The 57,671-nt window shown below is 69.3% G+C and carries 47 protein-coding genes, 1 tRNA gene and 1 pseudogene (2 of these 49 cut by a window edge); 30 read left to right on the top strand and 19 right to left on the bottom strand.

Features of this window, described 5'->3' with window-relative positions; genetic code table 11:
* Positions 1-1,056, bottom strand: the 5' end (the start) of a protein-coding gene (locus ACIA1L_RS22310; RefSeq protein WP_396074786.1) for an NB-ARC domain-containing protein. Its footprint begins 2,664 nt before the window's first position; 1,056 of the gene's 3,720 nt are visible here — the first part of the coding sequence; the start codon lies at positions 1,054-1,056; the stop codon falls past the left edge of the window.
* Between the two features lie 417 nt (positions 1,057-1,473).
* Here ACIA1L_RS22310 and ACIA1L_RS22305 point away from each other — a divergent pair, with 417 nt between their 5' ends.
* From ACIA1L_RS22305 to ACIA1L_RS22270, 8 genes are all read left to right on the top strand, one after another.
* Positions 1,474-1,734: a hypothetical protein gene (locus ACIA1L_RS22305; protein WP_396074785.1), complete on the top strand. Its 261-nt coding sequence runs from the start codon at positions 1,474-1,476 to the stop codon at positions 1,732-1,734.
* Positions 1,731-1,961 carry a hypothetical protein gene (locus ACIA1L_RS22300; RefSeq protein WP_396074784.1) on the top strand — a complete coding sequence of 77 codons (231 nt, stop codon included), beginning with the start codon at positions 1,731-1,733 and terminating at the stop codon, positions 1,959-1,961. The genes ACIA1L_RS22305 and ACIA1L_RS22300 overlap by 4 nt, the downstream gene beginning before the upstream one ends.
* Positions 1,962-2,203: 242 nt before the next feature.
* Positions 2,204-3,412: a methyltransferase, FxLD system gene (gene fxlM / locus ACIA1L_RS22295; RefSeq protein ID WP_396074783.1), complete on the top strand. Its 1,209-nt coding sequence runs from the start codon at positions 2,204-2,206 to the stop codon at positions 3,410-3,412.
* Between the two features lie 68 nt (positions 3,413-3,480).
* Complete coding sequence (gene fxlA, locus ACIA1L_RS22290) at positions 3,481-3,669, top strand: FxLD family lanthipeptide (RefSeq protein WP_396074782.1); 189 nt, start codon at positions 3,481-3,483, stop codon at positions 3,667-3,669.
* A gap of 95 nt (positions 3,670-3,764) precedes the next feature.
* A complete protein-coding gene (locus tag ACIA1L_RS22285) occupies positions 3,765-6,794 on the top strand; it encodes a lantibiotic dehydratase (RefSeq protein ID WP_396074781.1) in 3,030 nt (1,009 codons plus the stop codon).
* Positions 6,791-8,029 (top strand): lanthionine synthetase C family protein, encoded by a 1,239-nt coding sequence (locus ACIA1L_RS22280; RefSeq protein ID WP_396074780.1) that lies wholly within the window; start codon positions 6,791-6,793, stop codon positions 8,027-8,029. The genes ACIA1L_RS22285 and ACIA1L_RS22280 overlap by 4 nt, the downstream gene beginning before the upstream one ends.
* Positions 8,030-8,045: 16 nt before the next feature.
* Complete coding sequence (locus tag ACIA1L_RS22275) at positions 8,046-8,855, top strand: thiopeptide-type bacteriocin biosynthesis protein (RefSeq protein WP_396074779.1); 810 nt, start codon at positions 8,046-8,048, stop codon at positions 8,853-8,855.
* Entirely contained in the window at positions 8,852-9,928 is a 1,077-nt protein-coding gene (locus ACIA1L_RS22270; RefSeq protein ID WP_396074778.1) for a hypothetical protein, read from the top strand. The genes ACIA1L_RS22275 and ACIA1L_RS22270 overlap by 4 nt, the downstream gene beginning before the upstream one ends.
* Positions 9,929-10,159: 231 nt before the next feature.
* Here the strand turns inward: ACIA1L_RS22270 and ACIA1L_RS22265 are convergent, their stop codons facing one another.
* The 3 genes from ACIA1L_RS22265 to ACIA1L_RS22255 form a co-directional block, all read right to left on the bottom strand.
* Positions 10,160-10,720 carry an HNH endonuclease gene (locus tag ACIA1L_RS22265; protein ID WP_396074777.1) on the bottom strand — a complete coding sequence of 187 codons (561 nt, stop codon included), beginning with the start codon at positions 10,718-10,720 and terminating at the stop codon, positions 10,160-10,162.
* Positions 10,721-10,968: 248 nt separating this feature from the next.
* A complete protein-coding gene (locus ACIA1L_RS22260; protein WP_396074775.1) occupies positions 10,969-13,293 on the bottom strand; it encodes a P-loop ATPase, Sll1717 family in 2,325 nt (774 codons plus the stop codon).
* Positions 13,294-13,817: 524 nt separating this feature from the next.
* Positions 13,818-14,468: a hypothetical protein gene (locus tag ACIA1L_RS22255; RefSeq protein ID WP_396074774.1), complete on the bottom strand. Its 651-nt coding sequence runs from the start codon at positions 14,466-14,468 to the stop codon at positions 13,818-13,820.
* Between the two features lie 112 nt (positions 14,469-14,580).
* Between ACIA1L_RS22255 and ACIA1L_RS22250 the strand changes: the two genes are divergently transcribed.
* The 4 genes from ACIA1L_RS22250 to ACIA1L_RS22235 all read left to right on the top strand — a co-directional run bounded on the left by ACIA1L_RS22250 (position 14,581) and on the right by ACIA1L_RS22235 (position 17,626).
* Positions 14,581-14,778 (top strand): helix-turn-helix transcriptional regulator, encoded by a 198-nt coding sequence (locus ACIA1L_RS22250; RefSeq protein ID WP_396074773.1) that lies wholly within the window; start codon positions 14,581-14,583, stop codon positions 14,776-14,778.
* A gap of 85 nt (positions 14,779-14,863) precedes the next feature.
* The gene (locus ACIA1L_RS22245; protein WP_396074772.1) at positions 14,864-15,547 is read left to right on the top strand and encodes a DUF3800 domain-containing protein; all 684 of its coding nucleotides are present in this window, start codon (positions 14,864-14,866) and stop codon (positions 15,545-15,547) included.
* 340 nt (positions 15,548-15,887) lie between these two features.
* Positions 15,888-16,598, top strand: coding sequence for a hypothetical protein (locus ACIA1L_RS22240; RefSeq protein ID WP_396074771.1), 711 nt, complete (start codon positions 15,888-15,890; stop codon positions 16,596-16,598).
* Positions 16,595-17,626, top strand: a complete 1,032-nt coding sequence (locus ACIA1L_RS22235) for a tyrosine-type recombinase/integrase (RefSeq protein ID WP_396074770.1) — start codon at positions 16,595-16,597, stop codon at positions 17,624-17,626. Before ACIA1L_RS22240 ends, ACIA1L_RS22235 begins: the two co-directional genes overlap by 4 nt.
* Before the next feature lie 128 nt (positions 17,627-17,754).
* Here the strand turns inward: ACIA1L_RS22235 and ACIA1L_RS22230 are convergent, their stop codons facing one another.
* The 3 genes from ACIA1L_RS22230 to ACIA1L_RS22220 all read right to left on the bottom strand — a co-directional run bounded on the left by ACIA1L_RS22230 (position 17,755) and on the right by ACIA1L_RS22220 (position 19,532).
* Positions 17,755-18,819 (bottom strand): tyrosine-type recombinase/integrase, encoded by a 1,065-nt coding sequence (locus ACIA1L_RS22230; protein ID WP_396074769.1) that lies wholly within the window; start codon positions 18,817-18,819, stop codon positions 17,755-17,757.
* The gene (locus ACIA1L_RS22225; RefSeq protein WP_396074768.1) at positions 18,816-19,280 is read right to left on the bottom strand and encodes a hypothetical protein; all 465 of its coding nucleotides are present in this window, start codon (positions 19,278-19,280) and stop codon (positions 18,816-18,818) included. Before ACIA1L_RS22225 ends, ACIA1L_RS22230 begins: the two co-directional genes overlap by 4 nt.
* A 164-nt stretch (positions 19,281-19,444) precedes the next feature.
* Positions 19,445-19,532, bottom strand: a tRNA-Leu gene (locus ACIA1L_RS22220).
* A gap of 692 nt (positions 19,533-20,224) precedes the next feature.
* On the opposite strand from ACIA1L_RS22220, the gene kstD (ACIA1L_RS22215) reads away from it, so the two are divergent.
* From kstD (ACIA1L_RS22215) to ACIA1L_RS22205, 3 genes are all read left to right on the top strand, one after another.
* Positions 20,225-21,919 carry a 3-oxosteroid 1-dehydrogenase gene (gene kstD, locus ACIA1L_RS22215; protein WP_396074800.1) on the top strand — a complete coding sequence of 565 codons (1,695 nt, stop codon included), beginning with the start codon at positions 20,225-20,227 and terminating at the stop codon, positions 21,917-21,919.
* Positions 21,920-22,123: 204 nt separating this feature from the next.
* The gene (locus ACIA1L_RS22210; RefSeq protein ID WP_396074767.1) at positions 22,124-23,749 is read left to right on the top strand and encodes a GMC oxidoreductase; all 1,626 of its coding nucleotides are present in this window, start codon (positions 22,124-22,126) and stop codon (positions 23,747-23,749) included.
* An 87-nt stretch (positions 23,750-23,836) separates the two neighbouring features.
* Entirely contained in the window at positions 23,837-29,647 is a 5,811-nt protein-coding gene (locus ACIA1L_RS22205; protein WP_396074766.1) for an IPT/TIG domain-containing protein, read from the top strand.
* A 209-nt stretch (positions 29,648-29,856) separates the two neighbouring features.
* On the opposite strand, the gene ACIA1L_RS22200 is transcribed toward ACIA1L_RS22205, so the two are convergent.
* The gene (locus ACIA1L_RS22200) at positions 29,857-30,597 is read right to left on the bottom strand and encodes a PaaI family thioesterase (protein ID WP_396074765.1); all 741 of its coding nucleotides are present in this window, start codon (positions 30,595-30,597) and stop codon (positions 29,857-29,859) included.
* Positions 30,598-30,739: 142 nt separating this feature from the next.
* Between ACIA1L_RS22200 and ACIA1L_RS22195 the strand changes: the two genes are divergently transcribed.
* A complete protein-coding gene (locus ACIA1L_RS22195; RefSeq protein WP_396074764.1) occupies positions 30,740-31,174 on the top strand; it encodes an SRPBCC family protein in 435 nt (144 codons plus the stop codon).
* Positions 31,175-31,301: 127 nt separating this feature from the next.
* Here ACIA1L_RS22195 and kstR read toward each other — a convergent pair whose 3' ends face one another.
* Positions 31,302-31,931, bottom strand: coding sequence for a cholesterol catabolism transcriptional regulator KstR (gene kstR, locus ACIA1L_RS22190; RefSeq protein WP_396074763.1), 630 nt, complete (start codon positions 31,929-31,931; stop codon positions 31,302-31,304).
* A gap of 133 nt (positions 31,932-32,064) precedes the next feature.
* Between kstR and ACIA1L_RS22185 the strand changes: the two genes are divergently transcribed.
* The 5 genes and pseudogenes from ACIA1L_RS22185 to ACIA1L_RS22165 all read left to right on the top strand — a co-directional run bounded on the left by ACIA1L_RS22185 (position 32,065) and on the right by ACIA1L_RS22165 (position 36,872).
* On the top strand, positions 32,065-33,342 hold the full coding sequence (locus tag ACIA1L_RS22185) for an acyl-CoA dehydrogenase family protein (RefSeq protein ID WP_396074762.1): 1,278 nt from the start codon (positions 32,065-32,067) through the stop codon (positions 33,340-33,342).
* The gene (locus ACIA1L_RS22180; protein WP_396074761.1) at positions 33,323-34,480 is read left to right on the top strand and encodes an acyl-CoA dehydrogenase family protein; all 1,158 of its coding nucleotides are present in this window, start codon (positions 33,323-33,325) and stop codon (positions 34,478-34,480) included. The genes ACIA1L_RS22185 and ACIA1L_RS22180 overlap by 20 nt, the downstream gene beginning before the upstream one ends.
* Positions 34,480-35,367, top strand: a pseudogene (locus ACIA1L_RS22175) (bifunctional MaoC family dehydratase N-terminal/OB-fold nucleic acid binding domain-containing protein); the annotation flags it as partial. The gene ACIA1L_RS22180 and the pseudogene ACIA1L_RS22175, both read left to right, overlap by 1 nt.
* A 24-nt stretch (positions 35,368-35,391) precedes the next feature.
* A complete protein-coding gene (locus ACIA1L_RS22170) occupies positions 35,392-35,754 on the top strand; it encodes a MaoC/PaaZ C-terminal domain-containing protein (protein WP_396074799.1) in 363 nt (120 codons plus the stop codon).
* Positions 35,748-36,872 carry a lipid-transfer protein gene (locus ACIA1L_RS22165; protein WP_396074759.1) on the top strand — a complete coding sequence of 375 codons (1,125 nt, stop codon included), beginning with the start codon at positions 35,748-35,750 and terminating at the stop codon, positions 36,870-36,872. Before ACIA1L_RS22170 ends, ACIA1L_RS22165 begins: the two co-directional genes overlap by 7 nt.
* Positions 36,873-36,882: 10 nt before the next feature.
* Here ACIA1L_RS22165 and ACIA1L_RS22160 read toward each other — a convergent pair whose 3' ends face one another.
* A complete protein-coding gene (locus ACIA1L_RS22160) occupies positions 36,883-37,536 on the bottom strand; it encodes a hypothetical protein (protein ID WP_396074758.1) in 654 nt (217 codons plus the stop codon).
* A 119-nt stretch (positions 37,537-37,655) separates the two neighbouring features.
* A complete protein-coding gene (gene kstD, locus ACIA1L_RS22155; RefSeq protein WP_396074757.1) occupies positions 37,656-39,296 on the bottom strand; it encodes a 3-oxosteroid 1-dehydrogenase in 1,641 nt (546 codons plus the stop codon).
* Between the two features lie 56 nt (positions 39,297-39,352).
* Here kstD (ACIA1L_RS22155) and ACIA1L_RS22150 point away from each other — a divergent pair, with 56 nt between their 5' ends.
* From ACIA1L_RS22150 to dmpG, 4 genes are read left to right on the top strand one after another with little or no spacing between them, the layout of a single operon-like run.
* Positions 39,353-40,969, top strand: a complete 1,617-nt coding sequence (locus tag ACIA1L_RS22150; protein ID WP_396074756.1) for an FAD-binding protein — start codon at positions 39,353-39,355, stop codon at positions 40,967-40,969.
* Positions 40,953-41,744, top strand: a complete 792-nt coding sequence (locus tag ACIA1L_RS22145; RefSeq protein WP_396074755.1) for a 2-keto-4-pentenoate hydratase — start codon at positions 40,953-40,955, stop codon at positions 41,742-41,744. Before ACIA1L_RS22150 ends, ACIA1L_RS22145 begins: the two co-directional genes overlap by 17 nt.
* Positions 41,737-42,633 carry an acetaldehyde dehydrogenase (acetylating) gene (locus ACIA1L_RS22140; protein ID WP_396074754.1) on the top strand — a complete coding sequence of 299 codons (897 nt, stop codon included), beginning with the start codon at positions 41,737-41,739 and terminating at the stop codon, positions 42,631-42,633. Before ACIA1L_RS22145 ends, ACIA1L_RS22140 begins: the two co-directional genes overlap by 8 nt.
* An 8-nt stretch (positions 42,634-42,641) precedes the next feature.
* Positions 42,642-43,676 (top strand): 4-hydroxy-2-oxovalerate aldolase, encoded by a 1,035-nt coding sequence (gene dmpG / locus ACIA1L_RS22135; protein ID WP_396074753.1) that lies wholly within the window; start codon positions 42,642-42,644, stop codon positions 43,674-43,676.
* Here the strand turns inward: dmpG and ACIA1L_RS22130 are convergent.
* The 3 genes from ACIA1L_RS22130 to ACIA1L_RS22120 are packed head-to-tail and all read right to left on the bottom strand — an operon-like array spanning position 43,667 to position 46,055.
* Positions 43,667-44,647 carry a 2Fe-2S iron-sulfur cluster-binding protein gene (locus tag ACIA1L_RS22130; RefSeq protein WP_396074752.1) on the bottom strand — a complete coding sequence of 327 codons (981 nt, stop codon included), beginning with the start codon at positions 44,645-44,647 and terminating at the stop codon, positions 43,667-43,669. The genes dmpG and ACIA1L_RS22130 overlap by 10 nt on opposite strands.
* On the bottom strand, positions 44,647-44,919 hold the full coding sequence (locus ACIA1L_RS22125; RefSeq protein ID WP_396074751.1) for a hypothetical protein: 273 nt from the start codon (positions 44,917-44,919) through the stop codon (positions 44,647-44,649). Before ACIA1L_RS22125 ends, ACIA1L_RS22130 begins: the two co-directional genes overlap by 1 nt.
* A complete protein-coding gene (locus ACIA1L_RS22120) occupies positions 44,916-46,055 on the bottom strand; it encodes a Rieske 2Fe-2S domain-containing protein (RefSeq protein WP_396074750.1) in 1,140 nt (379 codons plus the stop codon). Before ACIA1L_RS22120 ends, ACIA1L_RS22125 begins: the two co-directional genes overlap by 4 nt.
* A 138-nt stretch (positions 46,056-46,193) precedes the next feature.
* Between ACIA1L_RS22120 and hsaA the strand changes: the two genes are divergently transcribed.
* The 5 genes from hsaA to ACIA1L_RS22095 all read left to right on the top strand — a co-directional run bounded on the left by hsaA (position 46,194) and on the right by ACIA1L_RS22095 (position 53,304).
* Positions 46,194-47,375: a 3-hydroxy-9,10-secoandrosta-1,3,5(10)-triene-9,17-dione monooxygenase oxygenase subunit gene (gene hsaA / locus ACIA1L_RS22115; RefSeq protein ID WP_396074749.1), complete on the top strand. Its 1,182-nt coding sequence runs from the start codon at positions 46,194-46,196 to the stop codon at positions 47,373-47,375.
* 7 nt (positions 47,376-47,382) lie between these two features.
* Complete coding sequence (gene hsaD, locus ACIA1L_RS22110; RefSeq protein ID WP_396074748.1) at positions 47,383-48,207, top strand: 4,5:9,10-diseco-3-hydroxy-5,9,17-trioxoandrosta-1(10),2-diene-4-oate hydrolase; 825 nt, start codon at positions 47,383-47,385, stop codon at positions 48,205-48,207.
* Positions 48,204-49,106 carry an iron-dependent extradiol dioxygenase HsaC gene (hsaC, locus tag ACIA1L_RS22105; protein WP_396074747.1) on the top strand — a complete coding sequence of 301 codons (903 nt, stop codon included), beginning with the start codon at positions 48,204-48,206 and terminating at the stop codon, positions 49,104-49,106. The genes hsaD and hsaC overlap by 4 nt, the downstream gene beginning before the upstream one ends.
* 17 nt (positions 49,107-49,123) lie before the next feature.
* Positions 49,124-49,672, top strand: a complete 549-nt coding sequence (gene hsaB, locus ACIA1L_RS22100; protein ID WP_396074746.1) for a 3-hydroxy-9,10-secoandrosta-1,3,5(10)-triene-9,17-dione monooxygenase reductase subunit — start codon at positions 49,124-49,126, stop codon at positions 49,670-49,672.
* A 206-nt stretch (positions 49,673-49,878) separates the two neighbouring features.
* Positions 49,879-53,304 carry a TIR domain-containing protein gene (locus ACIA1L_RS22095; protein WP_396074745.1) on the top strand — a complete coding sequence of 1,142 codons (3,426 nt, stop codon included), beginning with the start codon at positions 49,879-49,881 and terminating at the stop codon, positions 53,302-53,304.
* 15 nt (positions 53,305-53,319) lie between these two features.
* Here ACIA1L_RS22095 and ACIA1L_RS22090 read toward each other — a convergent pair whose 3' ends face one another.
* The 5 genes in view from ACIA1L_RS22090 to ACIA1L_RS22070 are tightly spaced (at most 8 nt apart) and all read right to left on the bottom strand, a layout consistent with a single transcriptional unit that may run on beyond the window.
* Entirely contained in the window at positions 53,320-54,351 is a 1,032-nt protein-coding gene (locus tag ACIA1L_RS22090; RefSeq protein WP_396074798.1) for an acyl-CoA dehydrogenase family protein, read from the bottom strand.
* 8 nt (positions 54,352-54,359) lie between these two features.
* The gene (locus tag ACIA1L_RS22085) at positions 54,360-55,256 is read right to left on the bottom strand and encodes an acyl-CoA dehydrogenase family protein (RefSeq protein ID WP_396074744.1); all 897 of its coding nucleotides are present in this window, start codon (positions 55,254-55,256) and stop codon (positions 54,360-54,362) included.
* On the bottom strand, positions 55,253-56,377 hold the full coding sequence (locus ACIA1L_RS22080) for an acyl-CoA dehydrogenase family protein (RefSeq protein WP_396074743.1): 1,125 nt from the start codon (positions 56,375-56,377) through the stop codon (positions 55,253-55,255). Before ACIA1L_RS22080 ends, ACIA1L_RS22085 begins: the two co-directional genes overlap by 4 nt.
* Positions 56,374-57,210: an enoyl-CoA hydratase gene (locus ACIA1L_RS22075; RefSeq protein WP_396074742.1), complete on the bottom strand. Its 837-nt coding sequence runs from the start codon at positions 57,208-57,210 to the stop codon at positions 56,374-56,376. The genes ACIA1L_RS22080 and ACIA1L_RS22075 overlap by 4 nt, the downstream gene beginning before the upstream one ends.
* A protein-coding gene (locus ACIA1L_RS22070) for a FadD3 family acyl-CoA ligase (protein WP_396074740.1) crosses the window boundary here: on the bottom strand, positions 57,207-57,671 show its 3' portion. 1,092 nt of this gene lie beyond the right edge of the window; 465 of the gene's 1,557 nt are visible here — the last part of the coding sequence; its start codon lies off the right edge, out of view — the gene reads right to left on this strand; its stop codon occupies positions 57,207-57,209. The genes ACIA1L_RS22075 and ACIA1L_RS22070 overlap by 4 nt, the downstream gene beginning before the upstream one ends.

Genomic DNA, 57,671 nt, shown 5'->3' with positions numbered 1-57,671 from the left:
GCTGGCCAGGAGCGGCCAGCCTCCACACAGGTCCGCGAGGTACGAGGCGTGTGCGGAATCCAGCCCGGCCACAGCACGGCTGAGCAGTTCTCGGATTTGCGGAGGTGACATCGGTCCGAGGCGGTAAGCGCTGGTCCGCGCGGGGCAGACCCGCAGATTGCGGGTGGTGATCAATCGGACGCAGTTCGGCCCGCCGAACAGTAGCGGACTTAGGTCGGCAGCGGACCACACGTTGTCGATCACGATCAGCGCTCGCCGCTCACCGAGGACTCTGGCTAGGTGGAAGCCGGCCTGCTCGGGATTGGCGAGTGCTGGGCGGGCCTCGCCTAGGTGGACGCAGAGGTCACCGATTAGTTGCACCACGCGTGCGGGGGTGCAGTGCTCGCCGGTTTCCACCCAGAGAATTTCGGTGAACAGTTGCCTCACGCGCCGGTCGTGGCTGACCTGCGTGGAGAGGGTGCTCTTGCCGAAGCCGCCGGGGCCCCAGACGGCGACGGACGTAGCTGGCTGCGCCGTGACCGCTTCGGCGAGCAGCGCCACCACGTCATCGACGTCGGCGCGGTGGACCATGTCAGGCTCCTCGGGCGGAACAAGCAGGACCATCGGTGACGGAATTTCCGAGATCGCACCATCGGTGTCCTGCTGCGGGCTGGATCGGTCTAGCTGCAAGTCTCTATCCGAGCGGTCGGCGAGGTAGTCCTCAAATCGCTGTCGGATGTCGGGCGTGGAGTCGGCGAGAGTCTGGTCGAGAAGTCCCTGCGAGAACGGCGTCATCGTGACGCGCTCTAGTTCCCAGTTGGCGACCGTTCGATGGGTCACGCCGAGTTTCTCGGCAAACCCTCGCTTGGTCTGCCGCTGGGCGCGTCGAAGTGCCAGCACCTCCCGCCCGGTCCACCTATACACCCCGCCCATGAAACCTCCCGCCAACCGACGCGAACTCACAGTATCCGCGGCATTTCCACCCTGGTATCCACTGCTTCCCGCCCGGCTCGTCGCCTGTGCTGAGGGTTCCAGGGATGCTGAGACCAGCATTACATCGACCATGATCACGATCATGGTCGGGGGTTCACCTGTTCAGTCCCAAAGCGGCGCCGAAGCGGCGGGAACCTCCGCAGGTGTTCGCTCGCGAACGGTCCCAGCAGGAGACGGATGCTTGTTCTGAGGCGTTCCGAACCGGCTGGGGCACCACGGTACGTCGACGGAAGTCGCCGCAGATGGATCTGCCCGCTCGTCGTGACTGCGATCGAAGGCGTCGCGGCGAGCGGGTTCACTCCGCCTCGTGCAAAGACAGAGCCAAGGAGAGCTAATGCGTCCCCGACCCGAGCGGACATCGTGCATTGCGCCGGCCTCCGGCAGCGCTCCAGGGCTACGTCCCAGCGCGGATAGGGGTATGTCGACCCGATCTCGCAGCCGTGAATGGGAGCCACGCCGTTCGGATATGGGCCGGTATCGCGACTGCGGGAAGTGACTGCCGTGACGGTATTAACCCACCTCCCGCTCCAGCCGAGCCTCGACTGCTCAGTTTGCAAGTGCCCCTGGCCGTGTGCGCTGGCCAAAGCCGAGCTGCGCGAAGAGTTCTGCGGCAACAGAACAAGCCTCACGTCCTACCTGACCGCCTACATGCAGAGCGCCTACCGGGAAGCCGTCGCCGACCATCAGTGGGGTGTCGCTGACAACCTCTACGAACGCTTTCTCGGCTGGGTGCGGAGCAATCCGGAAAAGGGAGTCCGATGATGAGCAGCGCCGAGGTGATCCACGCAGGGCGGCATCGTCTCAAGGACGTGCGAGCGGTTCTGGACCAGCGGATCCCGGGTGCCCATCTCCCTCGCATGCTCAAGCAGCGAGCGATTGGAGTGGCCCGTGTGCTGCCAATCGGCGCAGCGCTGGACGAGCACCTGAGCCTTGACAAGCTGAAACGGCTCGCCGCAGGTATACGAAGAATCGGCGAAGACCTCGAGTAGACACCTACCCGATAGCGCTTCAGAGTTTAGGCGACGCGCTAGGCCTCAATCCGTAAGTATGTGCCCGTCCTTCCGTACACCTGTGCCCGCCTCCTAACCAACTCGCGATCCGCGCCGCGAGGCGGCCCTTCAAGGCGACGCCATATACATCTCGCGTCCGCGCTGACCCCCACCTGCGAGACCGTCCTGGTCCCACAAAGAAGACGCCCGTTCACCACTCCGCCAAGGAGAGAAGGATCCCTATGACTACTACTCGAGAAGATGACCCCGCCGCCCTGCGCGCCGCCATGGTCGCGTCCTTGCGTGCCCAGGACGTGCTCCACTGTGAGCGGGTGGCTGCCGCGCTGGCGACGGTGCCGCGGCACGAGTTCGCGCCGGGTGAGCCGTTGCGGAAGGCATACGACACCCACACCACTCTGGTGCCGGTCCGTGCCGCGGACGGCACCGAGCTGAGCGTGGTGTCCGCCTCGCACATCCAGGCGATCATGCTGGAACAGGCCCGGATCGAGCCGGGCATGCGTGTGCTGGAAATCGGCTCCAGCGGCTACAACGCGGCGCTGATCGCGGAGATGGTCGGCCCGTCCGGACAGGTCACCACCGTCGACATCGACCCGATCGTGATCGACCGGGCCCGGACCTGCCTCGCCGCCACCGGCTATGAACGGGTCAACGTCGTGCACGCCGACGCCGACGCCGGGGTTCCCGCGCACGCCCCGTACGACCGGATCATCGTCACCGTCGGCGCCTGGGACATCCCACCGGCCTGGCCCGACCAGCTGTCCGACACGGGCCGGATCGTGCTGCCGCTGCGCTTCGCCGGGATCTCCCGGCTGATCGCGTTCGACCGCACCGGCGACTTCCTGACCGCCGCCGACTACCGGCTCGGCGCGTTCGTGGCGATGCAGGGCGACGGGCAGACCAGCGAAAAGCTCGTCACGATCACCGACGACATCGGCCTCTACCTCGACCCGCAGCACACCCCGTCGCTCGATGTGCCCGCGCTGCGGGAGGCGCTGCACGGCCCGCGCATCGACTTGTGGGCCGACACCGAGTTCGACATGCCCGACGAGCTGGCCTTATTCCTGCTGACCAACGGCGGGGAGCAGATGGTGATGCTGCACGCCGCGCAGCAGGCCATCGACGACGGCCTGGTCGAGCCCCCCGTGCGGCACGGCATGCCGGCCCTGGTGCGCGGCGGCAGCTTCGCCTACCGCCTCAAACGCGACAGCGCCGACTTCGGCAGCAAGTACGAGGCAGGTGTCCGCGCGCACGGCCCCGACGCCGCAGCCGTCGGCGACGAGTTCCTGACGTTGGTGCGCCGCTGGGGCGGCGAGTACTTCCGGCGCAACGCCGCCGTCATCCAGTACCACCCGACCGGTGCGGCCGGCGCCGTCCCGGCCGGCTGGAAGACGGTGAAGCGGCACGGAACCCTCACGGTCACCTGGCCCTGACCATCAGCGTCCGGCCCACCACCCCCGGTGGTCCGGCGGATCCACCCCACCCCCATTAGGAGGACATCATGACCGCACCCACCGTCCTGCCCCGTAGCGCTGTCCCGGCGGCACCGGTCGACGACCTGCCGTCGACGTCGGGCATCGAGGAACTCGACATCACGTTCGTCGAGGCCGGCGACTCCGTGCAGCGCATCTTCAAGATGACCAACGACAACTGCGGCTCCACCTGCCAGTCGGCCTGCACCACCTGCTGACACGGCGCTAGCCGTAGCAGCCGCGCCCGGGTCGGTTTGCCGGCCGGCCCGGGCGCGGCCCCTTACCGCGCACCCGATGTGACAGGAGGAGTTCCGTGTACCGCAGCCTGGACGACGCGCTGTTGCTGCGCGCCGCGGTCTGCCACCCGGCCCAGTTTGACGGCTGGCCGGACCTGACCAGTGCGGACGCCGCGACTTCGTGGCGGGGGTGGCTGAAGCGCATGCTGACGGTGCCCGAGTTCGCGCAGGCGCTGACGCTGGCAAGCCCCGCCCTGATGTGCCGGGTCCGCGCGACGCTGACCGGCGAGCAAGAGGGCCGCGACGACCGCCGGGTGGTGCTGTCGGTCCTGCGCTATCTGCTGCGCGCCACCGGCCGCGCCACGCCGCACGGCCTGTTCGCCGGTATCGCCCCGGCCACCGTGGGCGGGTCCGGCATGGTGCGGATCGGCGCCGCGCACCGGCCGGTCGCCCGCATCCGGACCCCCTGGCTCACGGCGGTCGTCGACCGGCTGGAAGCCGACCCGCAGATCCGCGCGCACCTGACGGTGCGCGCCAACGACCTGCTCCGCGTGCGCGGCGGCGAGATCGTGTTGGCACACCGCGCCAGCACCCTCGCGGACGGCGCCCCCGTGCATGTCCGCATCCGGGCCACCGACGCCGTCCGCACCGCGCTGGCCACCGCAGCGACACCCGTGAGCTGGGCACGCCTGACGGCGAAGGTCGCCGACGCGTGCGGGGCCGGCACGGACGCCGCGGACCGGCTCCTAACCCGCCTGCTGGAGCAACGGCTGCTGCTATCGGCGCTGCGGACCCCGGCGACCGCGACCGACCCGCTCGGCGCCCTGCTGGCCGTCCTCGCACACCTCCCAACCAACGGTCCCGAAGAAGCGGTGCCCGCGAGCGAGAACCCGCTCATCAACGCGCTGCGCCAGGTCGCCGCCGTCAAACGGCGCCACGACCGGGCTGCGACCGCTGCGGACGCCGCCAGCGAGCGCGGCCAGCTCGCCGCGCTCGCCGCCACCATCTCGCCGGAGCCGCCGCTCGGCGTCGACCTGCTCCTGGACGCCGACCTGGTCGTCCCGGCGACGGTCACCGCGGAGGCGAGCCGGGCCGCGGCCGCGTTGACCCGCCTCTCCGCTGCCCGGACGGGATGGGCAGGTTGGCACCGCCGGTTCCTCGAACGGTTCGGCCCGCACGCCCTGGTCCCGGTCCTCGACGCGGTCGATCCCGAACTCGGCCTCGGCTACCCGACCGGATACGCCGGGAGCCCGCCGGCCGCGGACCCGCCGGTCACCGGCCGGGACCGGGCCCTGCTCGCCCTCGCGCAGCGTGCTGCCCTGACCGGGCAGCGGGAGATCGTCCTGGACGACGGCATGCTCACCGCGCTGACCGGCGAGCCACCCACGGCGGTCGCGGCGACCACAGAGCTGACCGTCCGCGTCCACGCGTCCACCATGACCGACATCGAGGACGGCCGGTTCACCCTGTCGCTGGTCCGGGTGTCACGGAATGCGGGCACGAGCACCGGACGGCTCCTCGATCTGCTGGAACCCACAGCCCGGCTGCGGATGGCCGACGCCTACACACATGGCACGCCGTTGACCGCCGACCGCGCGCTGCTGTGCCAGCTGTCCGCGCCGACCCGGTACGCGATCAGCATGGACGTCGCCCGCGCCCCGAAAACCCTGCCCTACGTACTCGCCCTGGGCGAGTACGGCGGCGACAACGGCGAGGGGCAGATCGCGGTGGACGACATCGCCGTCACCGCCGACCCCGACCGCCTCTACCTGATCAGCCTGTCGACGAGGCGGCCGGTGCAGCCCGTGCCGCTGACCGCCGTCGACCCGGACCAGCAGATGCTGCCCCTGGCCCGGTTCCTCGCCGAAGCCAACACCGCGCACGCCGCCCCCTGCCTCCCGTTCGACTGGGGGCCCGCCGCGCACGATCTACCGTTCCTGCCCGCCGTGCGCTACGGCCGCACGGTCCTCGCCGAGGCCCGGTGGCGGCTCACTCCCGGCGACCTGGTCGCAGACTCGGGCGACGTGCACGCCTGGCAGGACCAGCTCGCGTGCTGGCGCAAGACCACCGGATGCCCGGCCGCGGTGTCGGTGGGCAGCGGCGACCAACGCCTGAACCTCGACCTCGACGAACCCTCCCACCAGGCCCTGCTGAAGGACTACCTGCGCCGCTACGGTCCGGCAGTGCTCCGGACGGCACCGCCCCCGGCGGGCTGGATCAACGACCGGGCGCACGAGATCGTCATTCCCCTGGCCGCCACCGCCGTCCCCGTACCGGCGCCGCGCCTACCCGCGCAGGTCGTGGACGTCCGCGTCCACGGCGTGCTGCCCGGCACCGGGCACAGCCTCATCAAGGTCTACACCGCCTATGAACGGCAGGACCGCATCCTCACCCACCACCTGCCCGACCTCCTCGACGAGATCCCCGAGGCGACGTGGTGGTTCCAGCGCTACCACGACCCCGACCCGCACCTGCGGCTACGCATCGCCGGCGCCGACACCTTCGACATCGGCAGGTGGGCGCAGCAACTACGCGCCGACGGCCTGGCCAGCCGGGTCGTCCTGGACACCGACTTCGGCGAGATCAGCCGCTTCGGCGGCCCGCACGCCTACCCGGCCGCCGAAGCCCTGTTCGTCGCGGACTCCGCCGCCGTCCTCGCCCAGACCGTCGCCGCTAGCGGTCGGGGCGCTGTGCCTCGGCAGGCGTGGACCGCCGCCAGCCTGCTCGACCTCGCCACCGCGTTCCTTGGCGACCCCGACACTGCCCGGCGGTGGCTGCTCCAGCACGTCCGACTGGGCCAGGCGCCGCCCGCGCGGGCGGTCTACGACCAGGCCGTCCGGCTCGCCGACCCCGACCGGACCCTCATGGCCGCCGTCGCGGACGGGCCAGCGGTTCTCGCCTCATGGCAGCACAGGGCCACTGCCCTCGCCGCGTACCGCGCCGCGCTGTCCGCCGCCGGCGTCGACCCGGCGGCTCTGCTGCCCGACCTGCTGCACCTGCACCACACCCGCGTCGCCGGACCCGACCGCGACGCCGAACACGTGTGCCTGCACCTCGCCCGCGCCGCCGCGCAGAGCTGGCACGCCCGAACCGGGAGCCGACCATGACCCAAACCCTCACCGCTCTAGCGGACTCCGGCGCCGTCCTGGAGCACGCTGCCCGACAGCTCACCGATCCGGCAGTCGTCCGCCCGTCCCCGGATGGCCGCATCGGCCCGCAGTCCCTCGCGGGCGGCGCCGCCGGCATCGCGCTACTGCACCTCGAACGCGCCGCGGCCGGGACCGGCGACGACGCCACCGCCCGCACCTGGGTCCGCGCCGCCGCCGCGGGACCGGTCAGTGCCGGCCCTAACGCGAACCTGTTCCACGGCGCTCCGACCCTCGCCTTGATGCTGCACACCGCCGCCGGCGTCCTCGGCGGCTACCAGCACACCTTCGCCGCGGTCGACGAGCGGACCACCGCCCTGACCCGGGACCGGCTCGCCGCCGCGCACGACCGCATCGACCGCGGTCTGCCGCTGCCGATGCGCGAGTTCGACCTCGTCCACGGCCTGACCGGCCTCGGCGTCTACCACCTACGCGCCCACCCCGACCAGCCGATCACCCGCGACGTCCTCGCCTACCTCGTCCGCCTCACCGAACCCCTCACCGGGCCCGACGCGCGCGTCGACTGGGCAGGTCGGCCGCCGTGGTGGCTGGACTCCGGCCTCGCCGGCATGCCGAACCCGCAGTTCCCGCACGGGCACGGCAACCTCGGCGTCGCCCACGGCATCAGCGCCGTCATCGCCCTGCTCGCCCTGTCCGTTCTCGGCGGCCACGAACCGCCCGGCGCCCGCGACGCCCTGACCCGGCTGTGCGCCTGGACCGACCTCTACCACCGGCACGACCACACCGGGCCGTGGTGGCCCGGCTGGATCACCGACCACTGCCGGCCTGAGCGGCAGCGGCCGTCCTGGTGCTACGGCACCGCCGGCACCGCCCGCGCCCACCACCTCGCCGGCCTCGCCCTCAATGACCCCGCCCGGCAGCACCAGGCCGAGACCGCCATGCTGGCCGCCCTGCGCCACCGCACCGGGCTTACCGGCATCGGTCTGTGCCACGGCATCGCCGGCCTGCTGCAAGCCGCTTGGCGCACCGCTACCACCAGCCGCCACCCGGCCATGGCCGTGCAGCTCCGCGCCGAGCTACTCGCCCTGACCAGCGACCTCGCCCGCCAGCTCGGCACCGAAGCGTCCGGCTCACCGGAGTTCATGGACGGCGCCGCCGGGGCCGCCCTCGCGCTGCACACCTTCCACGCCGACGCTTGCGTCACCGGCTGGGACGCCTTCCTGCTGCTCTCCTGACCGGACGGAGAACCCCGTGACCTGGTCGCAGATCACCCTCTACTTCCCCGACCCGGCCCGCGCCGAACCCGCCGCGGTCGCCCACGTCGTCCCGCTGCTGACCGCAGCCGAACACCGCCGGCTCATCGCCGCCTGGTTCGTGGTCCGCAAAGGCCACCAATGGCGCCTGCGGTACCTGCCCACCCGCGGACGCGACGCCGGCACCTGGCTGCTCGCTCGCCTCACCGCCGTACGCCGGGCCGGGCACCTCACCGCCGCCCGCCCATCGATCTACGAACCCGAGATCTACGCGTTCGGCGGCCCGACCGCGATGGCCATCGCGCACCGGCTCTGGCACCTCGACAGCCGCCACCTACTCACCGCCCCTACCGACACGGCAACCGGCGGACGCCGCCGCGAGTTGTCGATCGTGCTGTGCACCGCGCTGATGCGCGCCGCCGGTCTCGACTGGTACGAACAAGGCGACGTGTGGGCCCGCACCGCCGAGCACCGCGACCCCGCCGACCCGGCCCACGTCGACACCCTCCAGGAAGCCGTGCACCGGCTCCTCGCCGTCGACCCGGACAGCCTGACCCACGCCGGAGCGCCGCTGGCCGCCGCCCGCGCCTGGCTCGACGCCTACACCGCCGCCGGCGCCGCGCTCGGCCGCCTGCACCACCGCGCCGAGCTGACCCGCGGCCTGCGCGAGGTGATCACTCACCACGTCGTCTTCACCTGGAACCGGCGCGGCATCCCCGAGGCCGATCAGGCCGCCCTCGCCGCCGCCGCCCAGACCGTCATCTTCGGCCCCCAAGCTGCCGCGACCGCCGGGGTGGAAAGCCGATGAACCCCACGATCGCCCGACGGTTCCCGCTGATCGCCCGCCCCCGGCCCGCCTGTACACCGCTGCCGCAACGCGTCGCCGCGCTGCGCGCCCAGGCCGCAGACGTCTCCCGCAGCGGCGACATCGCCGCGGCAACCGCCGTGTTCAACCTGGCGGCATTGCTGGCCTCCGACTGCGGGCTACCGGACCTCGCCCGCCAGTGGTGCCACCGCCTCGCCCGCACCACCCTCGCGCAGCGCCACGACGGCCGCTACGCCCTCGAACCGATCGTGAACCTCGCCCGCCTGCACACCCGCGCCGGCAACGGTACGACCGCCTGGACGCTGCTCGAAACCCTGTACCACGCCGTCACCGACCGCACCGACATCACCATCGACGGCATCGACATCCCCACCACCGACCTCACCACCACCTCAGAGGCGCACCACGAACTCCGCGCCTGGCTGTGGACCGTCCTGCTGTCCACCGGCGCGCACGCCCTCGCCGCCGCCGAACGCTGGGACGACGCCTTCCACCGCCTCGCACAGCACCGCGGCATCGGCCACCGCATGCTCGACGGCAGGCAGATCGCCGTCATCACCCACCTCACCGCAGGCCGCCACGACCCAGCACGGACACTCGTGCAGACAACCCGAGCGGGGGAACCGTGGGAGGCCGTCGTGACCCGCGGTCTTCACCTGCTGTGCACCAGCACCATCAGCCGCACCGAGGCCCACGAAGTCTGCGCCCTCTACCTCACGCTCGATCCCCACCCGGCCCACACCGTCTTCCGGACACGCCTCGGACTCACCCTCGTCGACGCACTCAACGGACACCACGACGCCGCTGCCACCCGGCTCACCGCCGACCTCATCCACCACGCACTCCAGGACGGATATGCCGCTCGGGACGTCCTGGCCCATCCCGCGAGCCGCAGCGTTGCCTCCGCCCAGAACCTGCGCCGACTCACCGGGCTGCTCGACTCCTGCGGCCTGGACCGCGGGGAACTGCCCAAGGCCCACCTAGCGCCACTCGCCGCGGCCCTCGATGCGGCCGAACAGGTCCTATCGCCCCGGCCGGGCTCACTGCCACGATGACGCCGCTTCGCCGCCAGCACGGCAACACCTGTCGGCGTACGCCTAGGAGTGCAGAGCCGCGTACGCGCCGAGGTACACAGCGACCATTGACGTGGGTACGCCGGCAAGCGCAGGCCCGGAACGCCCGTCGACTACGTTAAGTCACCATTCCGGGGGTGCAGCGGTGTACGGATCTGCCGATGAGAGTGCTCAAAACCTGGACGCCATGCATCTATATGAAAATGCCATTGATCATTTACCGTCTTCGACGGCATCCCCGCCAGGGAGAGGTCGGGCGTTTATCCATTTTTCGACAAACTCGCGACCAGACTCCGATAGGCCATATGACTGAAGGACTCTTAGCTCCGGGTTCGATGGGTCTCCGACCACCAAATCTCCGGTCGCTTCTACCGGTTCGAGTAAGCCATCGCGGAGCAGGTAGGTGATCATAAACTTCTGGCCATAGGCCAACTGGATGCTTGCGTCGCTCGGATTGAGCGCGAAGTATTCGAGAATGTGCTGTTCAATTCCTCCGTATTTATTGTTAACTAGGCGCAAGTTGGCTTTGTACTGCTGAAGCGCCTTGCGGTCCAGCTTGCGCGGATTGGCAGCTTTCACTTTTCGATCATGACAGCTTGAGCAGAGAACGATCATGTTTTCGAACTCATGTTCTTTATTTTCTGCCCAGTCCACTATGTGCTCGATTTGCAGCGGCTCGACGGCGCGGCAGGTAGGGATGGCGCATCTATGTCCAGCTTCAACCATCAGTGCGCGCTCAAGATCCGCAGGAATAGCAGGTCGTCCTTGGGCCATACCTGCATCATATGACCTACCTTGCTCGCGTCTCAGAAATCTTCCAACGTTATGACGTCGGATGCCGCCTGGCCGACACCTTGTTACGTGAGGAATCCCACAAAATATCGGCCGTACTCATCTAATAGGTCTGCCGCGGATCGGGCGCGGCCGCGCTTCGACGAGCGGGCATTCGCCGGTCAACGGCACGACGTACTGCCGCTTGGGGCGCGGCGAGTGCGTGCTGCCGGGGGCGCGTTGCACAGAGGCTACCCGTGTTCCCAGCAGCGGGTATAGAGCTCGGGAATACGGAACATCGACAACGGACCCTCGGCAGTCTCGACCACTATCCGCTCGAGGAAGCCCAGCCGCTCCAGTAAGCGGACCTGCTCACTGATCGCGCCCTCGTCCGGTTGAAAGAACGACTCGACATCGGCGAGAGTGAAGGTGGCTCGCTTACCTGCACGGCAATTCAGTACGAACGAAGTTCCGACCTTGAAATCGTTCACAACCTCGGAGAAGCTCAACTCTGACACGTCGGTCATGGCACGAGCGATTGCGTCGGCCGTGAATAAGGGTAGCGCGTCGACGTTCGCGGATTGCCGGGCTGAGTAGTCCCGAGCTAGATGCAGTAAGAGGACGGCCAGGCGGGGTGACACATCGCCGTTGCCGTTGCGCACAGAGTCGACAAGCCACCGATCGATCGGACGGCCCTCGACTTCGGCGGGAAAGAGCACACCGAGCGCCGGGCGGGTCTCGAATCCCCCGTCGGGGAGTTTCAGTCGATCAGCCACCCAGGCGAGCGATTCGTTAGCGAGCACCCGTCTCACCAGCACCTGCAGCCAGTCCTCTTCCGACCATTCGAGCATGAGCCTGCGAGACACAAGCTTGTTCTTCTCCTGGATGTCGTAAAGCTCAAACAAATCGGTTCGAAGAAGAACAACAAGGGCGATGCTGTTCAGCAGGGTGATTCGCCCCTCTACCTGCAAGAGGCCCTGCACAGCTGACTCTTGCCGGACACGGTCGTATTTGAAAAGTTCGTCGATCCTGTCGAACAACACCACCGCCTGGCGGTCGGTCTTCCCCAGCAGGCTATCCAGCTCAATCAAGAAAGATTCGACATCGACCGTAGCCGTCCTCCGACGCCCCAGATCGGGCAACTGCGTCTGTAGATTGACAGGTCCCACCGCAAAGCTCAGCGTCGTCCCGCCAAATAGGCGCGCGGCGCGCCTCAAAGTTCGTCTGACTCGGCCCATGGGACGGTTAGGTAGCCCGACCGCGGCACGTAACTCCGCGGCCTGCAAACGCAGCGCTTTAGGAGCGGATGGGGGCACCGCAGCGGCTGCCACTGCCGCAACCACGACGAGCCAGGCGGCTCTCAAGGTGTCAGTATCCTGAGTTTCCGTCCCGGCGATCTTCAGTAGCAGATCGGTAGGGTTTGCCACAGCGAACAGGTCAACGTCGTCCCTGCCTACAGATAGCTTGCGAAAGATCGCGCTCTTGCCCGAACCGCGGTCGCCGACGACGACTGACCGGCGCTGATCAAGGATCAACTCAAGATTCTGTCGTGGCACGAAGCTTGCCTCAAGGAGGTCGTCGCGTTCCGCTTCCTCGGTCCCGAACCGTAGGTCGGCAAGCCGGAATGGAGACTCGCGCAATCGCCGAGCCACAATAGTCAGCCCAACGAGGTCATGCAGGACTGCGACAAAATCGCTATCAACTACCACGAGGCTGTTGTTGCACAGACTCGAGATTTCCTCCCTCGCGAGCCCTGACCATGTCACGAGTGCAGCAATACTCTCGCGGCCTCCCACCAACGCAAGCCTCTCAAGCAGTGATTGCGCCGACTCGGCGTCCGGCATGGCGCCGATTACGGACGTCACGTACTGCTCTATCAGTTGCTCGACCGGCGCCTGAGATAGATCGGAAAGGTCGAGCTTTACCAAGATCCGGAGCATGAGGGGCAATCCGTCGCTGCGTCGGACGGCATGCTCAATTTGCGAATCGGTTGCATCGGGAATGATCTGGCGCATTAAGACGGCAGCCTCGTCAAAGCTAAGGCTCCCGAGTTCGAAATGATCAAACCCATCGAGGCCTTGCCGGGCTCCGGCCTTCCTGGTACTCACCACTATCTGCCAGCCAGGAAGTGCTTTGCTGATTTCCTCTATGGCCGAGACTGTGCCCATAGGATCCGCTGCGGCGTCCACTTCATCGAGGATGAGCACAGGCCGCGTCAGGTGGACCTCGGCACGCTGCAGGACCTCTACAACCTCGGAAACGGACACCACGCCGGCAGAGGACTGCACGATTCGTCCAGTGACAAGCACATCTTTCGGGGAGGAGTTGCCGACGGCGCTCAGCACCCGGCCGCCGAGCTGTCCCGGCAGGCGCATACCCCCAACGGGAACGTAGAAGGAGGAACGGCCTCTCTGCCGCAACTCGTCCTGGAGCATGTACATCAAGGTCGTCTTGCCGGATCCAGGCGAGCCCAGCACCAGCACACGGGCGGGGACCTTCTTCTCCAGGAGCGCGAAGATCTCCGAGACTTCACGACGCCGGACAGGTAGCCAATCGGAAGGTAGCCAATCGGTCATAGTTCCCACGGTAACGGACTGAGACCTCCCCCCATGGACTCCAGCATGACGCCTCTGCTTTGACGTGCCAGGTCAACGTCAAGGACCCCGTTCACAAGAAGCGGATCGGGCACGTCCTGCACGAAGGGGCTGATCTCTCAGCCCGTCGTACGCGTAAGGGGAAAACGGTGCTCGCTGTCCGTGGCAGCGAGCGCGTGCTGGGAAAGCTAATCCGGAGTAGAGCCATGTTTGCAGGCGGTCGGCCACGCACTCATTTGCCGCGATCCGAACGCCTTCTCGCGTCCGCTAACTACTCATCGTGAGTGGCGGAGGTCGGCCGCCATGCGGCGTCCCGACCGCCTGGCGTCTCCGCGGACCTCTGCGCCTTTGGCGTACCCGCCCCAATGACACGGCGGGATCGTCATGTGGGCAGCAAGGATCGGCTCGCCGGGCCGAAGATTCCGGCCGTCGAGCGGTCAATAGGTATGAGTTATCGCCCCGAGACACCGCTTGGGTCTCGGGCTACGGGCGGTTCTTGGTCGGGGCTATTCGGTGGCGGGCAGCTTCGCGAGGTAGCCGTCGAGCTGTGCGACGAGGGCGTCGGTGGACGCGCCATCGGTGACGGCGGTCCTGATGTCGGTGAGCAGGTCACGCACCTGAGCGCGGGTCTTGCGTTCGGCGTCCTCGGCCATCGCGTCGCTGATGGCGAGGAACCCGTCGAATGCAGCGGAGGCGCGTTGCAGGAACTCGGCGCGCAGCGTGGCGCTGACCTGCATACCGCCATGTTCCCCGAACGCGGTCGCGGCGGCCTTCCGGAACCACTCCGGGTCGGTCTCCGTGCCCGGTAAGGGCTGTTCGCCGCGCAGCCACGCCAGGAAGTCCGGCCCCTCGACGGTCAGCCCCGGCATGAGGTCGATCCGGTCGCCTTCACGCGGGGCCAGCAGCGCCTCCGGCGGCACCTGTAACGCCAACGCGAGCAGCAGCAGCTCTTCCACGCTGACGGCCTGCTGGCGTCGTCCGGCTTCCAGGTTGCGCAGGATGTTCGCCGTCAGCTTGGTCGCGCCGAGCGCGGCGAGCTGCTCGGCGAGTTGCAGCGCGCTCCACCCCGCCAGCCGCCGGCACTCCTTGAGCCGGGCGATCAGCACGTCCGCCGGGCTCACCGGCGCGGCGCGGCGCCCCAAGCTGTCGTTTGTCATGACGACAGTTTTCTCCAACGCTTGACAAAACGCAAGTGCGTCTCGCAAAGTCTCTCACCGCAACGACGAAACGACTGGTCAAGGCTATGCCGTCACGACAAAGGAGCTTGAGATGCACGCCGAAAACTTGTGGACCCACGACGAGACCGCCGCTTACCTGAAGCTGGCGCCGCAGACGCTGTACTACCTGAACCACAAGGGCAAAGGACCCGCGCGGCACAAGGTCGGCCGGTACTGCCGGTACGACCCGGCCGAGGTCAAGCGCTGGATCCGCGCCCGGAAGGTGGACGGCTGGGCCGCCCCCTGGTAACCCGGGCCGCCGCACCCCCCATTCCACCTCGCTCCGCCCTTCCCGCCCCCGCCCGCCCCTTGATGTGAATCGACGGTGATTCCTCGTGTCCGACTGCTCTTCGTTCCGGCTGTACTACCTCGACGACTCCGGCGCCCACCACACCGGCTATAGCACCTTCACCTGGCTGCAATTCGACTCGTGTCAATGGGACATCGCCCAGCTCAGCTGGCTACGCCACCGCGAACACCTGCACCAGCGCTACGGCATCCCACCCGACGCCGTGCTGCACGCCACCGACCTCGACGGCAGCCGCCCGGCCGCCACCGCGATCCCGGGCTTCGACCGCGCCCGCCACGGCGCCGCGGTCATCCACGACAGCCTGAAAACCATCGCCCGGCTACCCGGCCTGAGCGTCGGCACCGTCTACCGCCGTCACCGCCCGTACCTGGTCGGCGGCACCAAACACGCCCTCTACTCCGCTCTGGTGCGCTACCTCGACAACGACCTACGTGCGTACGGCGCTCGCGGGATGATCTTCCTCGACGGCGACCGAGACCCCACTGCCGTCACTGCGCACCAAACCCTCGCCGGCGTCGCCGACCGCAGACTCATCGAGGAACCCCAAGCTCGCAGGGCCGAACACGACCAATGGGTGCAGATGGCTGATCTCGCTGCGTGGAGCGCCTATCAGGGCTTGGCCAGGCGGTCCAGCAAGCAGCACGCCTGGCACTGGTACCCGCAGCTGTTCGGTGCGTTGGACCGCCACGGCGGCCCCATCGAACTTTGATGCGGACCCCGCGAGCTCGTCCAAGCGCACAAAAGCGGAAGGGGCTGTTCCCTAACCGACAGTGGAGCCTGGCCTGCCTGTGCCCTAGCCCAGCGATGTTCGACGGGAGGGTTAGGAAGCATGCGAAAGATCTTGACGAAGGTGCAGTTCCGTTACGCCTTGGCCGACCCGGGCACTGGGCAAGGCCGCCGGGCAGCTAAGCACCCGCGCGGGGGCGCGGGACCTCTCGCCCGGAGCTGTTAGCTCTGCACACCAGCCAGGCTCCCGGCAGATCGGCACACCTATACCCGTCGAAATTCACCATTGCTCACCGTACGACGAGACGGAAAGGACTAGCCCCATGGCCCGCAATAGTCTCGAACCGGTCGGTACCTCCGGCACCGCCGAGCCGTCTCGGGATCGCGCGAGCGTGGCGCCGTTCCCGGCGCTTTCCTCAATCGTCGATGACACGCTTGCCGCAGGGCATCACGTGGGAGGTGCGGATTTCCGTATGGCTGCGTCTGTGGTTCAGGCCCGCCACTTGCACCAGAACACCCTCGCCCCCGCGGGCAGAGCGGACGCAATCCCTTGCTCGCCGACTGGACCGCGGAGCCTGCTGCACAGCTCCGGCATAGCCACAGGACCCGAACGCAACCCAGGTCCAGACGCCTTGCGGTCGCGCCCGGCCACGCTGCCGCTGGTCGACTTGCGCGCGCCCAATACCGGCGTAGGGCGGTATTGCGCGGTGACGCCGATTGACGACCGCAGACGCCTCGCGGACCGCAACCCGCTGCGCATCCTGGGCTGGGGTCCCGGCACACCGGTCACAGTTTCCGCCGAGCCGCAGGCCGGGATCATTGCCGTCAGCCTCGGAGGTGATGAGACCGTTGACCGGCAAGGCCGCTTGAGATTGATCGCAGAGGTCCGGCACGGCTGCCGCCTCGCTACCGGTGACCGGTTGTTCGTGGTCGCGTATCCCGCCGAAGCCGTCCTCGTGATCTATCTGTGGAGCGCTGTCTCGGCGATGACGAGCGCCTACCACGGCATCCTGACCGACCAGGTGCAGCAATGACCGTCAGCCATTCGGCGAGCGCCGCTGAGGTCGACGCCGCGCGGCTGCTACTCGACCGGCTGGGCGTCTCCGCCGAGCAACTCCTCGACGCCACTCACGACGACACCGCCGTGCCAACCTTCGGCGAATACATCCCTCAAGTGGCCGCGGCAGTCAGCGCCGGCACCCGGCGGGTGTATCAAAGCTATTGGAACCGGATCCAGCACGAATGGAGCAGCCGACGCCTGCACGAACCCTCGGCCACCGACATCGCCCAACTCGCCGAACAGGCCAAGACATCGGTGGTCGTGCGTGCCAACGCCCGTGGCGGGCACCTTGCCGCCGAACACACCATCTCCGCCCTACGCTGCCTCTACCGGCACGCCATCGCTGACAATCTCCTGCCCGAACACCGCAACACCGCCCTGCGCGTCGCCAAACCCCGCCGGCTCGCCAGCGCCCGCCGTGCTCTGCTCGACACCCAGCTCGCCGCTATTAACCACATCGCCACCACCACCGGCAACGACCGCGACCTCGACGGCCTGCTGGTTCGCCTGCACGTGGAAACCGCCTGCCGTCGTGGCGGCGCGCTTGCCCTGCGACCGATCGACCTCGACCCCGAGCAATCCCTCATCCGGTTGCGAGAGAAGGGCGAAACCGACCGCTGGCAACCGGTCTCGCCGACCGTGATGCGCTACCTACGGCAGCACCATCAGCACCGGCACCAGGGCAACACCGATCTGCGCGCGCCGTTATTGCGGTACCGCAACGGCAAGCCCATCACATACCGACGGTACGACCACCTCTGGGCACGGCTCGGCGAGCACCTGCCCTGGGTGGCCGCGCAACAGGTCTCCACCCACTGGCTCCGACACACCACCCTGACCTGGGTCGAACGCCACTTCGGCTACGCCGTCGCCCGCGCCTACGCCGGCCACAACGACCGCACCGACTTCGGCGTCACCGCCACCTACGTCCGCGCCGACCTCTACGAAGTCGTCGTCGCCCTCAGCGCCCTCACTGGCGAGGTGCATCCGCTGACGACGTAGCGACCCACCGTGCCTTCCCGCGAGCATCTTGAGGCAAAGCCAAGGCAGGCCGGGCGCGGGCCACAGTAGGCGGCGCCGAGGCGGGGGCCGGAAACCGGCGACGCCCTCTCGGCTCCGGCCCGCCCGCCTCAGCCCATGGAGAGCGTCTCGCTGTCGTCGGCAAGAGGATGCGGTTCCCCGGTCAGCGCGGCGACCGCGGCTGCCACCTCAGCCAGGCTGGCCTTGATGTACGTGGTGGTCGTGCCCCCATCTCCACCACCTGGACTGTGCCCGGCGAACGCACGCGCTACCGCATACCCGAACGTTCGCTCCACCCACGTGATCACGGTATGCCGCAACCAATGCGCGCTGATCCCTTGTGTCACCACCCACGGCAGATGCTCACCAATCCGAACCCACAAGCCGTCGTAGCGCCGATACGTAATCGGCTTTCCGCTCGCGTAGCGCAGCAACTGTGCGTCACTGCGTGAATTGCCATGACCGCGTTCATCCCAGTGCGCCACCAGGTGCCGCATCAAGGTCGGGGAGACCGGTTGCCAACGCATCGTCCCACCCTTTTCCCGGAGCAACACCAAGAAGTGCTTCTCATCCAGGTCGCGACGCCGCAGGCTCAAGGCGCCGCCACGGCGGCACCCGGTCTCGGTATGAAACCGCAGCAACAATGTATCCAATGCCGGATCATTCCCGGTCGTCGCCGCCACCTCGTTGATCTCCGCCAGCCGGGCATCCGACAACGCATGCCGCGCGCTTTCCTGGCGCTTGGGTTTGGGCACCTTCGCCGCCGGATTCTCCGCCTGGCTCAGAAGGTTGTTGTCCACCGCCCGCCGATACAAGCAGCGCATCGCCGAGACGTAGTTCTCCTCCGCGCCAGCGCCACCGCGTCCGTTACGGCGGATCGTGCGCCCGGCGCGTAGCTGCTTACCGAGCTGGGCGATCTCCAGTGGGGTGGGCTCATCCAGGCGGCGTGAACCCCACTGTTCGACCACCCGATTCCAGTACGAGCCGTACGCCTTCAACGTGCCCGGCGTTGTCGCTGCCGCGACCTGCGGCACGAACTCCGCGAACGTCGGCACCGGCGGCCGCGCCGCGACCGCCCCAGCTACCAGATCGTCCGGAGACAACCCCAGCTTGGCGAGCAGAAGCAGCGCGGCATCGACCTCGGGGCGGCTCCCGCCGACGACCTCGGTACTCATGCGTCACCGCCGAACGCCTCGGCATGGGCACGACCGATCGTGGCGTCGAGTGCTGCCGAGGGATGGACGACCAAGCGTTCCGTGGCCGGGTCGGCGACCAGCAACACCCGCGAGCCCTGCGTCAGGCCACACCAACGACGCATCGCGACCCGAACCTGCAGCCGGCCCTTGCGGTCGATCTGCGACTCGCCATCAGCGTCGGCGGTAACCACCACCAAGCGCGCCTGCACCCGTACGGCCAACCGTGTATCCGGATCCCACGGCAGGACGTGAACCACGCTGTGCACGGTGACCCGGCCCCGGTCCTCGACCGCCACCATGGCGTACACCGACGACCGCTCACGGACCGTCGCGAGACGAGCGAGCGCAACCTTGCGCAGACCCGGCCCAGCGGCAGGACGTGAACGTGCAGGCCCGGACCAGGCTGGCAGAACCAGAGGAGTGACAACATCGGCGGTCACGTCAACCACCCCAGACGGGATGGCAGTGAAGACTGCGAAAACGATGTTGGGAGATAGGGCTCGTGTTCGCTGCCGCACGTGACTGACCCAAGAAGATCAGACTCTCTGGCGGCGCGAGCCGCGTGTTCAAGTACCGTGTAATACGTGGTACCCGTACCACCGTTTGGTGTCCGAGGGGGGACTTGAACCCCCACGTCCGATAAAGGACACTAGCACCTCAAGCTAGCGCGTCTGCCATTCCGCCACCCGGACCTGCTCGCACGACCGCTACCAGGCCGATCACGGTGGCATCCGTGATCGTTGTGCCCTGGCGGGCCGCACAGGAGAGAACTTTACACGGCCCTCCGCGCCCCTCGCACCCACCCCTCCGCCTCGTGTCGCTGCCTAGTCGTCCGTTGGCGCTGGCTTGGGGTTGACCTCGCCGTTTGGCCGGGTCGCCCGAGACGTGAGGCGTCCGTAGCGGGTCGAGCCGAGCGCGTCGGCGACGCCGTTGCGGCGCGGCGGGTGGGCTTTGGTGGGTGCGTGCGCTGTCGCTCTCCGGTTCGCCTTCGATTGATCGCGGGGGCGGGATGTGGTGAGGCGGCCGCGGAGCCTGAAGCGCGTTATGGGGAAAAGTCCGGAACGTCAACGTTACTCACACGGGACCGGTGTGCTGCTTCGGTCGAGGGTCGAGGGTCGAGGGCCCGGCGTTCCGAGCCGGACGCGGGGTTGACGCGGCGCGGTGCCCTGGGGGTGCGATGGGGCGGGAGGTTTCTGGCGTGTCCCGCGCCGACCATCAGCCTCAAAGCTGTATCGCGTTCTTGTTTAAGATTCTCATTGACAACAACAAGTTTCTTAACAACAGTAGAACACGTTGCAGTGCGGAAGCCGTCCGAGGAGGACCGATGTCCCTGCCCCTCAGTCGTCGCCAGGTTCTTGCGGGCGCCGCCGCTGTCGGTACCGGTATGGCGGTGGGGCCAGCCGTTCTCGGGCGTGCTGTACGGGCCGCCGCTCAGCAGTACGACGCGGTCGTGATCGGGTGTGGTGCTGCCGGGATGACGGCCGCGCTGCGACTGGCCGCGCAGGGCTTCAGTGTCGTAGTGGTGGAGAAGGCGCCGACGTTCGGGGGGTCGGCGGCACGGTCCGGCGCCGGGATCTGGATTCCCAACAACGAGATCATTCTTCAGGCGGGGGTGCCGGACACGCCCGCGAAGGCTGCCACCTATCTGGCGGCGGTGGTCGACGGGGATGTGCCGACTGCGAAGCAGCAGGCGTTTCTCGACAACGGGCCGGCCATGATCTCGTTCGTCATGGCACACAGCCCGCTGCGGTTCCGGTGGATGGACGGCTACTCCGACTACTATCCTGAGCTGTCCGGCGGGATGCCGCAGGGGCGGTCGATCGAGCCGGACCTGTTTGACGGCAAGCTGCTGGGCGAGGAGCTGACGCGCCTCAATCCGGCCTACATGCCGACGCCCGCCGGTGTTTCCGTGTTCAGTGCCGATTACAAGTGGCTGGTGCTCTCCCTGGTCAATGCCCGCGGGTTGGCTACGTCCCTGGAATGCGTAGCGCGCTACGCGAATGCCGTCCTGCATGGACAGACGCCGCTCACCATGGGGCAGGCGCTGGCGGCGGGGCTGCGGGCCGGGTTGCTGCGCGCCGGCGTACCCGTGTGGTTGAACACGCCGTTCGAGGACTTCCAGTTCGATGCGAACGGTCGGGTGACCGGCGTTGTCGTCAAGCGCAACGGCGTCTCGACGGTGATCGGGGCGAATCAGGGGGTCGTCGTCGCGGCCGGCGGGTTCGAACACAACCTGGCGATGCGGCTGACCTATCAGCAGCAGCCGATCGGGACCGAGTGGACCGTCGGGGCCAAGGAGAACACCGGGGACGGCATCGCGGCTGGCCTGCGGGCCGGTGCCGCCTCCGACTTCCTCGAGGACTCGTGGTGGGGGCCGGCGATTCCGCTGCCGGAGGAGCCCTATTTCTGCCTGGCCGAGCGCACGCTGCCCGGCAGTCTGATGGTCAACAGCGCCGGTGTGCGGTTCGTCAACGAGGCGGCGCCGTACAGCGACGTCGTGCACGTCATGTACGAGAAGAACGGGATCACGCCGGACATCCCCGCCTGGCTGATCTTCGACCAGAACTACCGCAACCGCTATCTGTTCGGCGACATCGCGCCGATGCTGCCGTTCCCCGACTCCTGGTACGCCGCCGGCGCCGTCTTCCGCGCCCCCACTCTCGGCGGCCTGGCCGAGAAGATCGGTGTGCCGGCGAGCGCCCTCACGGGTACGGTCTCCCGGTTCAACGGCTTCGCGCGCACCGGGCGCGACACCGAGTTCCGCCGAGGCGACAGCGTGTACGACCACTACTACACGGACCCCGCGGTCCGGCCGAACTCCTGTCTCGCACCGCTGTGGCTGCCGCCGTACTACGCCTGCAAGATCGTTCCGGGGGATCTCGGGACGAAGGGCGGGTTGCGGACCGACGCCCGAGCCCGGGTGTTGCATGCGAACGGCCCGGTCATTCCCGGTCTTTATGCGGCGGGGAACTCCAGCGCCGCGGTGATGGGACACAGCTACGCCGGTGCGGGTTCCACCATCGGTCCCGCGATGACCTTCGGTTACATCGCTGCCAACGACATCGCCAACGGCGCCTGATCCAGCTCGCCCGCCGCTTCGATCACCACGACAGACCGGAACCCCTCGACAACCGGAAGACGCACGCCTTCCGGGCGGACAACCCTGCCCGAGGAGAGCCGGTCGTGCCCCACGGAGCGCAGCCGTGTCCGAAGAAGCCGAAGAGCGCACGGCCGCACGGGAAAATGGGCTGGAGATCCGCCTGCGACGGGGAAGGAACACCCCATGTACCAGCACCCCGCGCCGCGGGCGGTCTCGCGGCGCACCCTTTTCCGAGGCGGAGCCGCGGCGGCTGTGGCCGGCGCGCTGTCCCCGCTCGCCCGGGCCTCCGCGGCCGGGGCGACCCTTGCCCACGACGACCATGTGCCAGCGCTGGTCATCGGCAGCGGTTACGGCGGCGCGGTCGCTGCACTGCGGTTGACCCAGGCCGGGATCCCGACCTGCATCGTCGAGATGGGCATGAACTGGAATACGCCCGCCTCGGACGGCGCCGTCTTCTGTAACATGCTGCGCCCGGATCGGCGCTCCTACTGGCTGCGCACTTCGACCGACCAGCCCCTCGGCTACTTCCTCGGCATTCCGGCGAACAAGGCGATCGAGAGGTACACCGGAGTGCTGGATTCCGAGCACTTCGCCGGGATCCGCGTCTACCAGGGCCGGGGGCTGGGCGGCGGCTCGCTGGTCAACGGCGGCATGGCTGTCCAGCCGCGGCGGGAGTACTTCGAGGAAGTGCTGCCGTCGGTGGACGCGAACGCCATGTACAGCACCTATTTCCCGCGCGCCAACGCCGCGCTGGGCGTGAACTACATCGATCCCGCGTGGTTCGAGGCCGCGGAGTGTTACAAGTATGCCCGGCTCAGTCGCAACCAGGCCAACGCCTCCGGGTACCGGACGACCTTCGTGCCTAACGTGTACGACTTCACGTACATGGCGCGGGAGCAGGCCGGCACGGTGCCACGGTCAGCCCTGGCTAGTGAAGTCATCTACGGCAACAACTACGGCAAACGTACGCTGGACAAGACGTATCTCGCCGCGTCGGCCGCGACCGGCCGGCTGACCGTGACCACGCAGCACGTCGTGACGGCTGTGGCCCCGGCAGCAGCCGGCGGCTATGCGGTGACGATGACCCAGATCGGCACCGGGGGAGAAGCGGTGGCGACAAAGATCGTCCGTGCCGACCGGGTGTTCTTCGCGGCCGGCAGTGTCGGCACGAGCAAGCTCCTGGTCGCGATGAAGGCGGGCGGCGCGCTGGCCGGCCTGCCCGACACGGTGGGGCAGGGCTGGGGCAACAACGGCAATGTGATGGTGGCCCGGGCCAATCACGTCTGGAACACCACCGGACCGTTGCAGGCGGGCATGCCGGCCATGGGCATCGACAACTGGACCGATCCGGCCGGGCCGGTGTTCGCCGAGATCGCGCCGTTCCCGACCGGGGTCGAACTGTGGGTCAGCCTGTACCTGGCCATCACCAGGAATCCGAACCGGGCGACGTTCGTCTTCGACAGCGGCGCCGGGACGGTGGGCCTGAACTGGCAGACCGCGCAGAACCAGCCGGCCATCGACGCGGCGAAGCGCGTCTTCGACAAGATCAACACCCGGCAGGGCACCATGTACCGGCGGGACCTGTTCGGCCAGAACAAGATCTGGGGCGACGACTTCACCTACCACCCGCTCGGCGGCTGCATCCTGAACCAGGCGACCGACAATTACGGCCGGCTACCCGGTTTTCCGGGGTTGTATGTCATCGACGGCTCGCTGATTCCCGGCAACATCGGTGTCAATCCGTTCGTCACCATCACGGCACTGGCCGAGCGCAACATCGAGCAGATTCTCACCACGGACCTCTCGTGACATAAATTCACGAAACACCCGACCGGCGGCGATGCATCCGGGCAGGATCAGGCTCGACTGTTCCCTGCGCGCCTGAGGACGTACGAAATGATCATGATGGGCCGCCGTTTCGCCGGGCTGACCGCCTTGATCATGGTCGCGGGGCTGCTCGTGGCGCCGCCGGGCGCCGCGGCGGCACCCCTGCCTCAGACGCCGCTGATGCAGGCGCCAGTGACGCCGGCGAGCACGGCGGACACCTCGCTGAGCGGTCTGCAGGTGGTCGTCAACAACGGCGGGGCGCTCGCGCCGGCGTTCAACACCAACGCGCACTTCTACCAGCTCGTCAACTGGACAGGTTCGGCCACCATCAAGCCCACGGCCACGGATCCGAATGCGACGCTCGCCGTCACGCTCAACGGCGCCCCGCAGAGCATCGCCGGCAACGGCAACGTGGTCCTGTCGTTGAGTCGCGGGCGCAACGAGGTCGTCGTTACCGTCACCGGCACGGACGCCTCGACCGAGGACTATCACGTCGCCATCTGGAACGGAGTGGCCCCGTCCCCGGAGGTCGTCAGCGTGACCAGCTCTGCGACCCCGGTGTCCGGCGGCGGCGTGGTGACCCTGCTGCTGCGCGACGGCTATCCGCCGCCCGGCGTCTGCCAGACCCAGGCCTGGGTGGGCACTGCCCAGGCGGCCCAGATGCTCGGTGGCAACATCGACAACGACACCGGACTGACCCAGTACCTCATTTTCCCGGCCGCGTCGCCGAACTACGACACCGGCCGCGTCGACATTTCGATGACGTTCACCTGCGGCAGCGCCAGCAGCACCCTCGTCGTTCCGGGAGCTGTGAACTACACCGACAACTACGAGATCACCCAGGTCGATGTGCCCACCCCGCTCACCCTCGCGTCGAAGATCATGGTCCGGGGCACCGGCATCGGTCTGGGCTCGCAGGTCGGCTTCTTCGTCGTCAAGCCGGACGGCACGGATGCCCTGCCCTTCATGGCGGTGGGATATGGCGGCCCGTCCGGGACCCCGTACTTCCACCCCTTCGGCGTCAGCCAGCAGGCACTCGCCGGATCCGGCCCACGCAAGCTGATCGCGGCCCTGTGCACGCAGGGCGGCGGCTACACCTATGACGCGTCCTACTGCACCACGAAGTGGTCCCGGAACGTCGACTGGGTCGCCCCCGCCCCGAGCAACATCTCGTTTTCACCCGTCTACGGCAGCGTCACCGGCGGCACGAAGATCCGGGTCAAGGGCAAATTCCTGTACTCCGGCGGCCACAACCTCACCGTCAAGTTCGGTGACGTGACAGTGCCGAACCAGGACATCACCCCGGTCATGGGCGAGATCGCCGAAGGCCAGTTCAACGACCTCGAGGCGTACGCCCAGGCCTGGGACACCGTCGAATTCGTCGCGCCCGCGGTGTCCGCGCCCGGACCGGTCAAACTCACCTTCACCAACCCCTGGGGGAGCACCGAGGCGCCCGGCACCTACACGTACGTCGCCCGCCCGGCCATCACCTCGCTCACGCCGAGCAGCGCGGCGAACTCCGGTGGCTCCACGATCACCATCCTGGGCACGAACTTCGGCACCACCGGCAAGCCCACCGTCATCATCAACGGCGTCAAATCCCCGTCCGTGATCCGGGTCAGCGCCACCAAGCTGACCGCCGTCGTCCCGCTCGCGCAGAACACCACCGGTCCCGTCGACGTCCAGGTCGGCTCCGGGCAAGGCGGCGGTATCTCGGACCCGGCCGCGTTGACCCTGACGGCGCCCGGCGCCGCACCGACCGTCTCCACCGTCAACCCCAGCACCGCGGGAGTCGGCGACGAGGTGACGCTGACGGGCACCAACTTCGGGGCCGCGCTCACTCCCGGCGTCGCCGTCGACGGTGTCTGGGCGCGGGTGACCGCGTCGACCGCCACCTCGGTGACCTTCGAGGTGCCCGTCCTGTCCGACCTGACCGGCGTCAAGACCGTCCAGGTCGGCGCCACGACCGGGCTGCTCAGCAAACCCAACGCGCTGACCGTACGGCCGGCGACCGGCATCAGCCAGGTCACACCCGCGATCGTCCCCTCGTACGCGACGGGCAACGCCGCGCGGATCACCCTCAACGGCGGCGGCTTCGGCACGACCGGCACGGTGAAGGTCGGCAACGCCGCGGCGGCGCCCTACACCGCGACGTCGGACGGGACCGTCATCAGCAATGTGGTCGTACCGACGACGGTGGCCGGTCAGCTCGCCATCACCGTCACGCCGACCGGCGCGGCCGCACCGATCAAGGGCAGCGTGCGGGTCAGCCCGCCGGCGATCACCTACGTCGGCCCGGACCCGTACAACATCCTCTACATCGACCCGCGCCTGGCGATCGTGCCGAACGGCCTGCTGCTCGACATCCCGGCCATGGGCGGCGCTTCCGTCCGGGTCCAGGGTTCGAATTTCGGCACCGCCGGCGTAGTCAAGGTCGGTAACACCACGGCCACCGTGACCTCATGGACCGACACCGCCATCATCTTCACCGCCCCGGCCCACGCCGCGGGCAACGCCTCGGTCACCGTCACACCCACCGGCTCGACGCTGAACGCCACCCGGGCCGTGGCGCTGCGCTACGTCGGCGACGCCCCGATCCCGGCCATCACGAGCGTCCGGTCCGTCAACGACCTCGGCCACGCCGCCCGCTACCAGTTCGACCCGGACGCCGACGTCGACGGCTCGTTCCGCATCACCGGCGCGAACCTGGCCGGCACCGACCCCAGCGCCACCCGGGTCATCGTCTCCAACAACGCCACCACCGACCTCAAGACCGTCGTCCCTACGAACGTCACCGCGAACGCCGTCACCTTCGACGCGCCGCGCACGTTCGGCGCCGGCGGTTGGAAGTGGGTCACCGTCGTCACCGACGTCGGCACCACCAACCTGAACTACGGCATCGAATACCTGGCCGCGGGCACGTCGCTGCAGGTGAGCCCGCTCTACGGCCTGTGCCTGAAGACCAGCCAGCCCGCCAGCGGTAACCTCACCCACACCCCGGCCACCGTCACGATGTCGTCCACGCCGGGCGCGTTCGGCAACGCCGGCACGGTCACCGTCGACGGCACCACCGTGCCCACCACGAACTACACCGCCGGGCAGGTCGACATCGACTTCGCCGGACTCGGCAGCGACCTGACCAACCCGTGGGGACCCAAGACCATCGTGGTCACCCCGACGGACACCACGAAACCCGCGCAGCGGTTCGGCTTCGGCTGCGCCGTACCCGTGACCGCGACGACCACCGTCAACGGTGCCACCAGCGACCTCACGGTGGCGGCCGGCACGCCGTTCACGATGGGACACACCACCACCGGCTTCATCGGACCCAACGCCTTCACGGTCCCGGCCGACGGCTACGAGTACGTCACCAAGGAGCGCTACGACGCCACCGGCTTCACCCGCAACGTGGTCGGCGGCATCCCGCAGGCCGCCGGCGACTACATGATCCGGGTGTCCCGCGGCCGCGCCACCTACACCGCCAACCGGTACGTGTGGCTGAACGATCCCGCGCCGGTCCGCGTCACCATCACCGGCACGCCGCTCACGCTCACCGCCACCTCGGCCCGGGGCGGGACGTTCGCCTACCGGGGCCAGCTGAACAATCCGGCCGACATCTCGTACACCGCGAGCTCCGTACCCGACCCGATCACCGCCGTCGAGTGGGAATTCCGCAACTCCTCCTGCTCCGCCGACCCCAATGCCTGGCAGCCTGGCCTGCCCAAGAACGTGGCGTACTCGGTGGTCTCCTGCGGCGGTGACGGCACCAGCGTCGTCTCCTGGGAGGTCCGCGTGCGGTCCTTCGAGATGAAGACCACCAACACCGACCGGTCGGTCTTCTACGAGGCCACCCGGGTGCCGGTGCAGATCACCATCACACCCAAGCCGCTGACCGCCGGCGCCGCCCGCGCCGACCGGGTCTACGACGGCACGACAGACGTCCAGGTCAGCGCCTTCACCCTGACCGGCGCGGTCGAGGGCGACGATGTGAAACTCAGCGCCCCGCAGAACGCCGCGTCGTTCGCCGACGCCGCTCCGGGCGTCAGCAAGCCGGTCACCTTGAGCAACGACCTCACTCTGGCGGGCGGAGACCAGAGCAACTACACCCTGTCCAACCCGCGGCCGGCCATCGTCGGCACGATCACCAAAGCCGACGCCACGCTCGGCCTGACCCTGGACAAGCGGTCCGTGCTGCTCACCCAGAACCCGACGGTCACGGTCACGACCACGATCAAGGACACGCGTACGGGCAACGCCCCGAACAACAACGCCGCCCTCGCCCCGGTCGTGCTGACCTCCCTGACCCCGTCCGTCTGCACGGTGTCCGGCACCACGGTCACCCCGATCGCCGGCGGCACCTGCACCATCACCGGCACCCAGGCCGCCTCGGCCAACTACACCGCGGCCAAGTCCCTCACCGACCCGGAGAGCGCAACGGAGACGGTGTCATTCGTCGTCTACCCGGCGCAGCGCACCCTGGCCGTCATCGCCGACGACCTGCAGATCGGCGAAGGCGAGCCCCTCGTCCCGAGCGCCCAGTTCACCGGCCTGTTCGACGGCGACTCGATCGGCAACCTCACTTACACCTACTTCAGCGGCAACAACCAGCTCCAGAACGCACCCACCACCCAGGGCACCTACCGGGTGGTCCCGTCCGGCGGCACGCTCACGGCCGTCGACGCCATGGCCTACAGCAACCCCAACAATTTTCAGTACGTCGAAGGCACGCTGGTCATCACCCCAGCGGCGCCCACCATCACCCGGGTATCCCCAGCCTCTGGCGTCATCGCCGGCAACACCCTGGTCACCATCACCGGCACCCGCCTCGACGGCGTCACAGCCGTCCGGATCGGCACCGTGACCCTGCGCAAACCCGATTTCGAGGCCAGTGAGGACGGCACCACCCTGACCTTCCGTACGCCCGCCGTCTCCACCGCCACGGCAGCGTCCATCACCCTGGTCGCCGGCACCGCCCAGGCGGAAGATGTCTTCACCTACGTCCCGCCGCCCGTGGTCACCCCGGCGCCCTCGCCATCCCCGTCGCCTTCTCCGAACAACCCCAACCCTGCGCCCACCAACCCGACGCCGACGCCGACTCCCACGCCCACGCTGACACCGACTCCTACCCCGACGCCAACCCCGACGCCAACCCCGTCGCCGTCCCCGACCGCCCCGCCGACCACGGGACCCACCACACCCGCACCGACGCCGAGCGGTCCCGTACGGATCAACCTCGCCCTCGACCTCAAGACCGACGCCAAGCTCGTCGGCGCCGAGGCGACCCTGACCGGCGGCGGCCTCGCCCCCGCCTCGACCTACCGGCTGACCATGAACTCGACCCCGGTTGTCATCGCCACCGGTGTCACCAACTCCTCGGGCGGCTTCCGCGCCTCGGTCGTCATGCCACCCAAGGCTTGCGTACTGGGCGGCCTCCACCAGCTGATCCTCACCGGCACCGCGCCCGACGGCACCACGGTGCGCGACAGCAACTGGGTCGTGCTCAGCGACTCGTGCGTAGCCAAGACCGGCGCGGGTCCGCGGCCGACGAAGCGGACGGTCGAACTGCGGTCGTTCATCTTCCCGTACCAGTCAGCGGCCTTGAACCTGACGGCCAAGCGCAGCCTCCGCGCCTCGGCCAGCGCCATGCGCGGCGCCAAGGGTGTGGTGATCACGGGATACACCCAGACCACCAAGACATCCAAGTCGGCCCGCGCGGCCAACCGGAAGCTGGCCCTGCAACGCGCCAACGCGGTCCGCGCCTACCTGCGGGTGCTCGGCGTCAAGATCTCGATCAGGACGGTCGGTGCGGGCGGCATCAACCCGGTCAACATCAAACAGCAGAAGTACAACCGGCGCGTGGTCATGTCGGTCCGTTACTGACCCGCCATGACGGCACCGTCCGCTACGACCCCCGCGACCCGGTCACGCGGCGCTATCACCGGATGGTCATCGTGGACATACTGTCCGCGCTTCCGCACATCCTGCTCGCCGCGATGTTCCCCTACTTGCCCCATGATCGGCCGCAGATATGCGGGTCGGTACCGCCCGGTGCGTCCGACAAGTGGGCGGTTTCGGCGGGCTGAGGCGGTCTACTCGGTGATGCCGCTGACCGCGCCGAAGAGGCGGCGGGCTTGGTCAGCGCGGAGGGCCACGAAGGTGCCGGTGGCGGTGACCAGGAGGGTGTCCGGGGCCGCGGCGGTGGCGACGGTGCCGGTCGCGGTCACCTTGCGACCGTCGATGGCGGTCACCTCGGCGGTCAGGCGCAGGGGGGTCTCCAGCGGCACCGGGGTGCGGTACACGGTGTCGAGTCGGACCGTCATTCCCGGGTGGCCGGAGGCGCTCACCGCGTACCCGAGCATCTGGTCCAACAGCATCGCGCTGACTCCGCCGTGTACATAGCTCGGCGGTCCCTCAAAGGCAAGCCCGAGCGTGCACGTCCCCACCGTCAGCCCGCCCTCCTGAACAATCTGCAGTGGCGGAGCAAAAGCACTACCGGCCCCGGTCACCGGGTTGTGCATCCGGATCCCGTCGAGGAAGTCATCAGCGCGCGGCGTAGCGGGCCGGTGGCGTCGCTCGGTGGCGAGCAGAGCAGCCGCAGCGCGGACATGGACCGCCGCCCGGTCAAGATCCTCAGCCGACACCTCGGTGGCCGCCGCCAGATCGACGAGGTTCCGCAGCTCGTCGCCCAGGTCGCTGATGGCTCGGCGCCGTTCCTGTTGGGGATCCGGCTGCCCATCCCTGGACCGCTTAGCGCGAGGCACCACCGCGTCCTGGTGCCAGGCCGCTGACGGGTGGTGACCGGTCGGCCGGTCGCCGTTGCTTTCGGTCACCGTGTGTCCTCCACCGTGAGACGTGCTGACTTGAGTTCTACTCTGGCCGGTCGCGAAGAGCAGGAATGAACCTAGTGAAGCTGGTCACAGTGCTATAACCTGTTCTAGTTCTGTGCGAGAGCTGCCTGCCAAGGAGGATGCGATGCCGAAGGTCAGTGTCTCGGCCGATGCCGCGGCCGAACCGCAGAAGGTCTGGGAACTGTTGCTGGACCTGCCGCGGGCCGCCGAGTGGAACACGATGCACGAGGGCTTCACCGGTGACATTCCGTCGGTGCTGAGCGCGGGCGCCACCTACAAGCAGAAGGTCAAGCTGATGGGCATGCCCGCCGAGATGGCGTGGCGGGTGGCGACCTTGGAAGATGCGCGGCGGCTCGAGCTGGCCGGGGACGGGCCGATGGGGGTGAAGGCGAAGAGCATCTTCCTCGTCGAGGCGGGTGCCGGTGGCGGGTCGCGGATCACGTACGAAATGGAGTTCATCGGGCCGGCGCTGGCCGGACCCATGGCGGGCATGCTCGAGAAGCAGGCCGGAACGGCCGCGAAGCAGTCGCTGGCCAAGTTGACCGCCCTGCTGGGCTGATCCGTCCATACGCGGCGCCGGGATGAGGGTCCCGGCGCCGCGGTGCGTCCGTCACGAGAAGGCGCGCAACGCGACCGACGGGGAAGGCGTGGGGATAAGCGCACTATGCCGCGGCGCCGGGAGGAGCTCAGCTCAGAAGCAGGCGGGTCGCCAGTTCGAGGTGGGTCACCACGTCGTTCGCTGAGGCTCGTCGGGTCACCCAGGCGACCAGGTTGGACAGCCACACGTCGCCGATGATGCGGGCTTTGGCGCGGTCGTCGGCGGTGGGTTCGCCGTCGTGCATAGCGTTGGTGAGCATGTCTTCCATGAGCTGCGCGACGGCGTTGACCTCGGCGCTGGCGGACGGGTCGGCGAACATGAAGGCGCGGGTCATCGCTTCGGTGAGCAGCGGCTCGCGTTGCATGACCCGGGTCATGCGGGTGAGGACGTGCAGGGTCCGTTCGTGCGGGGTGTCGCCCGGGATCGGCTTGCGGTCCAGCTTTTCCTGGATCATCTCGAACTCGAGGACCAGGGCGGACACCAGCAGGTGGATCTTGGAGGGGAAGTAGCGGTACAGGGTGCCGAGCGCTACTTCGGCTCGCTCGGCGACCGTGCGCATCTGGACCGCGTCGTAGCCGCCTTTGGAGGCCAGTGCCAGGGTGGCTTCCAGGATGCGGCGGCGGCGATCTCGCTGGGCGGCGGAGCCCTGGGCGGCTTCCACGCCGGCGAGTGCGCTGCGGCCGGCGCCGTTACTGGTATTCGTTCTCGACGCTGCCATGCTGACCTTCCGCGGTGGATCTGGTGGCGGCCGGTGGCCGCGTTGTAGGTCCTACCAGCGTACCAACGGGTGGCTAGTGGACTTCGGACCCGGTGTGTGGCGTGGCAATACTGAAACGTGTTCTAATCCTTTTGTGGGTCCCGACTTCGCATTGGATGACGCGCAACAGGCCATCGTTCGCTTGGCCGATGAGGTGCTGGCCGACGACGTGGACAACCCGGAGCGGCTGGGTAAGTCCCTCGCGCAGGCAGGATTGCTCACCCTCGCGGTCCCGGAGGCGCTCGGTGGCGCGGGGCTTGGTGTGCTGGAGACCAGCCTGGTGCTCGCCGAGCTTGCCCGGCGAGCGGCCGCAGTCCCGGCCACGTCCACGCTCGGTCTCGGTGTGCTGCCAGTGGCTCGGTGGGGCAGTCCCGAGCACCAGCGCGACCTCCTGGCCGGAGTCGGGGAGGGGCGGGTGCTCACCGCCGCGCTCGCCGAGCCGGGTGATCCGCTGCCGGACACGCCGCGCACCACCGCGACGTCGGGTTGGCGAGTCACCGGCACCAAGACCGGCGTGACCGATGCCGAGCAGGCCTACCGCATCCTCGTCCCAGTGCGCCGGCACACCGGCGGGACCGCGGTCGCGCTGATCGATCCGGGCGCGAAAGGCGTCACCGTGCGGCGCACGGCCACGTCGGCCGGGACTTCCGAATTTACGGTACGGATGGACGGGGTCGCCGCCGAACCGCTCGGCCCCGAAGCCGACCACCGCTGCGTCGCCGACCTGCATCGCTTCGCCGTTGCCGCTGCGTGTGCCGCAGGTGACGGGGCGCTGGCCGGGGCGCTGGCGCTGACCGCCGAGCACCTTCGCACCCGGCACCAGTTTGGCCGCCCTCTCGCCACCTTCCAAGCCGTCGCCCAGCAGATCGCCGACGTGTACGTCACCTCCCGCACCCTCCATCTAGCCGTTCTCTCCGCATGCTGGCGCCTCGACGCCCGACATCAAAGGGCCGCCAGCCGAGAAGGCGCCGGGCGGGAAGAGGCCGCCGGGCGGGAAGGCGTGGGGCGGAGAGGAGCGGGGCGGGAGGACACGAGGTGGGAAGAAGTCGCCGGGCGGAAAGACATCGCGCGGGAAGAGCTAGCCAGCCCGCGAAATGCGACGCGGGGAAAAGGGCAGGGAGAAAGCAGCCCGGAGCGTGACGAGGTGGAGCGGCGAGCGGATGACGACCTGTGGGTGGCGGCGTACTGGCTGACCAGCGAAGCCCTACCCGCCGTGCGCTCGTGTCACCACCTGCACGGCGGGTTAGGGCTGGCTGTCGACTATCCGCTGCACCGCTACAGCGCCCTGTTGCGTGACCTGGCCCGCCGGCTCGGCGGCGCCGAACACTGCCTGCACCGGCTGGGAGGGCGCGTTGTTCATCGACCTGACTGAGGAGCAGAAGGCGCTGCGCGAGCGGCTGCGGGCGTACCTGCAAACGGTCGTGACGGCAGAGCAGCGGCTCGTGCTGCGGCAGGAGCGGCACGGACCGGTGCATCGCGAGGTGGTGGCCCGGCTGGGTCGGGATGGCTGGCTGGGTCTCGGGTTTCCCGAGCGGTACGGCGGCAGCGGCGACGATCCGATGGCGCAGCAGATCTTCGTGAACGAGGCGGCCCGGGCTGACGTGCCGCTGCCCGCGGTCACGTTGCAGACCGTGGCGCCGACGTTGCTGGCGTTCGGCACGGAGGCGCAGAAGGACTTCTTTCTGCCGCGGATCCTGGCCGGCGAGGTTCATTTTGCGATCGGCTACACCGAGCCGGAGGCCGGGACCGACCTGGCCGCGCTGCGGACCCGGGCTGTGCGTGACGGCGACGGCTATCTGGTCAACGGTCAGAAGACGTTCACCACGGGCGCTCACGATGCCGAATACCTGTGGCTGGCCTGCCGGACGGACCCCGATGCACCCCGACACAAGGGCCTGTCCGTCCTCATCGTCGATACCAGCGACCCGGGCTACTCGTGGACGCCAATCATCACGTGTGACGGCGCGCATCACGTGAATGCGGTCTACCTCAGCGATGTGCGGGTCCCGGAGGCCATGCGGGTCGGGCCGGAGAACGGCGGCTGGCGGCTGCTGACCACCCAGCTCAACCACGAGCGGGTCATGCTGGGTCCGGCTGGGCGGGTGGGCGCGCTCTGGGCGCGGGTGCAGGCTTGGGCTACCGAGAAGCCAGGGGTACGCGACCAGCCCGACGTGCGGCGCGCGCTTGCTCGGGCGTACGCATGCCTGCGGGTCAATGAATTGTTGAACTGGCAGGTGGCGGGCAGCGAGCCGGCGGGGGTGGCCGACGCCTCGGCGACCAAGGTGTTCTCGTCGGAATGGGTGCTGCGCATCGGCCAGGAGCTGGAGGAAGCGGTCGGCCGGCACGGTGATCCGTCCGATCCGCAGACCGCTGCGTTGGTGTCGTGGCTGGACTTGCAGGCGAAACGCAATCTGGTGCTGACCTTCGGCGGTGGCGTCAACGAGATCCAACGCGAACTCATCGCGACGGCGGGTCTGGGGTTGCCGCGAGTACCGAGACAGGTGGGCTGATGGACGACGCGATCACGACGGCTGCGCGACGTATTGCCGGGGCGGGGGAGTCGCCGCCGCGCCTGGCCCGGGATCCGGTGAATCTGCCGACTGTTCGCGGCTGGCTGGAGGCGATCGGCGACACCAATCCGGTGTATGAGCGTGACAGCCTCGCCCCGCCGGCGATGGTGCAGGTGTGGACGATGCCCGGGTTGCGGCCCGCCGATCCGGGCCCCGCCGATCCGTTGCGGGCGATGTCCGCGGCGCTGGACGATGCCGGTTTCACCTCGGTGGTCGCCACGAACTGCGATCAGAGCTACCACCGCTATCTGCGCGACGGGGAGCAGCTTTCGGTGCGCAGCAGGCTGACCGACGTGACCGGCCCCAAACGAACGGCGCTCGGTGAAGGTTGGTTTGTCACGACCGAGAGCACCTGGTTTGTGGCGGACGAGCCGGTGGCGAGCATGCGCTTTCGGGTGCTCAAGTTCCGTCCCGGTGACCCGCCACCACCCCCGCCTCAGCCGGGCACGCCGCTGCGGCCCACGGTCAGCGCCGACACCGCGTTCTTCTGGGCGGGAACCGCGGCCGGGGAGCTGCGGATTCAGCGCTGCGGCGAGTGCGGCACGGTGCGGCATCCGCCCGGGCCGGCCTGCCCGGAATGCGGCGCGACCAAGCCCGAGTATGTGGTTGCGGCGGGCACCGGCCACATTCACAGCTTTGTGGTGCACCGGCATCCGCCGTTGCCCGGCCGGCGCATGCCCGTGGTGGTCGCGCTGGTCGACCTTGCCGAGGGGGTCCGGATGGTCGGCGAGCTGCGGGGGGTCGAGCCCGACGAGGTGCGGATCGGCGATCCGGTGCGGGTCGCCTTCGACCGGCTCGACGACGAGATCACCCTGCCGATCTGGCGGCCCGGCGGCGCCGCGGAGACGTCGCTGCCGCCCTGGGAGCTGGCCGTGACCCCGACCGTTGTCATCAGTACGGCCTTGGCGACCCGTGACTTCCAGGACGTCCATCACGACCGGGATGCGGCAATCCAGCGCGGAGGTAAGGACATCTTCCTCAACATCCTCACCACCACCGGGCTGGTGCAGCGCTACGTGACCGACTGGGCCGGGCCGGATGCCCGACTGCGCGGGATGGCGATCCGGCTCGGTGCGCCGTGCCACGCGAACGACACGCTCACTTTCACGGGGCAAGCCACCGCGCCGGTGAGCGGCGAACGGGTGGTGTCCGTGAGCGGGCGTACCGCGTCGGGTGAGCATGTCAGCGCCACGGTTCGGGTGGCGTCGTGCTAGCCCGGGCGGCGGCTATCGCCGGGATCGGGGCCACCGAGTTCTCCAAGGATTCCGGCCGCACTGAGCTGCGGCTCGCCGTCGAGGCGGTCCGCGCTGCGCTGGACGATGCCGGGCTGCGGTCGAGCGACGTCGACGGCCTGGTGACGTTCACGATGGACGAGAACGCCGAGATCGCGGTCGCCCGGGAGATCGGCGCGGGCGAGCTCACCTTCCTCAGCCGGATCGGGTACGGCGGGGGAGCGGCCTGCGCGGTCGTGCAGCAAGCCGTGCTTGCCGTGACAGCCGGAATCGCCGAGACGGTGGTCTGTTACCGGGCGCTCAATGAGCGGTCGGGCCGCCGATTCGGACAGGCGACCTCGCCTCCCGGCCTCGATGCCGGCTGGCACTATCCGATGGGGCTCGCCACCCCGGCCGCGATGGTCGCCCTGGTGGCTCAGCGCTACCTGCACGACTACGGCGCCAGCACGGACGACTTCGGGCGGGTTGCGGTGGCAGCCCGCCGGTATGCCGCGACGAATCCCCACGCCTGGTTTCACGGCCGGCCGATCACCCTGGACGACCACCGCAACTCCCGGCCCATCGCCGATCCGCTGCGACTGCTCGACTGTTGTCAGGAGAGTGACGGTGCGGTGGCGCTGGTCGTGACAACCGCTGAGCGAGCCCGGGACCTGCGGCAGCCACCCGCGGTGGTGTGCGCGGCCGCCCAGGGCAGCGGGCCCGACCAGTACGTGATGACCAGATACTACCGCTCACCGCTCGCGGCACTGCCGGAGATGGGTGTGGTCGGGCGACAGCTGTGGGCGCAGTCCGGTTTCGCGCCGGACGACGTGCGCACGGCCGTGCTGTACGACCACTTCACGCCGTACGTGCTGATGCAGTTGGAGGAGCTGGGCTTCTGTGGGCGGGGGGAGGCGCGGCATGTCGTCGCCGAGGAGCGGCTGCCGATCAACACGCACGGTGGGCAGTTGGGGGAGGCGTACATTCACGGCATGAACGGCATTGCCGAGGCAGTTCGTCAGGTTCGCGGCAGTGCCGTCAACCAGATCCCGGGCGACGGTCCGGTGCTGGTCACCGCCGGCACCGGCGTCCCGACCAGCGGGCTGATCCTCGCCGCCTGACCCGGGCGCGTCAGCTGGCGTCCGCTGTGGCGCGCCGCAGCCGGAATGCGATGCCGGCAGCCGTCGCGGAGAGCAGGCCGAGGATCGTGAACACGATGACCGCGATGATCGCCAGGCGCTGAGTGGACTGTTGCGCGTCTCCGAATACCTGGTTGCGCTCGTCGGCCTTGCGCTGCTCCGCCAGAGTCGCGGCCTGGTCGGCGGCTTCGGCGGCGATGATCAGGCGGGACTCGGCGGCGGCCAGGGCCGGGGGCACTGTCGGCGCGTCGGTGCCGCGGGCGTGCGTACGGCCGAGCTCGGTGAGGCACACCCGCCGGAATTCCTCGACCGCGGCGATGAGCGCGTCCCGTTCGGGCGCGATGGTGCCCGGCCGCACGGGGGCCAGATCGGCGAGGACGGTCTTGGAGGTCAGCTCGATCAGCTCCGTCGCCGTCGCCCGGTTCGGTCCCTTGGCGGTCGGCGCCGTGAGGGCCTGGCGGCGCATGGCGTCGGTGTAGTCCTGGACGTCCAGCGCGATGGTGCGCTGCGCCGCCGGCACTGCGGTCAAGGTCCGCGTGTCTGGCTCGTTCGCACCGATCATCGACACGGCGGCGGCTGCGACGGACAGCGACAGGGCAGCGGTGAGCGCGAAGCCGATGACGGCAGGTCCCAGCTTTCTCGGCATTGATCCCTCACGGTGCGACGGTGGTCCACGGGGCGCGAACAGCCGCCTGTTCGGCGGGGACGACCGGGGATCTGAGCGGCCTTGACGGTTCCTGACCGACCGCTGAGGCGGGCTTGAGGTTAGGAGCGCGCGAGGTCCAGGGCAGCAAGGTAGCCGAAGGTCATTGCGGGTCCCAGCGTGGCGCCCGCGCCGGCATAGCTGCGGCCCATCACCGCGGCGGAGGCGTTGCCCGCGGCATAGAGGCCGGGGATCGGCGTGCCGTCCTCGCGGAGCACCCGAGCATGCTCGTCGGTGCGCAGGCCGCCTTTGGTGCCGAGGTCGCCGGGCACCACCTGGAATGCGTAGAAGGGTGGCTTGCTGATCGGCCCCAGGCACGGGTTGGGCTTGTTCCGCGGGTCGCCGTAGTAGCGGTCGTACGCCGAGTCGCCGCGGCCGAAGTCGTCGTCGTGGCCCGTGGCGGCGAACCCGTTGAAGCGGTCGACGGTGGCGGACAGGGCGGGAGTCGGCACGCCGATCCGATCGGCCAGCTCGGCCAGGGTGGTCGCGCGGTGGGCCACGCCTGCGGTGAACCAGCGTCGGGGCAGCGGGGCGCGGGGACCGTACCCGGCGAAGAGGTAGCGGTTTCGGTAGACCTGGTCAGTGATCAGCCAGGTGGGTGCGTGGCGCGGTGTAGCGAACATGGCGTGTACGGCATCGACGTACGGCGCGGATTCGTTGCCGAAGCGGCGACCGGTGCCGTCGATGAGGATGCAGCGCGGCAGGTTGCGTTCGGCGAGGCAGAAGTAGGGTCCGCCGGTCAGCGGCAGGGTCGGCCCCCACCACGCCTCGTCCATGAGGTCCAGGGCGGCGCCGAGGCGGTGGCCGGCCGTGATGCCGTCGCCGGTGTTGCCGGGCGCGCCGGTGCTCCAACCCACCCCGACCGGTTGGTGTTTGCGGCGCAGCTCCGCGTGGTGTTCGAAGCCGCCACTGCCCACGACGACCCCGCGGCGGGCGCGCAGTCGTTCGGGATGGGTCGCAGTCCCGGCGAGGACCCCGGCGACGCGGCCCTGCACCACGATCAGCTCCTGCAGCGGAACGCCGAGCAGGACCGGCACTCCGGCCGCGCGCAATCCGGCGCGGAGTCCGCCGGCGAGCGCTTGGCCCATGGTGAGCCGGTGGCGGTGCCTGACGCTCGCGGTCAGCCCGGAGGCGGTGAGTCGGGCCGCTGTCCACACCGCACGCGGGTGCCGCGCGCCGAGCGACAGCCACCGGTAATCCGCAGCGGTCACCGCGAAGCCGGCCGGCGCGGCCCGGTACGGCGGGGCGAGCGTGTCCGCGTCGAACCCGAGAAGCCGGGTGTCCAGCGGGCGCGGCTCGACGGTGCGTCCACCGGGCAGCCCGCCGGGTGCCTCGGGGTAGTAGTCCGGGTAGCCCGGCACCCAGGCGAAGTCGAGGGGTGTGTGCTCGCGGACCAGGTCGAGGACGTCGGGACCGTGCTGGAGGAACGCGTCGCGCCGAGCTTCGGCTACCTCCGGACCGGCGACGTGGGCCAGGTACCGGCGGGCGGCCGCGTCGTCGTCCACCACGCCGGCCGCGCGGAGGACGGCATTGCCGGGCAGCCACAGGGCGCCGCCGGAACGGGCCGCGGAGCCGCCGTACACCTCGGCCTTCTCGACGACAGCCACGCTCAGACCGTGCCGCGCTGCGGTGAGCGCGGCGGTCATTCCGGCCGCGCCGCAGCCGACGACCACGACGTCGAATTCCTCCACCGTCAGCCCCACTAGAACAGGTTATAGTTATCGCCGCGAGGAAGCCATCGAGACAGGGAACTCTGCCCATGACCGAGGCGTGGCACGAGTCGGCCGATGTGGTGGTCGTCGGATTCGGGGCGGCCGGGTCCTGCGCCGCGATCGAGGCTGCCGAGGCGGGTGCGCGCGTGCTCGTGCTGGACCGCTTCACCGGCGGCGGCGCCACCGCCATCTCCGGCGGCGTCGTCTACGCCGGCGGCGGCACCCGGCAGCAACGGCAAGCCGGGATCACGGACACCGTCGAAGCGATGCACGACTACCTGCAGCAAGAGGTGGCCGACGCGGTCACGGCGCAAACCCTGCGCCGCTTCTGCGCGCAGAGTGCCGCGATGCTGTCCTGGCTGGAGAACCATGGCGTGCCCTTCGACCACAGCCTCTGCCCGGACAAGACCTCCTATCCGACCGATCGGCACTACCTCTACTACTCGGGCAGCGAGCTGTCCTTTGCCCACGCGGCCGCGCCAGCGCCGCGCGGGCACCGCACGCATGCCCCGGGCGCGTCGGGCCGGGAACTCCATGCCCGACTCGTCACGGCCGCCCGGCAGGCTGGGGTGACCCTCCAGATCCAGACCCGCGCCGAGCGACTGCTGACCGGTCCGGACGGGACGGTCCTCGGCGTCGAATGCCGCACACTGCGCGGAGCGCCGGGCTGGGTTCGCTTCGGGCACCGGGTGCTGCACCGGTGGTCGGTCAAACCCGGCGTGTACGTCCCCGCACTCGGCCGGGTCCTGCACCGGCCGGTGGCGTGGCTGGAACGCCGCTACTCCCGCGTGGTGCGCATCAGCGCTCGCCGGGGCGTCGTCCTCGCCGCGGGTGGCTTCGTCTTCGACCGGGCGCTGCTGCGCGAGCACGCTCCAAACCATCGTGGCGGTCTGCGGCTGGGCACACCCGGCGACAACGGCTCGGGCATCCGGCTCGGCGTCGCCGCGGGCGCCGCCACCGGGAACCTTGACCGGGTCAGCCTGTGGCGCTTCCTGACTCCGCCAGCCGCGCTGACCGGCGCCCTGCTGGTGGACTCCACCGGACGGCGGGTCTGCGACGAGTCACGCTACGGCGCTGCGATCGGTGACGCCGTGTTGCGTTGCCCGGAGCGCAAGGCCTGGCTGCTGGCCGACGCAGCGCTGATCGCCGAGGCCCGCCGGCAGTTTCGCAGCCAGGCCACCTGGTTCCAGGCGATCCAGGCCTGGGTGCTGCTCGGGCCGGGCCGCAGCACCGCACCGACGCTCGACCGGGTGGCCCACAACGCCGGCGTGGACCCGGCCGGGCTGGCTGCCACCCTGTCCGCCCACAACGACGCCGCGCACGCCGGGCGGCCCGATCCCGCCGGCAAGCCCGCCGCCGCGGTCCGGATCCTCGGCGAGCCACCCTGGTCGCTCATCGACGTTTCCATCCGCCCTCGGCTCGCCGTGCCCGCGCCGATGCTCACCCTCGGCGGCCTCAGGGTCGACGAGGAAACCGGCCATGTTCTGCGGGCGGACGGCAGTCGCATCCCGGGCCTGTACGCGGCCGGGCGTACCGCCGTCGGTATCTGCTCCCACAACTACGTCAGCGGTCTGTCGCTGGCCGACTGCGTCTTCTCCGGGCGGCGCGCGGGCCGGAGTGCGGCGGCCGGGGATCGAGGAGGTCTGCATGCTCACCGAGGCTGAGCGCCGTACGCTCGCCGACCGGCTGTACGCCGCGGAACGCGACCGGGCGCCTGTCCCACCCCTGATCCACGACCATCCGGAGTTGACGGCGGCAGACGCGTACGAAATCCAGTTGGCGAATGTGCGCCGGCGCGGTGAGGCCGTGGTGGGCCACAAGGTGGGCCTGTCGTCGGCGGCCATGCAGGCGATGATGGGCGTCGCCGAGCCGGATTACGGCCACCTGCTGGCCGGCATGCGGTTGTCCGAGTCGGAGCCTGCCTGGGCGTCACGGTACTGCTATCCGCGCGTCGAGATCGAGGTGGCGTTCCTGCTCGGTGCGGACCTGCCGGGGCAGGACTGCACTGAGGACGATGTGCTTGCGGCCACCGCGGCGGTGGCGCCATCCATCGAGCTGATCGACAGTCGGATAGAAGACTGGAAGATCAGCATCGCGGACACGATCGCCGACAACGCCTCGTCGGCCGGCTTCGTGGTGGGCGCGGCCCGCGTGGATCCGCGCGACATCGATCTGCTCGGCATCGACGCGGTGCTGTGTCGCGGCGACGCGGAGGTGGCGCACGGCCGCTCGGATGCCGTGCTGGGTAACCCGGTGACCGCGGTGGCCTGGTTGGCGCGCACGGTTGCCGGTTTCGGGGTTCGGCTGCGGGCCGGGCATCTCGTGCTGCCGGGCGCCTGCGCCCGGGCGGTGGACGTCCACCCGGGCGACCGGTTCCGGGCGGTTTTCGCGGGCCTCGGCGAGGTTCGCCTGCGCTTCGCGGAGGTGTCGGATGGCTGAGCTCACCGCGGCTGTCGTCGGGTCCGGCAACATCGGCACGGACCTGCTGTGCAAGTTGCTGCGTTCGCCGCTGATCGACCCGCGCTGGATGGTGGGCATCGACCCGGACAGCCCGGGTCTTCGGCGGGCCGCCGACTCGGGCGTGGCCGTCAGCGCGGATGGCGCTGACTGGCTGCTGGCCCAGGATCCGCTGCCCGACCTGGTATTCGAGGCCACGTCGGCGGCCGTGCACCGCGCCAACGCCCCACGGTACGCCGCGGCGGGGATCCGGGCGATCGACCTGACGCCGGCGGGGGTCGGGCCGTTCGTCGTGCCGGAAGTCAACCTGCGCGCCCACCTCGACGCGCCCAACCTCAACCTGATCACCTGCGGCGGCCAGGCGACCATCCCGATGGTGGCGGCGGTCTCCCGGGTCACCCCGGTCGCGTACGCCGAGATCGTCGCGACCGTGGCGTCCCGCTCGGCCGGACCGGGCACCCGCGCCAACATCGACGAGTTCACCCGTACCACCAGCCGAGCCCTGGAGACCGTCGGCGGTGCGGCGCGCGGCAAGGCGATCATCGTCCTGAATCCGGCCGAACCACCATTGATCATGCGAGACACGATCTTCTGTGCCATCGACCCGGCTGCCGACGTCGACGCGGTGACCGCCTCGATCGTTTCGATGGTCGCCGACGTGGCCCGGTACGTCCCCGGGTATCGGCTGCTCAACGAACCACAATTCGACCCGCCTTCCCGGGCGACCGCCGGGCTCGCCCGGGTGGCGATCTTCGCGGAGATCGCCGGGGCTGGGGACCACCTGCCCGAGTACGCCGGGAATCTCGACATCATGACCGCTGCCGCGACCCGGGTGGGCGAGGAGCTCGCCCGGGCTGCCGTGCCCGCGTAGGAGACCGTATGCGCCCCTTTTCCGCGGACCTCGACGTCCGGATCACCGACTCCGCGCTGCGTGACGGCTCGCACGCCAAACGCCACCAGTTCACCGCCGAGGAAGTGGCCGCCGTGGTCGCCGCCCTGGACGCCGCCGGTGTTCCGGTGATCGAGGTGACTCACGGCGACGGGCTGGGCGGCTCGTCGTTCACCTACGGCCTGAGTCGTACCCCCGAACAGGAGCTGATCTCGACGGCCGTGCGCGCCGCCACCCGCGCGAAGATCGCGTTCCTGATGCTGCCCGGCGTCGGCGTCGTCGACGACATCCGTGCGGCTGCCGGCAACGGCGCGAGTGTGTGCCGGATCGCGACTCATTGCACCGAGGCCGACATTGCCGTGCAGCATTTCGGGCTGGCCCGCGAGCGTGGCCTGGAGACCGTCGGCTTCCTGATGATGGCCCACTCCCAGCCGCCGGAGGCCCTCGCGATGCAGGCCCGCATCATGGCCGACGCGGGTTGTCAGTGCGTGTATGTGGTCGACTCCGCCGGCGCCCTCGTCCTCGACCAGGTCGGTGACCGGGTCGCCGCGCTCGTCGCGGAGCTGGGCGACGACGCACAGGTCGGCTTCCACGGCCACGAAAATCTGGGCCTCGGTGTGGCGAACTCGGTGCTGGCCGTCCGGGCCGGTGCGACCCAGATCGACGGGAGCACCCGCCGGTTCGGGGCGGGCGCCGGCAACACGCCGGTGGAGGCGTTCGTGGGTGTCTGCGACAAGCTGGGCATCCGTACGGGGGTGGACTTCTTCGCCATCGTGGACGCGGCCGAGGACGTGGTGCGCCCGGCCATGCTGGACGAGTGCAAGCTGGACCGGCTCGCGCTGACCATGGGCTACGCCGGGGTGTACTCCAGCTTCCTCACGCACGCGTTCATGCTGTCGCAGCGGTACGGGGTTTCCGGCGCCGCGATTCTGGTGCGGGCGGGGGAGCGACGGCTGGTCGGCGGCCAGGAGGACCAGCTGATCGACATCGCCGTCCAGCTCCGGCAGGAGGCGGGTCAGTCGTAGTCGACGACGATCCGTTCGCTGCGGGCTACCGCCTGGCACGCCAGGATGTAGCCCTCGGCGAAGTCCTCCTCCTCGAGGACCTCGTTGTGCAGCATCTCGACCTTGCCGGCGGTGAGTCGAGTGGCGCAGGTGCCGCAGTTGCCCTGGCGGCAGGAGAACGGTGGGTTGAGCCCGGCCTCGATGAGCAGGTCGAGCAGCCGGGTGCCCGCCGGCCAGTGCAGCTCGTGGGTCTGTCCGTCCAGCCGGACCTCTGCGGTCGCGTCCGCTGTCACGACGACCACCGAGTCGAAGCGTTCCACGTGGACGCGCTCCTCGAGGACTCCGGCGTACTGCAGGGCCCGGCGGGCGACGACGACGAACGGATCCGGGCCGCAGACGAACGCCTCCCGGTCGGCATAAGGCCGCAGGAGCTCGCCGAGGCTGTCGTCGCGGGGCGCCCCACGCGTGTCATCGAGCCAGTGGATGACCGTGAGCCGGTCCTGGTGCCGTGCGGTCAGGTCGGCCAGCTCGGTGGCGAAGATGACCGAGCCGGCGTCCCGGTTGGCGTAGAGCAGGGTCAGCCGGCCCTGGCCGTGGGCGAGGACCGACTTGATGATCCCCATCACCGGGGTGATCCCACTGCCGCCGGCGAGCAGGAGCAGGTCGTCATCGAGGGAAGTCGGCGTGAACTCTCCGGCGGGGGGCATCAGCTCGAGCGTCGCGCCGGGACGGACATGGTCGCAGATCCAGTTCGATGCCTGCCCGTCCCGGACCCGCTTCACCGTGATCTTCAGGTCGGTGTCGGTGTGCGGCGAGCTGGACAGCGAGTAGCACCGGGCGAGGCCACCGTTTCCGTCTGGCACGCGCACGGTGAGATATTGTCCGGGCTGGTAGCCGAACGCGTCAGCCAGCGCGGGCGGCACCGACAACACCAGGGAATGCGCGTCCGGCGTCTCGGCGATGACGTCCGCGACGTGCAGCCGGTGGAACATCACGCCACCTCCAGGCGGCCCTCGCGGGCCGCGCGGTCGATGCTGTCTCGCAGGTCAGGGCAGGTCGGAACGAGCGCTCGGGGTCGTCCGGCGGCGTCCGCGGCGGCCAGCGTGGCGCAGTCGCGTCCGGCCCGGACGGTCCACTGCACGCTGGTCTGCTGCGGGCTGCGCTTGCCGGCCCGGACGCAAGCGCCGCAGCGCCAACAGGCGACGTCGGCGAGACCACCTTCCAGGTACGCCCGGCGCTCGGCGACCACGTCGGCCCGGGTCATCCCTGCGCCGCCGTGCCGGCCTGCTGGCGCAGGTTCTCGGCCACCTCGGCCTCCCAGGTCTCGATCGCGCGGGTGGTGTCGACCTCGAACTCGTATCGGGCCACCATGTCGTCGGACACGTCCTCGACGTCCACGTAGAACTGTTCGTACCAGCGGCGCAGCTGGTAGACCGGGCCGTCCTCGACGCACAGCAGCGGGTTGTCGATGCGGCTCTTGTGCTGCCAGATCTCCACGTCCTGCTGAAAGCCCACCCCGATGCTGCGGGCGAACTTGGCCGCCGCCTTGTCTGCCTGGGCGGCGGTCAGGCCGGGCAGCCGTTTGACGATGAGACCCCACTGCAGCACGAACGAGTTGGCCGTGACCGGGTAGTGGCAGTTGATCAGTACGGACTCGACGTCGATGCCGTGATAGTCCAGGTAGAGGTAGTCGATCATGTAGGACGGCCCGTAGTAGGCGGCCTCCGAGCGCAGGTTGCCGCCACCGGTCTGACTTGCCCCGACTGCCACGTCCGGCCGGGGCCGGGTGGTGAGGAACTGTGCTGCCACGTGGCCCTCCAGGACGTTCTTGAAGAACGTCGGGAACGCGAAGTGGATGTAGAAGAAGTGCGCCATGTCGACGACGTTGTCGATGATCTCTCGGCAGTTCGCGTTCTCGATGTGCAGCGAGTCCCAGGTCCAGTTGCTCCACTGGTCGTCGAACGCGGCGTCGATCCGGGGAATGGTGACCTCGGCGGGCGGCGGATTGCCCTGCGGGTCGTTCCAGACGAACAACTGGCGGTTCTGTTCCAGCGTGAGCCACGTGCGGGTGCGGGCGCGAGGCGGGACGCGGTGGGCGTACGGCACGGCGTCGCACCGGCCGTCACCGCGCCAGCGCCAGTCGTGGAACGGGCAGGCGACGGTGTCGCCCTTGATCGTGCCCATGGTGAGGTCGCCGCCCATGTGCCGGCAGTAGCCGTCGAGCACGCTGAGCTTGCCGCTGGAGTCGGCGAACACCACCAGCTTGGTGCCGAACGCCTCGACGGCGTGCGGCTTGCCGTCCCGGAAGGACTCGGCGAGTCCCAGGCAGTGCCACCCGCGCGCGTATCTCGTCGGCAGTGCGCCGGCGTCGATGGTCCGTGCTGTCTCGCCGTTGCGCATAGCCGCTCCCCACTCGATGGAACGCGTGACAGATGCCGCGGCCCGAACCGTCGCCGCAAAGTACCGTGGCCGGAAAGCTAGAACGTGTTCTAGTATAGGGACGACGAGTTCGTCGGCCAACCCGCAGGAGGGATCCCCATGGAGGCAAGCGCCGGCGCGGCGGTACTGACCGCGGTGCGCGACCTGCTGCCCGCGCTGCGTGAGCGGGCTCAGGAGACGGAAGACCGCCGGGCACTGCCCGCCGAGACCGTCAAAGCCCTCGCCGAGACCGGGTTCTTCCGGCTGCTGCAACCCGAACGGTTCGGCGGGTACGAAGCCCACCCGCTCACCTTCCTCACCGGCGTCCGCGAGCTGGCCGGGGCCTGCGGCTCCACCGGCTGGGTCGCCTCGGTGATCGGCGTGCACAACTGGCAGCTCGCCCTGTTCCCCGACCAGGCGCAGCAAGACGTCTGGGGCGACGACACCAGCACCCGGATGTCCTCTTCCTACGCACCGACCGGCAAGATTCTGCGGGTCGACGGCGGCTACCGGGTCAACGGCCGCTGGAGTTTCTCCTCCGGCAGCGACCACGCCGGCTGGGCGTTGCTCGGCGGCATCGTGCCGCCCGGCGACGACGACACCCCCGCCGACTTCAAAACGTTTCTCGTACCCGCGACCGACTACACCGTCGAGGACGTGTGGCACACCGTCGGCCTGCGCGGCACCGGCAGCAACGACGTGGTGGTGTCCGACGCGTTCGTCCCGGAACACCGGTCGCTGAGCTTCAACGACACGGCCCGCTGCCTGTGCCCGGGCCAGGAGCAGAACCCCGGCCCGCTTTACAAGATTCCGTACGCGTCGATCTTCTCCTACGCCATCACCACCCCGATCATCGGCATGGCCTACGGCGCGTACGACGCCCACGTCACCTACCTGCGGGACCGGGTCCGTGCCTCCTACGTGGGCGTGAAAGCCGCCGAAGACCCGCATTCCCAGGTGCGCGTGGCAAACGCCGCCGCAGACCTGGACGCAGCCTGGCTCGCCCTGCAATCGGACATGCGCGAATTGATGGAGCTGACCACCGCCGGCACGAAGCTGCCGATGCGGCTGCGCCTGCGCACCCGTCGCGACCAGGTCCGCGGCACCGAGCTGGCCATCGGCGCCGTCGACCGCCTCTTCGAGAACTCCGGCGGCCGGGCGCTCGCCACCGGCACCCCCATCCAACGGTTCTGGCGCGACGCGCACGCCGGCCGGGTGCACGCGATCAACGACCCCGAGCGGGCCCTGACCCTGTTCGGTCGCGGCGAGTTCGGCCTGCCGATCACCGACGCGATGATTTGAGGGGCACATGACGACCAGCGCACACGCTGCAGGCCTCCATTACCACCGCGCCGGGCCGTCCGGCGGCACCCCGGTCGTGCTCCTGCACGGCGGCGGGCCCGGGGCTTCGGCAGAGAGCAACTTCGGGCGTACGCTGCCCGTCTTCGCGCAGCGTTTCGACACGCTCGCCGTCGACCAGCCCGGGTACGGCGGCTCCGCAACCGCGCCGATCAAAGGGCAGTACTTCACCGCCTCAGCCGATGCGTTGGCCGGCCTGCTCGACGAACTCGGGATCGAACGGGTAGACCTCATCGGCAATTCGCTCGGCGGGGGCACGGCAGTGCGGTTCGCGTTGAACTACCCACAACGAGCCGGGCGGCTACTGCTGATGGGGCCGGGCGGGCTGAGTCTCAACGTGTTCGCCGCCGACCCGACCGAGGGCGTGAAGCGGCTGTCCGCATTCGGCGCCGGACCCAGCCGGGAAAAGATGGCGGCCTTCCTGCGTACCCTCGTCTTCGATCCGAAGCTGATCACCGATGAACTGATCGACGAACGCTTCCGGGCCGCCGCCGATCCGGCGGGAATGCGCGCCATGGGCGCGTCCTTCACCGACCCGGAGTTCTTCGAGGAAGGGCTGCTCTGGCGCGACGCCCACCGGCTGCGCCACGACGTGCTGCTGGTGTGGGGCCGCGAAGACCGGGTCAACCCGCTCGACGGCGCCCTGGTGGCGCTCAAGCTGATCCGCCGCGCCCGACTGCACGTCTTCGGCGGCTGCGGCCACTGGGCGCACCTGGAGAAGTTCGACGAATTCAACCGCCTCGCGTTCGACTTCCTGGAAGGTGGCACCCCGTGAGTCTCGTACGATCCCTCGGATATCTGCGCGTCGAGGCCACCGACGTCAGCGCCTGGCGAGAGTTCGGCGTCGGCGTGCTCGGCATGACGGACGGCCGCGGCCCCGACCCGAACAGCGCCTACCTGCGCATGGACGACCTCGCCGCCCGCATCGTCGTCGTGCCCGGCGAGCGCGACCGGCTCACCTCCACCGGCTGGGAGGTCGCCGACCCGGCCGCCCTGACCAAGCTCACCGCGATCCTCGAAGAGGCCGGCGCAGCGGTCAAACCGGCCTCCGCCGACGAGATCGCCGACCGCCGCGTCGCCCACCTCGTCGAGGTCGACGACCCCTTCGGCAACCGCCTCGAGTTCTTCTGCGGCGCCGAACTGGGCCACAAGCCCGCCCTCAGCGCGTACGGGACGAAATTCGTCACCGGCGAGCAGGGCATGGGCCACGCGGTCCTTCCCGCCACCGACGACGCGGCGGCCCTGCGCTTCTACACCGAGGTCCTCGGCTTCCGACTGCGTGACTCCATGCGCCTCGTCCCCGAACACATCGGACTGCCGCCCACCGACCAGCCGCTCTGGATGCGCTTCCTCGGCTGCGGCCCGCGCCACCACAGCATTGCCCTCGCCCCGCTGCCCGCGCCCAGCGGCATGATCCACCTGATGATCGAGACCGAAACCATCGACGACGTCGGCCGTGCCCTGGACCGCTGCGCCAAACGCCGCGCCCCGATCATCTCCTCCCTCGGCCGGCACGCCAACGACAACATGATTTCGTTCTACGTCCGCACCCCCGGCGGCTTCGACATCGAATACGGCTGGGGCGGCGCCGTCGTGGACGACGCCACCTGGGTCGCCCGCCAGACCACCGCCCACAGCGTGTGGGGTCACCGCTTCGCGCCGGGCGCGCAGTGACCGCCACCCCCGACGCGATGGCTGACGTGGACGCCCGGCTCTTCCGCCGGGCGTTCGGCCACTTCTGCACCGGCGTCGTCGTCATCACCACGACCGACACGGATGGACCGGCCGGCTTCTCCTGCCAGGCTTTCGCCCCGCTGTCCCTGGACCCGCCGCTGGTGCTGTTCTGCCCCCAGGCCGGCTCAGCCACCTGGCGCCGCATCCAGACCACCGGCCTGTTCGCCGTCAACGTCCTGGCCGTCGAACACCGCGACCTGTCCCGCGTCTTCGGCACCCGCGGCACCGACAAGTACGCCGGCGTCGGCTGGTTGCCGTCCCCGGCCGGCGCACCGATCCTGACCGGCGCGCTGACCTGGGCCGAATGCGAGGTCGAGGCCGTCCACCCGGGCGGCGACCACGCCATCGTGGTGGGCCGGGTGACCGCGCTGGGGGAGTGCCGCGACGGGGCGCCGCTGCTGTTCTACCGGGGGCGTTACACGGGGACGGCGGCGGTGTCGCCGTACGAGTCGCCCGAGGTGGTCGACACGCTGCTCGCCTGGCCCCGGCACGACGATTGGATCTGATCTGCTGGCAGCAGCATCTCAGCGCTGACAGCGGACAGATCTTGCCGAGGCAGTCGACAGGTAGCGGCCGGGAGGCGCTGCCACCTCAGCGGCGATGTCGGACGCTCGCGGGGACGACTCGGGTAGTGCCGCAGGCGGCTGATCTCCCTCAAGCGACGGTGGGCATAATCGATATGTGCCAATCACCGAGCATGGGGGCGAATCGGGTGAGATTCGACGGATTCATCTCATACAGCCATGCCGCGGACGGACGGCTTGCGCCGGCGGTACAGCGCGGCCTGCACCGTCTGGCGAAGCCGTGGCACCGCCGTCGGGCGCTGTGGATCTTCCGCGACCAGACCGGCCTGTCCGTAACTCCCGCCTTGTGGTCGGCGATCCAGGAGGCCCTCGACGGCTCCCGGCATTTCGTTCTGCTCGCCTCGCCGGCGGCCGCCCGCTCTCCGTGGGTGAATCGGGAAATCGATCACTGGCTGGCTACTAAGTCGGCCGACCGGATCCTGCCCGTGGTCACCGAAGGGCACTGGCGGTGGGACGCTGCTCAGGGTGACTTCACCGAGGACTCCACTGCCGTACCGGACCAGCTGCGCGGCGTGTTCGCCGAGGAACCGTTGTTCCTCGACCTGCGCTGGGCCCGCGACGACCAACACTTGACGTTGCAACACTCGCGGTTTCGCGACGCCATCGCTCAGCTTGCCGCCCCCATGCACGGCATCAGCAAGGACGACCTGGAGGGCGAAGACGTCCGCCAGCATCGCCGGACCCGTCGGCTGCGCTCCGGAGCGGTCGCCGCGCTGGCCCTGCTCACCGCCGTGGCGCTGCTGTCCAGCACCCTCGCGGTGCGCAACGCCGACCGGGCCACTGTCTCGGCCTCCGAGGCCCGCCGCCAGCAACAGGCCGCTGATCAGCAGCGTGGCACCGCCCAGCAGGCCACGGCGGAGGCGCAGCGCCAACAAGCGAGTGCGACGGAGCAGCAGGCCAGGGCGCGGGATGCCGCCGCCGAGACCGAGCGGCAGCAGAAACGCTCTCGCGACCTCCAGGCCACCGCCGACCGTGCCGCAGTCGATGCCCGGCGCCATCAGGAGCAAGCGCGGCGAGCGAAGGCGGACTCTGGAGAGCAGCAGAAGCTGGCCGACCGGCAGCGTGCATTGGCTGAGCAACAGGAAGCGGTGGCGAAGGATCAGCGCCGTCTGGCCCAGCAGGCGACCCGGGAGAACAAGCGCCAGCAGATCATCGCGGCCGAGCAGCAACGCCTCGCCGAGGAGGCCGCCGTCGAGACCGGCCGGCAGAAGGCCATCGCGAGGCAGCAGCAGGTCTGGGCCGAGCAGGCCACGGCAGAGGCCCGGCGGCAGGAGGCCGTCGCCCGCGCCCAGGAGAAGCGTGCCCAGCAGGCTGCCGAGGAAGCCCGCCGGCAGAAGGAGAGTGCTGCACGGCAGGAGCAGATCGCGGTGAGCCGGCGTCTGATCAACGAGGCGAAGATGACGATGAAGAGCGAACCCGGTAAGGCTCTCCACCTGGGCCTTGCTGCACGAAGCATCCAGCCCGGCGAAGAGACGAACCGCGAACTCGCGGCGCTCATCACCTCGACGCATCACGCCGGCGTGATCAACGCGGTGTATTACGCCGACTTCGGTGTGAACGGGGTCCTCACGACCGTCAACGACGACTACACCGTGTCGTTCTGGAACGTGGCCGACCGGGCTCATCCGGTCCGGATTGCCCACCTGGACAGTGGACAGTTCGGCGGTGAGCCGGTCTTCAGCGCGGATCGCCGAACACTGGCCCTTGTGGATCTCGACGCCGACGGTGAGATTGTCTTCTTCGATGTGTCGAACCCTGCTCGCCCGGTCCGCGTCGGATCGATGCCTGCACCGAGCGTGTCAAGGTTCCAGTTCAGTCAGGACGGCAAGACGCTCGTCCTGTCCACCCTTCGACAGTCCTGGCAGCTCTGGGACGTGACGGATCTTGCCCGGCCGCGATGGCTCAGCGAACGACCGATGGAGGGGTACTTCCTGACGATCGCACCCGACGGCAGAACCGTGGTGACCCAGGATCAACCGGCGACCGTCTGGAGCATCGCCGACCGCGCGAATCCGGCCAGAATTGCCACTTTGGACACGCGCTGGCTGGGAGCTCTCGCCTTCAGTCCCCGGCAGGCCGTCCTCGCCACCAATGACTTCGGGGCACACCTGGTGCTCTGGGATCTGAGCAATCCACGTGTGCCACGCAAGATCATCAGTTTCGGGCAGGATGTCAACACCCTGAGGTTCAGTGTCGATGGTGGGGCCATCGCCACTACCGACTCCGTCGGTATGACCACGTTATGGGACGTCTCTGATCCTCTGCATTCCTTCCGGACGGCAGAACTGCCGGACGACACCGGAACCTTCGAGCTGGCGTTCAGCCCGGACGGGCGTACCCTCGTCACCATCGGGGACAACAGGATCGCAGCGGTGCGTAATGTGGCGACCTATGGTGAGCCTACCCTGCTGGGCCAGGCCGAACAGGAAGGGCAGGACAGCCGGTTCGCGGCGCTGGCTCCGGACGGGCGCAGTCTGATGACCGCGTATTCGGACGGCACCGCCACCATCTGGGACATGGCGGATCCCGCCAGTCCCCGACCGCGAACGAGCCTGCGACTACGACCGGATTCCCTGTCCGTGGCGGCGGTCGCCCCGAACGGCACCATCGTCGCCTCGGTGCCGGACGATCCGGTCTTCGCTGGCGTGGCACTGACGGACATCTCTGATCCGGACCGGCCGGCGGACCTCGCCCACCTGCCGGTCAGCCCGATCGTCGGCGTCATGAACGGTGGAGAGCTCGCCTTCAGCCCGGACGGTCGCACACTCGCCGCGGCCGAGGAGGGGGTGATGGTGTGGGATCTGACCGACCCACGTCGTCCCCGCCAGCTCAGCTTCTTCAACGGGAGGAGTGGGGGTGCAGATTTCCCCTACACGTCGGCCATCGCATTCAGCCCAGACGGACATCGCTTGGCCGTCGGCAATGGAAAGGTCATCAGCCTCTGGGACTTGAGCGACCTCGAGGAGCCGGTGCGCACGGTTGGCTGGGAGGGGGACGTCGGTGTTATCAAGGCGCTTGCCTTCAGTCCCGATGGAAAGCTCCTCGCGGCCGGCGGTGGTGACGACAAAGCATCTCTGTGGAGTGTTGCCGACAGTACGCCACCCCGGCGGCTCTCCAAGATGACCGGTCACAGCCTCCCCGTGTCCTCGGTCGTTTTCGCGCCTGACGGTCGTTCCCTGCTGACCACCTCCATCGATGGGGACACTCTCGTCTGGGACGTCGGCCTGCCGGCCAACCCGATCCGGCTAGTCGCGCTGCGCCGTACCAGCCACACACCACCGTGGATATTGTTCGATCCGCTCGGGCGCCCGCTGGACCGCGCGGTCTACACGTCAATGTCGCTGCTGTTCGATCGCGACGGGCGTCTTCTCCTGACTGGCACCGGTCGCGATCTCGGCCGTACCTGGGTACTTGTGTGGAACTTCTCGGACCTGACCGACCTGGTAGCAGACCCAGTCCGACATGCCTGCGCCATCTCGGGTGGCGGCTTCACCCCGGACGAGTGGTCCGCCTCTCTTCCGGGTCTGCCCTACCAGCGGAGCTGCCCTTCCTGACTAGGGTGTTGTCGCTCAGGACGATAGGACGTGCGCTGACAGCCGGGCAATGTGGCTGGCCGGGGTGCCGAAGAGCTGATGCGAGGACCAGGCCCGGCGGACGTACAGGTGCGCGTCGTGTTCCCAGGTGATGGCGATGCCGCCGTGCATCTGGACCATCTCGGCGGCGTTGGCCTGCAGGGTTTCCGAGCACGTCACCTTGGCGACCGCGGCCCGGTCCGGGGCCTCGGCCGCTCCGGACACCAGGGCGTCGATCGCGGCGTACGAGGCGGAGCGGGCCGCTTCCAGCCGTACGTGTGCCTCGGAAAGCCGGTGCTGCAGCGCCTGGAACGTGCCGATCGGGCGGCCGAACTGCTCACGGATCTGCACGTAGTCGACGGTGACCAGAAGCGCTTGCGCGGCCGCGCCGACCTGCTCGGCGCTGAGGGCCACGCACGCCAGGTCGCGGAGGTCGTCGAGCGGCACCGTGCCGAGGTGCCGGGCGGGCGCGTCCGCGAGGCGGAGCTCGCCGAGGCGGCGGGTGGGGTCGAGCGGAGTGAGGTCGTGGCGGGTGACGCCGGGTGCGGTGCCGTCCACTTCGTAGAGTTCGGTGCCGACCGGAACCAGGAACGTGTCGGCTGTGGCGAGGTCGAGGACCGGGGCGATGCGGCCGGTGAGCAGGTTGCCAGCCACGGTCGTGGTGGCGGCGGCGGTGTCCCACGCCAGCGTGGCGATGCGCTCGCCGGTGCACATGGTGGGGAGCAGCCGGGCGCAGGCCTCGGTGGATCCGGCGCGGAGCAGCGCTTGGGCGGCCCAGAAGGTGCCGAGCATCGGGCTCGGGGTGAGCCTGCGGCCCAGTTCTTCGAGCACGATGCAGGTTTCGGCGAGTCCAGCGCCGGAGCCGCCGTACGCCTCGGGCACGGCGAGACCCGCGACGCCGATTTCCTTGCACAGCCGGGCCCACAGGCCGGTGTCGTAGCCGGCGGCGGTGCCGGTCGCCGACCGAGTCGACGTGGTGGCGAGCAGGCTGCGCAGGGCGTCGCGTAGGGCCTGGCGTTCTTCGGTCAGTTCCATGGCTACCTCGTCAGGTCTGCCAGCACCCGGGCTCGGTGCTGGGCGGGTGTTCCCCAGGCCTGGGTGAGGACCTGGACCTTGGTCAGCCAGCGGTGCAGCCCATGCTCGCGGGTATAGCCGATGGCGCCGTGCACTTGGAGTGCCGCTCGGGCAGCGCGGTGAGCGGCGTCGCCGCAGGCAACCTTGGCCGCGGAGACGTCCCGCGGCAGGCTGGTCACCGCGGCCGCATGCAGCAGGGGTCGGGCGAACTCCAGACCGACCGCGACGTCGGCGAGCCGGTGCTGGACCGCTTGGAACCGGCCGATCGGTCGACCGAACTGTGTCCGGGTCCTCGCATACGACACAGCTTCCTCGAGCAAGGCCCGGCCCGCTCCGAGCAACTGGGCCGCCACGACGAGCACGCCCAGGTCCATCGCGCGGGCGATGGCAACGGCCGTCTCGGGTCCGGAGTCGAGGACGTCGCCGGCGATCACCTCGAACAGCTGCCGGGTGGGGTCGATCGAGACGTGTTCGTCGCCGGCGCGGCACAGGCGAACGGTGTCGGTGCCGGCCCACAGCAGCAGGTCCGCGGGACCGGCCGCGTAAGGCAGCCAGGGCGGCGCTGCCAGGGTCGCACGGAGTTGCCCGGCGGCCAGTTCCGGGAGCCATTTCTCGCCGCCGATGTCGGCGAGCAGCGTCGGGACCACTGCCAGCGTTTCGGCCAGGGGGCCGGGAACCGCGTGGTGGCCCAGTTCCTCGAAGGCGACGACGAGATCGGTCGAGTCGGCACCCGAGCCGCCCCAGCGCTCCGGCACCGCGAGCCCGGTCACGCCGGCATCCCGCAGCCGTGCCCAGTCGCCAGCCGCGTCGTGCAGGACAGCCGCGAAACCGGCCTGCTCCGCCGAGAGTGCCAGCCTCATCGCGTCACCTCGCGGGGCAGACCCAGCATGCGTTCCGCGACGATGCCGCGGTGGATCTCGTTGGTGCCCGCATAGATGGGACCGGCCAACGCGAACAGATATCCGTCGGTCCACACCTCGTCCGTCTCGGCCTGCGCACCCAACACCTCCAGCGCCGTCTCGTGCAGGGCCACATCTAGCTCCGACCAGAACAGCTTGGTGGCGCTCGCGGCGTACGGCCCCGGGTCCGCGTCCAGCGCGGCGAAGGTGTGCATGCGGTAGGCCTGCGCGCCGATCCACGCGTCCACGACCCGGTCCCGCAGCGCCGCGTCGGCCCGATCGCTGTCCCGCCACAACGCCACCAGCCGGTCGGCGGCAGCGAGGAATCGGCCGGGACTACGCAGGGTCTGCCCGCGTTCGTGGCCCGCCGTGCTCATCGCGACCCGCCAGCCGTCGCCAGGCTCGCCGATCACGTCCACGTCCGACACGAACACGTCGTCGAGGAAGATTTCCGCGAAGCCCGGATCGCCGTCCAGCTGCCGGATCGGCCGGACGGTCACACCGGGCGCCCGCAGGTCGAACATCAGGCAGGTGAGGCCGCGGTGCCGCGGCGCGTCGCCGGTGCGGAACAGGCCGAAGGCCCGGTCGGCCACGGTCGCCCGGGAACTCCAGGTCTTCTGCCCGGAGAGCAACCACCCTCCTTCGGTACGCCGCCCGCGCGCCTTCAGTGCGGCCAGGTCGCTGCCTGCCTCGGGCTCGGACCAGGCCTGTGCCCACACCTCGTCCGCCCGGGCCATCGGCGGCAGGATCCGGTGTCGCTGCTCCTCGGTGCCGTGCCGCAGCAGGGTCGGGGCGAGCAGAAACAGGCCGTTCTGGCCGATCCGCACCGGGCTGCCGGCCGCGTGATATTCCTCTTCGAACAGCAGGGCGTGCAACGGCGGCACCGCGCGTCCGCCGTACTCGACGGGCCACGACACGACGGCGAGCCCCGCATCGTGCAGCTCGCGTTCCCAGGCCCGGTGTGCCGCGTTGCCGGCGGGCGTGTCCACGCTGGGAAGCCGGTCAGCCGGGACGTGCGCAGCCAGCCAGGCACGCACCTCGTCGCGGAAACGTTGTGCGTCCGCGGGAAGCTCCAGGTTCACGTGGCGGCCCGCTTCATCGCGGCCGGATCCAGCCCGGCCAGCGAGTCCTCGCTGACCTCGACGTTGTGCGCGTGCGCCAGGTGGTGCAGGCCGAAGACCGACTCCATCCCGGCGCGCATACCCATCTGGTCCTCGCACTGGTTGATCGCGCGTTTGGCGAGGGCGAGACCGAACGCCGGCATGCCGGCGATCCGTTCGGCGAGGGCCAGCGTGGTCTGCTCCAGCTCGGCGCGGGGCACCACCCGATTGACCATGCCGATTTCGTACGCCCGCAGCGCCCCGAACCGCTCGCCGGTGAACAGCACCTCGCGCGCAAACCGAGGCCCGAGCACCCAGGGATGGGCAAAGTATTCGACCCCGGGGATCCCCATGCGGAGCACCGGATCGGCGAAGAACGCGTCATCGGCCGCCACGATCAGGTCACACACCCAGGCCAGCATGAGGCCGCCCGCGACACACGCGCCCTGCACCTGGGCGACGACCGGTTTCGGCATCTCCCGCCAGCGCCGGCACATGCCGAGGTAGACCTCCTGCTCGCGGGAGTACCGCCGGTCCGCCCCGGATTTCGTCGTGTGGTCCCACCAGAGCGTGGCCTGCCGCGGAAATGCGGTGTCGACGTCGCGTTCCGGGGTGCCGATGTCGTGCCCCGCCGAGAAATGGTCACCGGAGCCAGCCAGCACGATCACTTTGACGCCGTCGTCGTCCACAGCCCGGGTGAACGCCGCGTCGAGGGCGTACGTCATGGCCGAGTTCTGCGCGTTGCGATAGCGGGGACGGTTCATGGTGACCAGGGCGATCGCGCCCCGGCGCTCGTAGCAGACCTCGTCGGTCATCCAGCGATCTCCTCCCGGAGCAGATACTTGAGGACCTTGCCCGAGGCGTTGTGCGGCAGGTCGGTGCGGATCTCGACCGTGCGCGGCACCTTGTACGCGGCGAGCCGTTCCCGGCAGAAGTCGAGCACCTGAGCGGGCGACACCCGGTATCCCGGCCGTGGCACGACGAAGGCCTTGCCCACTTCCCCCTGCCGCAGGTCGAGCACGCCGAGCACCGCGGATTCGGCGACGCCGGGCAGCTCGGCCAGCACCCGTTCGACCTCGGCCGGGTACACGTTGAAACCACCGCAGATGTACATGTCCTTGAGCCGGTCGGTGATGGTGAGGTAGCCGCGGTCGTCGAGCTGGCCGATGTCGCCGGTGTGCAGCCAGCCGTCGATGTCGATCGCCGTGCTGGTGGCCTTCGGATCGTCCAGGTAGCCGAGCATGACGGTCGGGCCGCGAAGCAACACCTCGCCGCC

The organism is Actinoplanes sp. NPDC051859 (genome assembly GCF_044452725.1).
Taxonomy (GTDB): domain Bacteria; phylum Actinomycetota; class Actinomycetes; order Mycobacteriales; family Micromonosporaceae; genus Actinoplanes.
This window is presented reverse-complemented; position numbering and strand designations above follow the sequence as displayed.

Excerpts from the sequence above, each read along its gene's own strand:
- hsaA (WP_396074749.1), top strand. The coding sequence starts at position 46,194 with ATGGAGGCAAGCGCCGGCGCGGCGGTACTGACCGCGGTGCGCGACCTG.
- ACIA1L_RS22230 (WP_396074769.1), bottom strand. The coding sequence starts at position 18,819 with ATGAGTACCGAGGTCGTCGGCGGGAGCCGCCCCGAGGTCGATGCCGCG.
- ACIA1L_RS22250 (WP_396074773.1), top strand. The coding sequence starts at position 14,581 with ATGCACGCCGAAAACTTGTGGACCCACGACGAGACCGCCGCTTACCTG.
- hsaB (WP_396074746.1), top strand. The coding sequence starts at position 49,124 with ATGGCTGACGTGGACGCCCGGCTCTTCCGCCGGGCGTTCGGCCACTTC.
- ACIA1L_RS22260 (WP_396074775.1), bottom strand. The coding sequence starts at position 13,293 with ATGACCGATTGGCTACCTTCCGATTGGCTACCTGTCCGGCGTCGTGAA.
- ACIA1L_RS22160 (WP_396074758.1), bottom strand. The coding sequence starts at position 37,536 with ATGCCGAGAAAGCTGGGACCTGCCGTCATCGGCTTCGCGCTCACCGCT.
- fxlA (WP_396074782.1), top strand. The coding sequence starts at position 3,481 with ATGACCGCACCCACCGTCCTGCCCCGTAGCGCTGTCCCGGCGGCACCG.
- ACIA1L_RS22140 (WP_396074754.1), top strand. The coding sequence starts at position 41,737 with ATGGCTGAGCTCACCGCGGCTGTCGTCGGGTCCGGCAACATCGGCACG.
- hsaD (WP_396074748.1), top strand. The coding sequence starts at position 47,383 with ATGACGACCAGCGCACACGCTGCAGGCCTCCATTACCACCGCGCCGGG.
- dmpG (WP_396074753.1), top strand. The coding sequence starts at position 42,642 with ATGCGCCCCTTTTCCGCGGACCTCGACGTCCGGATCACCGACTCCGCG.
- fxlM (WP_396074783.1), top strand. The coding sequence starts at position 2,204 with ATGACTACTACTCGAGAAGATGACCCCGCCGCCCTGCGCGCCGCCATG.
- ACIA1L_RS22145 (WP_396074755.1), top strand. The coding sequence starts at position 40,953 with ATGCTCACCGAGGCTGAGCGCCGTACGCTCGCCGACCGGCTGTACGCC.
- ACIA1L_RS22300 (WP_396074784.1), top strand. The coding sequence starts at position 1,731 with ATGATGAGCAGCGCCGAGGTGATCCACGCAGGGCGGCATCGTCTCAAG.
- ACIA1L_RS22270 (WP_396074778.1), top strand. The coding sequence starts at position 8,852 with ATGAACCCCACGATCGCCCGACGGTTCCCGCTGATCGCCCGCCCCCGG.
- ACIA1L_RS22240 (WP_396074771.1), top strand. The coding sequence starts at position 15,888 with ATGGCCCGCAATAGTCTCGAACCGGTCGGTACCTCCGGCACCGCCGAG.
- ACIA1L_RS22265 (WP_396074777.1), bottom strand. The coding sequence starts at position 10,720 with ATGGCCCAAGGACGACCTGCTATTCCTGCGGATCTTGAGCGCGCACTG.
- ACIA1L_RS22195 (WP_396074764.1), top strand. The coding sequence starts at position 30,740 with ATGCCGAAGGTCAGTGTCTCGGCCGATGCCGCGGCCGAACCGCAGAAG.
- ACIA1L_RS22280 (WP_396074780.1), top strand. The coding sequence starts at position 6,791 with ATGACCCAAACCCTCACCGCTCTAGCGGACTCCGGCGCCGTCCTGGAG.
- ACIA1L_RS22210 (WP_396074767.1), top strand. The coding sequence starts at position 22,124 with ATGTACCAGCACCCCGCGCCGCGGGCGGTCTCGCGGCGCACCCTTTTC.
- kstR (WP_396074763.1), bottom strand. The coding sequence starts at position 31,931 with ATGGCAGCGTCGAGAACGAATACCAGTAACGGCGCCGGCCGCAGCGCA.
- ACIA1L_RS22085 (WP_396074744.1), bottom strand. The coding sequence starts at position 55,256 with ATGAGGCTGGCACTCTCGGCGGAGCAGGCCGGTTTCGCGGCTGTCCTG.
- ACIA1L_RS22150 (WP_396074756.1), top strand. The coding sequence starts at position 39,353 with ATGACCGAGGCGTGGCACGAGTCGGCCGATGTGGTGGTCGTCGGATTC.
- ACIA1L_RS22130 (WP_396074752.1), bottom strand. The coding sequence starts at position 44,647 with ATGTTCCACCGGCTGCACGTCGCGGACGTCATCGCCGAGACGCCGGAC.
- kstD (WP_396074800.1), top strand. The coding sequence starts at position 20,225 with ATGGCGGTGGGGCCAGCCGTTCTCGGGCGTGCTGTACGGGCCGCCGCT.
- ACIA1L_RS22075 (WP_396074742.1), bottom strand. The coding sequence starts at position 57,210 with ATGACCGACGAGGTCTGCTACGAGCGCCGGGGCGCGATCGCCCTGGTC.
- ACIA1L_RS22205 (WP_396074766.1), top strand. The coding sequence starts at position 23,837 with ATGATCATGATGGGCCGCCGTTTCGCCGGGCTGACCGCCTTGATCATG.
- ACIA1L_RS22125 (WP_396074751.1), bottom strand. The coding sequence starts at position 44,919 with ATGACCCGGGCCGACGTGGTCGCCGAGCGCCGGGCGTACCTGGAAGGT.
- ACIA1L_RS22235 (WP_396074770.1), top strand. The coding sequence starts at position 16,595 with ATGACCGTCAGCCATTCGGCGAGCGCCGCTGAGGTCGACGCCGCGCGG.
- ACIA1L_RS22255 (WP_396074774.1), bottom strand. The coding sequence starts at position 14,468 with ATGACAAACGACAGCTTGGGGCGCCGCGCCGCGCCGGTGAGCCCGGCG.
- ACIA1L_RS22120 (WP_396074750.1), bottom strand. The coding sequence starts at position 46,055 with ATGCGCAACGGCGAGACAGCACGGACCATCGACGCCGGCGCACTGCCG.